This window comes from Bradyrhizobium sp. MI1.10 (assembly GCF_055811035.1).
The window spans coordinates 103,669-161,339 of record NZ_JBVVPN010000021.1; the positions used below are offsets into that span (position 1 = coordinate 103,669).

Annotated in this window: 45 protein-coding genes, 1 tRNA gene and 1 pseudogene; 27 read left to right on the forward strand and 20 right to left on the reverse strand. The window is 64.0% G+C overall.

What is annotated here, in order from left to right; translation table 11 throughout:
• Nucleotides 1–145: 145 nt before the first annotated feature.
• Both AC0L3K_RS22670 and AC0L3K_RS22675 read right to left on the reverse strand, forming a co-directional pair.
• Nucleotides 146–1,271: pseudogene (locus AC0L3K_RS22670) on the reverse strand (alkene reductase).
• Nucleotides 1,272–1,392: 121 nt separating this feature from the next.
• Entirely contained in the window at nt 1,393–2,889 is a 1,497-nt protein-coding gene (locus AC0L3K_RS22675; RefSeq protein WP_007597043.1) for an aldehyde dehydrogenase family protein, read from the reverse strand.
• Between the two features lie 196 nt (nt 2,890–3,085).
• On the opposite strand from AC0L3K_RS22675, the gene AC0L3K_RS22680 reads away from it, so the two are divergent.
• Nucleotides 3,086–3,931 (forward strand): SDR family NAD(P)-dependent oxidoreductase, encoded by an 846-nt coding sequence (locus AC0L3K_RS22680; protein WP_473366938.1) that lies wholly within the window; start codon nt 3,086–3,088, stop codon nt 3,929–3,931.
• Between the two features lie 130 nt (nt 3,932–4,061).
• Here the strand turns inward: AC0L3K_RS22680 and AC0L3K_RS22685 are convergent, their stop codons facing one another.
• The 6 genes from AC0L3K_RS22685 to AC0L3K_RS22710 all read right to left on the reverse strand — a co-directional run bounded on the left by AC0L3K_RS22685 (nt 4,062) and on the right by AC0L3K_RS22710 (nt 8,198).
• The gene (locus tag AC0L3K_RS22685; RefSeq protein WP_007615092.1) at nt 4,062–4,268 is read right to left on the reverse strand and encodes a hypothetical protein; all 207 of its coding nucleotides are present in this window, start codon (nt 4,266–4,268) and stop codon (nt 4,062–4,064) included.
• Nucleotides 4,269–4,339: 71 nt separating this feature from the next.
• A complete protein-coding gene (locus AC0L3K_RS22690; RefSeq protein ID WP_007597046.1) occupies nt 4,340–4,753 on the reverse strand; it encodes a Rieske (2Fe-2S) protein in 414 nt (137 codons plus the stop codon).
• Nucleotides 4,754–4,768: 15 nt separating this feature from the next.
• Nucleotides 4,769–5,881: an amidohydrolase family protein gene (locus AC0L3K_RS22695; protein WP_007597047.1), complete on the reverse strand. Its 1,113-nt coding sequence runs from the start codon at nt 5,879–5,881 to the stop codon at nt 4,769–4,771.
• A 14-nt stretch (nt 5,882–5,895) separates the two neighbouring features.
• Nucleotides 5,896–6,960: an amidohydrolase family protein gene (locus AC0L3K_RS22700; RefSeq protein WP_007597048.1), complete on the reverse strand. Its 1,065-nt coding sequence runs from the start codon at nt 6,958–6,960 to the stop codon at nt 5,896–5,898.
• 227 nt (nt 6,961–7,187) lie between these two features.
• A complete protein-coding gene (locus AC0L3K_RS22705) occupies nt 7,188–7,463 on the reverse strand; it encodes a YiaA/YiaB family inner membrane protein (protein WP_007597050.1) in 276 nt (91 codons plus the stop codon).
• 39 nt (nt 7,464–7,502) lie between these two features.
• Nucleotides 7,503–8,198 (reverse strand): PspA/IM30 family protein, encoded by a 696-nt coding sequence (locus tag AC0L3K_RS22710; protein WP_007597052.1) that lies wholly within the window; start codon nt 8,196–8,198, stop codon nt 7,503–7,505.
• Between the two features lie 101 nt (nt 8,199–8,299).
• Here AC0L3K_RS22710 and AC0L3K_RS22715 point away from each other — a divergent pair, with 101 nt between their 5' ends.
• The 3 genes from AC0L3K_RS22715 (at nt 8,300) to AC0L3K_RS22725 (ending at nt 12,191) form a co-directional block, all read left to right on the forward strand.
• Nucleotides 8,300–8,908: a TetR/AcrR family transcriptional regulator gene (locus AC0L3K_RS22715; RefSeq protein WP_473366939.1), complete on the forward strand. Its 609-nt coding sequence runs from the start codon at nt 8,300–8,302 to the stop codon at nt 8,906–8,908.
• A gap of 113 nt (nt 8,909–9,021) precedes the next feature.
• Nucleotides 9,022–10,476, forward strand: a complete 1,455-nt coding sequence (hydA, locus tag AC0L3K_RS22720) for a dihydropyrimidinase (RefSeq protein WP_007597060.1) — start codon at nt 9,022–9,024, stop codon at nt 10,474–10,476.
• A 95-nt stretch (nt 10,477–10,571) separates the two neighbouring features.
• The gene (locus AC0L3K_RS22725) at nt 10,572–12,191 is read left to right on the forward strand and encodes an ABC transporter substrate-binding protein (RefSeq protein WP_354201662.1); all 1,620 of its coding nucleotides are present in this window, start codon (nt 10,572–10,574) and stop codon (nt 12,189–12,191) included.
• On the opposite strand, the gene AC0L3K_RS22730 is transcribed toward AC0L3K_RS22725, so the two are convergent.
• Complete coding sequence (locus AC0L3K_RS22730) at nt 12,188–13,531, reverse strand: glycoside hydrolase family 3 N-terminal domain-containing protein (protein ID WP_354201663.1); 1,344 nt, start codon at nt 13,529–13,531, stop codon at nt 12,188–12,190. The genes AC0L3K_RS22725 and AC0L3K_RS22730 overlap by 4 nt on opposite strands.
• A 188-nt stretch (nt 13,532–13,719) precedes the next feature.
• Here AC0L3K_RS22730 and AC0L3K_RS22735 point away from each other — a divergent pair, with 188 nt between their 5' ends.
• The 3 genes from AC0L3K_RS22735 to AC0L3K_RS22745 are packed head-to-tail and all read left to right on the forward strand — an operon-like array spanning nt 13,720 to nt 17,517.
• Nucleotides 13,720–15,210, forward strand: a complete 1,491-nt coding sequence (locus AC0L3K_RS22735) for a DUF4153 domain-containing protein (protein ID WP_354201664.1) — start codon at nt 13,720–13,722, stop codon at nt 15,208–15,210.
• Nucleotides 15,211–15,229: 19 nt separating this feature from the next.
• On the forward strand, nt 15,230–15,934 hold the full coding sequence (locus tag AC0L3K_RS22740; protein WP_219680686.1) for a response regulator transcription factor: 705 nt from the start codon (nt 15,230–15,232) through the stop codon (nt 15,932–15,934).
• Nucleotides 15,931–17,517, forward strand: a complete 1,587-nt coding sequence (locus AC0L3K_RS22745; RefSeq protein WP_473366940.1) for an ATP-binding protein — start codon at nt 15,931–15,933, stop codon at nt 17,515–17,517. Before AC0L3K_RS22740 ends, AC0L3K_RS22745 begins: the two co-directional genes overlap by 4 nt.
• Here the strand turns inward: AC0L3K_RS22745 and AC0L3K_RS22750 are convergent.
• Complete coding sequence (locus AC0L3K_RS22750) at nt 17,514–17,654, reverse strand: hypothetical protein (protein ID WP_007597071.1); 141 nt, start codon at nt 17,652–17,654, stop codon at nt 17,514–17,516. The two genes, AC0L3K_RS22745 and AC0L3K_RS22750, sit on opposite strands and share 4 nt — an antisense overlap.
• A gap of 79 nt (nt 17,655–17,733) precedes the next feature.
• Between AC0L3K_RS22750 and AC0L3K_RS22755 the strand changes: the two genes are divergently transcribed.
• The 7 genes from AC0L3K_RS22755 (at nt 17,734) to AC0L3K_RS22785 (ending at nt 26,795) form a co-directional block, all read left to right on the forward strand.
• On the forward strand, nt 17,734–18,303 hold the full coding sequence (locus tag AC0L3K_RS22755; RefSeq protein WP_219680681.1) for an alpha-ketoglutarate-dependent dioxygenase AlkB: 570 nt from the start codon (nt 17,734–17,736) through the stop codon (nt 18,301–18,303).
• Nucleotides 18,304–18,534: 231 nt separating this feature from the next.
• Nucleotides 18,535–19,029: a hypothetical protein gene (locus AC0L3K_RS22760; RefSeq protein WP_007597073.1), complete on the forward strand. Its 495-nt coding sequence runs from the start codon at nt 18,535–18,537 to the stop codon at nt 19,027–19,029.
• A 135-nt stretch (nt 19,030–19,164) separates the two neighbouring features.
• Nucleotides 19,165–20,094, forward strand: coding sequence for an alpha/beta hydrolase (locus AC0L3K_RS22765; protein WP_219680676.1), 930 nt, complete (start codon nt 19,165–19,167; stop codon nt 20,092–20,094).
• Between the two features lie 212 nt (nt 20,095–20,306).
• Nucleotides 20,307–21,311, forward strand: a complete 1,005-nt coding sequence (locus tag AC0L3K_RS22770) for a TRAP transporter substrate-binding protein (protein WP_007597075.1) — start codon at nt 20,307–20,309, stop codon at nt 21,309–21,311.
• Nucleotides 21,312–21,316: 5 nt separating this feature from the next.
• Nucleotides 21,317–23,320 (forward strand): putative bifunctional diguanylate cyclase/phosphodiesterase, encoded by a 2,004-nt coding sequence (locus AC0L3K_RS22775; protein ID WP_473366941.1) that lies wholly within the window; start codon nt 21,317–21,319, stop codon nt 23,318–23,320.
• 152 nt (nt 23,321–23,472) lie between these two features.
• Nucleotides 23,473–24,855 (forward strand): HlyD family secretion protein, encoded by a 1,383-nt coding sequence (locus AC0L3K_RS22780; RefSeq protein WP_035993653.1) that lies wholly within the window; start codon nt 23,473–23,475, stop codon nt 24,853–24,855.
• Entirely contained in the window at nt 24,852–26,795 is a 1,944-nt protein-coding gene (locus AC0L3K_RS22785; protein ID WP_473366942.1) for a glycosyltransferase, read from the forward strand. Before AC0L3K_RS22780 ends, AC0L3K_RS22785 begins: the two co-directional genes overlap by 4 nt.
• 605 nt (nt 26,796–27,400) lie before the next feature.
• On the opposite strand, the gene AC0L3K_RS22790 is transcribed toward AC0L3K_RS22785, so the two are convergent.
• Nucleotides 27,401–27,607 carry a hypothetical protein gene (locus AC0L3K_RS22790; protein ID WP_035993660.1) on the reverse strand — a complete coding sequence of 69 codons (207 nt, stop codon included), beginning with the start codon at nt 27,605–27,607 and terminating at the stop codon, nt 27,401–27,403.
• Nucleotides 27,608–28,011: 404 nt separating this feature from the next.
• Here AC0L3K_RS22790 and AC0L3K_RS22795 point away from each other — a divergent pair, with 404 nt between their 5' ends.
• Both AC0L3K_RS22795 and AC0L3K_RS22800 read left to right on the forward strand, forming a co-directional pair.
• Complete coding sequence (locus AC0L3K_RS22795; protein ID WP_473366951.1) at nt 28,012–29,235, forward strand: ABC transporter substrate-binding protein; 1,224 nt, start codon at nt 28,012–28,014, stop codon at nt 29,233–29,235.
• 417 nt (nt 29,236–29,652) lie between these two features.
• The gene (locus tag AC0L3K_RS22800; RefSeq protein WP_473366943.1) at nt 29,653–30,744 is read left to right on the forward strand and encodes an enolase C-terminal domain-like protein; all 1,092 of its coding nucleotides are present in this window, start codon (nt 29,653–29,655) and stop codon (nt 30,742–30,744) included.
• Here the strand turns inward: AC0L3K_RS22800 and AC0L3K_RS22805 are convergent.
• A complete protein-coding gene (locus tag AC0L3K_RS22805; RefSeq protein WP_473366944.1) occupies nt 30,741–32,015 on the reverse strand; it encodes a lipase family protein in 1,275 nt (424 codons plus the stop codon). The genes AC0L3K_RS22800 and AC0L3K_RS22805 overlap by 4 nt on opposite strands.
• 202 nt (nt 32,016–32,217) lie before the next feature.
• Complete coding sequence (locus AC0L3K_RS22810) at nt 32,218–32,460, reverse strand: hypothetical protein (protein WP_035995285.1); 243 nt, start codon at nt 32,458–32,460, stop codon at nt 32,218–32,220.
• A 100-nt stretch (nt 32,461–32,560) separates the two neighbouring features.
• On the opposite strand from AC0L3K_RS22810, the gene AC0L3K_RS22815 reads away from it, so the two are divergent.
• Nucleotides 32,561–33,259 (forward strand): DUF4440 domain-containing protein, encoded by a 699-nt coding sequence (locus AC0L3K_RS22815; RefSeq protein ID WP_354201669.1) that lies wholly within the window; start codon nt 32,561–32,563, stop codon nt 33,257–33,259.
• A 127-nt stretch (nt 33,260–33,386) separates the two neighbouring features.
• Here AC0L3K_RS22815 and AC0L3K_RS22820 read toward each other — a convergent pair.
• Together AC0L3K_RS22820 and cpdR are read right to left on the reverse strand one after the other, a co-directional pair.
• A tRNA-Val gene (locus tag AC0L3K_RS22820) sits at nt 33,387–33,461 on the reverse strand.
• Nucleotides 33,462–33,535: 74 nt separating this feature from the next.
• Nucleotides 33,536–33,895: a cell cycle two-component system response regulator CpdR gene (gene cpdR, locus AC0L3K_RS22825; RefSeq protein WP_007597092.1), complete on the reverse strand. Its 360-nt coding sequence runs from the start codon at nt 33,893–33,895 to the stop codon at nt 33,536–33,538.
• A gap of 401 nt (nt 33,896–34,296) precedes the next feature.
• On the opposite strand from cpdR, the gene AC0L3K_RS22830 reads away from it, so the two are divergent.
• From AC0L3K_RS22830 to AC0L3K_RS22840, 3 genes are all read left to right on the forward strand, one after another.
• Entirely contained in the window at nt 34,297–35,187 is an 891-nt protein-coding gene (locus AC0L3K_RS22830) for an N-formylglutamate amidohydrolase (RefSeq protein ID WP_007597106.1), read from the forward strand.
• 538 nt (nt 35,188–35,725) lie between these two features.
• Complete coding sequence (hisN, locus tag AC0L3K_RS22835) at nt 35,726–36,508, forward strand: histidinol-phosphatase (RefSeq protein ID WP_219680659.1); 783 nt, start codon at nt 35,726–35,728, stop codon at nt 36,506–36,508.
• Nucleotides 36,509–36,525: 17 nt separating this feature from the next.
• Nucleotides 36,526–37,491, forward strand: coding sequence for a Bug family tripartite tricarboxylate transporter substrate binding protein (locus AC0L3K_RS22840; RefSeq protein WP_473366945.1), 966 nt, complete (start codon nt 36,526–36,528; stop codon nt 37,489–37,491).
• 8 nt (nt 37,492–37,499) lie between these two features.
• Here the strand turns inward: AC0L3K_RS22840 and AC0L3K_RS22845 are convergent, their stop codons facing one another.
• Nucleotides 37,500–38,390 carry a LysR substrate-binding domain-containing protein gene (locus AC0L3K_RS22845; protein ID WP_473366946.1) on the reverse strand — a complete coding sequence of 297 codons (891 nt, stop codon included), beginning with the start codon at nt 38,388–38,390 and terminating at the stop codon, nt 37,500–37,502.
• An 89-nt stretch (nt 38,391–38,479) separates the two neighbouring features.
• Between AC0L3K_RS22845 and AC0L3K_RS22850 the strand changes: the two genes are divergently transcribed.
• Nucleotides 38,480–39,232, forward strand: a complete 753-nt coding sequence (locus tag AC0L3K_RS22850; protein ID WP_473287870.1) for a sulfite exporter TauE/SafE family protein — start codon at nt 38,480–38,482, stop codon at nt 39,230–39,232.
• 6 nt (nt 39,233–39,238) lie between these two features.
• Here the strand turns inward: AC0L3K_RS22850 and AC0L3K_RS22855 are convergent, their stop codons facing one another.
• Nucleotides 39,239–39,871 (reverse strand): LysE family translocator, encoded by a 633-nt coding sequence (locus tag AC0L3K_RS22855; RefSeq protein WP_473366947.1) that lies wholly within the window; start codon nt 39,869–39,871, stop codon nt 39,239–39,241.
• Nucleotides 39,872–40,117: 246 nt separating this feature from the next.
• Between AC0L3K_RS22855 and AC0L3K_RS22860 the strand changes: the two genes are divergently transcribed.
• Together AC0L3K_RS22860 and AC0L3K_RS22865 are read left to right on the forward strand one after the other, a co-directional pair.
• Nucleotides 40,118–41,914, forward strand: a complete 1,797-nt coding sequence (locus tag AC0L3K_RS22860; protein ID WP_473366948.1) for an adenylate/guanylate cyclase domain-containing protein — start codon at nt 40,118–40,120, stop codon at nt 41,912–41,914.
• A 175-nt stretch (nt 41,915–42,089) separates the two neighbouring features.
• Nucleotides 42,090–44,855, forward strand: coding sequence for a di-heme-cytochrome C peroxidase (locus tag AC0L3K_RS22865; protein ID WP_473366949.1), 2,766 nt, complete (start codon nt 42,090–42,092; stop codon nt 44,853–44,855).
• A 184-nt stretch (nt 44,856–45,039) separates the two neighbouring features.
• Here AC0L3K_RS22865 and AC0L3K_RS22870 read toward each other — a convergent pair whose 3' ends face one another.
• Nucleotides 45,040–45,987 (reverse strand): alpha/beta fold hydrolase, encoded by a 948-nt coding sequence (locus tag AC0L3K_RS22870; RefSeq protein ID WP_007597126.1) that lies wholly within the window; start codon nt 45,985–45,987, stop codon nt 45,040–45,042.
• A 220-nt stretch (nt 45,988–46,207) separates the two neighbouring features.
• Between AC0L3K_RS22870 and AC0L3K_RS22875 the strand changes: the two genes are divergently transcribed.
• On the forward strand, nt 46,208–46,669 hold the full coding sequence (locus tag AC0L3K_RS22875) for an Hsp20 family protein (protein ID WP_007597127.1): 462 nt from the start codon (nt 46,208–46,210) through the stop codon (nt 46,667–46,669).
• Between the two features lie 225 nt (nt 46,670–46,894).
• On the opposite strand, the gene AC0L3K_RS22880 is transcribed toward AC0L3K_RS22875, so the two are convergent.
• Nucleotides 46,895–47,641 carry a hypothetical protein gene (locus tag AC0L3K_RS22880; RefSeq protein ID WP_473253588.1) on the reverse strand — a complete coding sequence of 249 codons (747 nt, stop codon included), beginning with the start codon at nt 47,639–47,641 and terminating at the stop codon, nt 46,895–46,897.
• A gap of 492 nt (nt 47,642–48,133) precedes the next feature.
• Between AC0L3K_RS22880 and gltB the strand changes: the two genes are divergently transcribed.
• A complete protein-coding gene (gene gltB, locus AC0L3K_RS22885; protein WP_473253589.1) occupies nt 48,134–52,867 on the forward strand; it encodes a glutamate synthase large subunit in 4,734 nt (1,577 codons plus the stop codon).
• 157 nt (nt 52,868–53,024) lie between these two features.
• The gene (locus AC0L3K_RS22890; RefSeq protein WP_473366950.1) at nt 53,025–54,476 is read left to right on the forward strand and encodes a glutamate synthase subunit beta; all 1,452 of its coding nucleotides are present in this window, start codon (nt 53,025–53,027) and stop codon (nt 54,474–54,476) included.
• Between the two features lie 214 nt (nt 54,477–54,690).
• On the opposite strand, the gene AC0L3K_RS22895 is transcribed toward AC0L3K_RS22890, so the two are convergent.
• Complete coding sequence (locus AC0L3K_RS22895) at nt 54,691–56,472, reverse strand: outer membrane beta-barrel protein (RefSeq protein WP_354129627.1); 1,782 nt, start codon at nt 56,470–56,472, stop codon at nt 54,691–54,693.
• 191 nt (nt 56,473–56,663) lie between these two features.
• Here AC0L3K_RS22895 and AC0L3K_RS22900 point away from each other — a divergent pair, with 191 nt between their 5' ends.
• Nucleotides 56,664–57,671, forward strand: a complete 1,008-nt coding sequence (locus AC0L3K_RS22900; protein ID WP_354201676.1) for a KpsF/GutQ family sugar-phosphate isomerase — start codon at nt 56,664–56,666, stop codon at nt 57,669–57,671.

The window sequence follows — 57,671 nt, forward strand, 5'->3', positions numbered from 1 at the left end:
CACCCCCCCCACATCCCCATTGCGGGGGGCGCGGTCCCGCAAAAAAAAAACGCCGGCCCCCCGATCCCCCCACGCGCCTGCGGCCAAGACCAGAGCTTGGGTGAAGACCCCGGATATCGCTTCGCTCATCCGGGCTACAGCAGTGTCAGACCGGCGTCAGTTCGTCATACACGGGATAATCCGTATAGCCCTTCTCCTCGCCACCATAGAATGTCGTACGGTTATACGGCGTGAGAGGGTAATCGTGCTGCAGGCGCCGCGGCAGATCGGGATTGGAGATGAAGATGCGGCCGAAGGCGATGAGGTCGGCGTGGCCATCGGCGATCGCCGCATTCGCGGTTTCGCCGCTGAAGCCACCGGCCGTCATCAGCACGCCGCCGTAGAGCGGCCGGAACAGCAGCATCGCCGAGGGCACGTTCTGCCAATTGACTTCTGCGCGCCCCGAGCCGCTGGAGCGGTTCGATGAAATGCAGATAGGCTAGACCGAGCTTGTCAAGCGCCTTGACCACGTGCGTGTAGAGCGGCATCGGATCGGGCTCGCCGGAATCATTGGCAATGCCGTGGGGCGACAGCCGCACGCCGACGCGGCCCGCGCCCCAGACCCCGATCGCGGCCTCGGTCACTTCGAGCAGAAGCCGCGCGCGGTTCTCGATCGAACCGCCATATTGATCGGTGCGCTGGTTGCTGCGTGATTGCAGGAATTGCTCGAGCAGATAGCCGTTGGCGCCGTGGATCTCGACACCGTCGAACCCGGCGGCCAACGCGTTCTTCGCGCCCTGCCTGAACGCCTCGACGATGCCCTTGACCTCGTCCGTGTCCAGCGCGCGCGGCGTCTCGTAGTCGGAGATCTTGCCGTCGGCGGTCATTGCCTTCATGCCTTCGGCCCTGATCGGGATCGCCGAGGCCGAGACCGGCAGCTCCCCGCCGTGGAAGGAGGAATGCGAGACGCGGCCGACATGCCAGAGCTGGAGAAAGATGATGCCGCCCTTGGCGTGCACGGTGTCGACCACCTTGCGCCAGCCCGCGATCTGCGTCTCCGAATAGATGCCAGGCGTCGCCGGATTGCCGCGGCCGTGCGAGAGCACGGGCGAGGCCTCGGCGATGATCAGGCCGCCTTGAGTGGCGCGCTGACCGTAATATTCGGCGTTGAGCGGCCGCGGCGAAAAGCTCTCGCGCTCGGCCCGCATGCGCGTCAATGGCGCCATCGCGACGCGATGCGCGAGCTTGTACGGACCGACCTGCAACGGTTGAAACAACGCCTCGAATTTCATGCTGGTTCCAGAATGGCTAAGGAAGGATGCGCGTCATATAGCGAGGGGCGGCCACCCGAAAAGGCGCCGCCCCCACAAAAGCAGATATTCCCTGCCACGGAATCCGCGAAGAGAACAGACCTCAGCCCGTCTTGATCCACACCGCCTTCACGTTGAGATATTCCTCGACGTGCTGCTTGCCGGATTCGCGGCCGTAGCCGCTCATCTTGTAGCCGCCGAAGGGGACTGCCGGGTCCATCGCCTGGTAGCAATTCACCCACACCGAGCCGGCGCGCAGGCGCTTCGCAACCGCATGCGCCTTGCTGACGTCCCGTGTCCACAGGCCCGAGCCGAGACCGAACGTGGTGGCGTTGGCGCGCTTGACCAGCTCGTCCATGTCCTTGAATGCGATCGCGGAGATGACGGGTCCAAAGATCTCCTCCTGCGCGATCCGCATATTGTCCTGGACGCCCGCGAACACCGTCGGCGAGACGAAGAAGCCTTTTGAAAGCGCGCCTTCGGTGACGCGGCCACCGCCGGCGAGCGCCTTGGCGCCTTCCTTCTGGCCGATGTCGAGATAGCTGGTGACGCGCTCGAGCTGCTGCTCGGACACCAGCGGTCCGATCTGGGTGTTGGGGTCGAGACCGTTGCCCACTTGCAGCTTCTTGCCGAACTCGGCGACGCGGCCGACGAACTCCTCGTAGATCGACTGCTCGACGAACAGCCGGGTGCCGGCGCTGCAGATTTGCCCCGAATTGGCGAACACCGCCATCGCGGCGCCCGGCACGGCGGCATCGAGATCGGCGTCCGCGAACACGATGTCCGGCGACTTGCCGCCGAGCTCGAGCGAGACACGCTTGAGGTTGCCGGCCGAGGCGCGAATGATCGACTGGCCCGTGACATGCGAGCCGGTGAAGGCAACCTTGTCGACGTCGTGATGTGCGGCAAGCGCCGCGCCCGCGGTCTCGCCAAAGCCAGGCACGACATTGATGACGCCGGGCGGGACGCCCGCTTCCATCGCGAGCTCGGCGATGCGCAGCGACGTCAGCGGCGCTTCTTCGGCGGGCTTGAGCACGACGGTGCAGCCGGTCGCGATCGCCGGGCCGATCTTCCAGATCGTCGCGGTCAGCGGACCATTCCAGGGAATGATGGCGCCGACGACGCCGATCGGCTCCTTCAGTGTGTAGGAGAAGATTTCGCCGGGCAGCGAGTTCTCGATGGTCTCGCCATGGATCGCTGTGGTCTGGCCGGCATAATAGCGCAACATGCCGACGGCGCGCAGACGATAGGCGCGGGTACGGCTGAGCGGCGCGCCCATGTCGAGCGTGTCGAGCTGCGACAATTCGTCGAAATTCTTCTCGACGAGGTCGGCAAGCTTCAGCAGCAGGTTCTGCCGCTCGAACGGCTTGACCTTGCTCCAGGGCCCTTCGAAGGCGCGGCGAGCGGCAGCGACCGCACGGTCGATATCTTCCTTGTCGCCCTCGGCAACGGTTGCGAGCAGTTCGCCGGTCGCGGGGTTATGGGTCTCGAAGCGCTTGCCGGAGGCAGCATCGACCCACTTCCCGTCGATCAGCATCTGCTTGTAGGACCCGTTGGCGAACGGGTGGCGCGTGATTGGAATAGCCTGCGACACAGCCATGGCTGAACTCCCTGTCAATGATTGATTGGTTCGATCTGGGCGGGATCGTTAGGTCGATAGAATACTGCGATGCCGGACAGGCGTAAAGGAGAGGCGCAAAGTCGGTGCGGAACGAAGACCTCCCATGCCGACTTGTGCAGGGTCGCGCAAGTGTCGTGTTATGGCACGACCGAGCCCCTCCCCCGGAGACCGAACCATGCCGCATCCCGCGATCGTCAAAGACAATGTAGCCGTGATCACCGGCGGTGCGTCCGGCATCGGATTCGCCGCCGCAGCAGCCTTCGCGCGGAACGGCATGAAAGTGTGTATCGCCGATGTGGATCAAACGCGGCTGGCGGACGCCGCAACAAGACTCTCATCCCTGACGTCCGCCACACATGTGATGCCCTTCGCGATCGACGTCAGCAAGGCCGAGAGCGTGGCGGAACTCGAGCGCGCCGTGCGCGAGCGCTTCGGCGGCACCGACATCCTCATGAACAATGCGGGCATCCAGCCCGGCAGCACGTTGTTCGGCGAACCCGACAATTGGCAGCGCATTATCGGCGTCAACATGTGGGGCATCATCACTGGCTCGCGCATCTTCGCGCCCAACATGATCGCGCGCGGCAGGGCGGGGCTCATCATCAACACCGGCTCGAAGCAGGGCATCACCACCCCGCCCGGCGATCCCGCCCACAACGTCTCCAAGGCCGGCGTGAAGGCCTTTACGGAAGCGCTGCAGCACGAGTTGCGGAACACTGCGGGTTGCCGCATCACCGCGCATCTGCTGATTCCCGGCTTCGTCTTCACGGCCCTTACCGCGAAGGGCCGGACAGAGAAGCCGGCCGGCGCCTGGACGGCCGAGCAGACCGTGGATTTCATGTTGGCGCGGCTGGAGGCCGGCGATTTCTACATCCTGTGCCCGGACAACGACGTCCCGCGCGCGCTCGACGAAAAGCGCATGCTGTGGGCCGCCGGTGACATCGTGGAGAACCGCCCGCCGCTGTCACGCTGGCATCCGGACCATGCGGATGCATTCGCGAAGTTCGTGAAGGGGAATTAGGCTGTTTGATCCTCATGGTGAGGAGCGCGGAACGCGCGTCTCGAACGATGCAGGCCCGGTTGGGCCTCGATCCTTCGAGACGCCCGCTTCCGGCGGGCTCCTCAGGATGAGGGTTTACACAGGGGGCGCTCTACAGCGTCTCTTGCTGATGCCCGCAATTCTTGCAGGCGAACTTGATGCGGGTCTGGCCCTTTGGCGCCTGCACACGGTTCGGGGCGCCGCATTTACCGCAGACGGCCTCGATGCGGGTATCACCCTGCTTGACGACGACGGTTTTCTTTTCCATCGATTCGCGGATCAGGCGCTCGGCCTCCTCACGCAGGGATTGTTTCGACAAAGCTCGTCTCCGCCATAAATGCGGGCGAGGCTTATCCCACCTGCGGCAAAATCACAATCCGAAACGGCTGCTCAGACCTCCACAATCACGTAGCTGTCCTCGACATGCACCGGAAAGGTCTCGGCAACATACGGGCCTTTCTGGAGTTCCTCGCCGCGCTCCACAGCGACCGGATATGACCTTATCTTGACGCGCTTCGGATCGAACCACGACTGGCCGTTGCGCATGTCGAACTCCCAGCCGTGCCAGGGACAGCGCAGCATCTCGCCGACGCGCGAGCGCTGATAGATGCCGGGCTCGGGCGAGGTCAGCCGCGCCACGCACGCCGCTTTCTCCAGCGGCGCGCCTTCGTGCGGGCAGCGGTTCAGCAGCGCGAAGAACTCGCCATGGACGTGGAACACGACGATGTCGCGGCCGGCGACATCGACCACCTTGTTGCCACCGGGTGGGATCTCCGAGGTGGACGCGACGATGTGACGGGCCATACCGTGCAGACCTTCTCAGAACTTGTAGACCGCGCGGGCATTGGTGCTGAAGATCTTCTTTCGCTCGGCCTCCGTCAGCGGCGTCTTGAAGGCGAAGCGCGGATCGTCGAAATCCCAGTGCGGATAGTCCGACGAGAACAGGAGACGATCGATGCCAACCCATTCGATCAGAGAGCGCAGGTGGCGGGCTTCGTCAGGCTCGTCGATCGGTTGCGTCGTGAACCAGAAATGCCCGCGGACATATTCCGACGGCTTGCGCTTGAGATGCGGCACCTCGCTGCGGAAGCGCTCGAAATGCTGGTCCATTCGCCACACCGCGGACGGAATCCAACCGAAGCCGCCCTCGATGAAGACAAACTTCAATTTCGGAAAACGCTCCGGCACACCCTCGATCACGAGACTGGCAAGCTGCGCCGCAATGGTGTGCGCGTTGGACTGGTGTTCCTCGACGTAATAGGACGGCCAGCCGCCACCGGTCGGCGCATGCCCGCCATAGCCGCCGACATGGATGCCGAGCGGCAGACCTAGTTCCTGGGCACGCTCGTAGATCGGCCAGTAGCGGCGACGGCCCAGCGGCTCGTTGGCGCGCGGCGAGACGTTGATCTGGACGTATTCGCCGATTTTCGCGCAGCGTTCGATCTCGGCGATGGCGAGATCAACACCGTCCTGCCCGACCAGGATCGAAGCCTTCAGGCGCGGGTCGCGATGCGACCAGAACGCCAGCTGCCAATCGTTGATGGCACGCTGGATTGCGGCGCCGAATTCGAGGTTCTGCTGCGAGAAGATGAAGAGATCGAGCACCTGCAAAATCCCGAACTCGACGTCGAGCGGATCGAGATGCTGCTTCTGCATGAAGGCGAGATCCGAACCGGGCGGCCCGCCCGTCGGCGGCCACGCATCGCGGCGCGCGATCAGCGGCGAAGAGCGCGGATAGGGCGTGGTGAACAGATAGGGCGTGCGCAAATGGCTGCCATATTCCTTCAGATGCTGCTGCCAGCGCTTTGGCAGGAACTCGTTGAGATCGTCGAACGAATGCAGACTCGGATGGACGTCGCAATCGACGATGCGCAGCCGCGAAGCGGCGGGCTTCTCGTCTTCCCGCAGCGGGCGGTCGATGACCTCACTCATGCAAACCTCCAAGGTCAGTTAGCGAGCGACAGCCGCGGAAACGTCTCCAGCGGGTTGTCCACGCACATCTTCGAGATGATGCTGTTCGGCAGGTTCGGCGGGATCGGATCGTCGCCGTCGAACTGCCAATGCGGATAGTCGGACGCGAACAGGAACATCTTCTCAGAACCGATCTGGTCGATGATCTCCTCAACGCTTCTGACGTCACCCGGCGCATCGAACGGCTGCATGGTGACGCGAAAATTGTCGCGAATAATCGCAGCCGGCTCGCGCTCGACCCAGGGCACCTCGACGCGCACCCCGCGCCAGGTCTTGTTGGCTCGCCACATGAAGGCCGGCAGCCAGCTCACGCCGGATTCCATCAGCACGACTTTGAGATTCGGAAACTTGCCGAACACGCCCTCATAGATCAGGCTCAAGATCTGCGCCTGAAATGCCTGTGCCTCGACGAAGTAATATTCGTAGCGGTGCGACGGCCATCCGGCCGAGCTCGGCGCCTGCCGATATTGCGTGCCGGCGTGGATCGCGAGCGGCAGCTTGTACTTTTCCGCGAGCCGATAGACCGGCCAGAAATGCCGCCGTCCCAAGAGCGTCTCGCCCTGCGCCAGCACGAGGATAGAGACGAAGCGGTGATCGCCGGCGCGGCGCTCGATCTCCTCGACCGCCAGATCCGGGTCCTGCATCGGCACCACGATCGAGGCACGCAAGCGCGGATCGCGCGACAGCCACTCAGTGGCGATCCAGTCGTTGATCGCCTTGCAGAAGTCGGCCGCCATGTAGGGGTCGAACACGGCCTGCGCGCCATAGAGCACGTTGATGATCGCGTGACTGGCACCCAACTGCTCGAACGCGCCCTTCTGCACCATCGCGAGATCGGAACCGGGCTTTGTGCCGTTCGCCGGACGCCAGTCGGCGCGGCCGCTTAGCGGCATGCTGGGCGGATAGGAGGTGAGATCGAGCCCGTCGATGGCGCGGCTCACGACCTGCTCTTTCCAGTGATCGCTGAGATAGGGCAGTAGCGTCGTGCGCGTGCCACCAACCGCCGGGTGGATGTCGCAGTCGATCCGCGTCGCTGCCATGAGGTTCCTCGCCGAGATCTTGTAAGCACATCTTATTGGCGGCGTTCTTGTGCGCCGCCTGTGAAGACTGCCCCTGCCCGTGCGGTTGCGCAAGAGCGCACGCCCGCGCGATCGTCATGGCTCTGTTGCATTTCGCAGGCGCGATATGAGGTGTGGCGACATGCGTTCCGGCGCCGAAGCCGCGGAGCGCATTGCTCCGCTGCTTCCTTGCGGATTGTCTATGCCCGTCAAGCGGCCTTGGAGACTTCCATCAGCAGACGTTCCGCCTTGGCATCCTCGATGCGGTTTACCATCCGGCTGCTTTCGTGATTGTCGCGGATGGTCTTGGTCAGGGTGACGCAGGTCTGGATCAGCATCACAACACCCATGGTGAGATAGCCCTTCATCCAGAAATCGATCGGCAGGAAGAAGATGCCGATGGCGACGAGAAAGGCGGAGGCTGCGAAGGACACGTAAGTGAAGGTCACCCAGGCGCCGCTGTGGGGCTGGCCATTCTGGTTCATGATGGTCTCCTGTTGGTTCGAATGACGATGGGTTCGGGATCAGACAGTCGGCGTGCGCTTGGACTTCAACCGCGCCAGCACGTCGTCTGCGGTCGTCTTGAGCCGGGGGCCAAAACCCTGCTCGGCGAGTTTTTCGGCGGTGGCGCGCGGGCCGGTGGCCGCGTCGAGCTCGACCAGCGCGTCGTCAGCGGCCTGGGCTTCCATCTGCCGCTCACGAAGACGCCTCAAAGTGCTCTCCGCCTCCGGCAGCGTGGATTCGTAGGGGCGTGCCGCCTCGATGCCGCTGCGGCGAAGCGAGCGCACCGCTTCCGAGGCACGGGCGACGCGGCGGCCGCGGTCGAGCTCGGTGATGCGGGCTTGCGCGCTTGCGACGTGCCGCTTCAGCCGCGCAATCTCGGTTGCGAACAAGGCGCGTGCCGTCAGCGCTGCATCGCGATCGGCCTCCAGGCCTGCGATGACTTCGGCGGCATCGTTGGCGAGATCCTCGCGGCCGCCGTCGAGCGCCGCAACCGCGCGCGTCTCGAGATCGGCGATGCGGGCGACGGTCGCCTCGAGCTTGCGACCTTCTTGCTGGTCCTGCGCGATCGCCAGCGCCAGGGTCCGTTTGCCACGCTCGAGGGCGGCTGCCGCGTCGCGCATCTGTTGATCGAGGATCAGAAGGGCCGTCCGGTCTTCCAGCTCCTCGCCGGCGGCGGCCACGCTGCCGCGGAAAAGTGTCACTACGGTCTTGAACATTGTTGGCTCCCTGTTATGAGCGCTGCTCACGTTTGTTTGTAGCAAGAAACTTGAACTTCGTTCAAGAAATGTTTGAGCAGCGCTCAGAAATTTGATTGCAAATGGCTAAGGCATTGGAACGCAGAGAGAAACTTCGATCCGATCTGATCTTGGCGGCGGAACGAATGCTCGCCGAGAAGGGATTGGCGGGCCTGAAAACCCGCGATCTCGCCCGCGAGATCGGCTGCGCCAACGGCGCGGTCTACAATCTCGTCGCCGATGTGGACGAGCTGATCCTGCGCGTGGGCTCGCGCACTTTGCTTCGGCTCGACCAGGCCCTGAGCACGGCGGAAAGCACGGGCGAGCCGTCGCCGCAGGGGAGGCTGGTCCGCATCGCCCTCGCCTATTGCGATTTCGCCGCGGAAAATCTCGAACTGTGGCGCGCTCTGTTCGAGCACCGCATGGACGCCGACAAGCCCCTTCCTGATTGGTCCATCGACGACCAGATGCAGCTGTTCCGCCACGTCCACGAGCCGCTGGCCGCGCTGTTTCCAAAACGCGGTCGGGAGGAGCTCGGCATCACTGCGCGCAGCCTGTTCTCGGCGGTGCATGGCATGGCGGCGCTGGGGCTGGAGCAGAAGCTGGTCGCGGTACCGCTACCGGCGCTTCGGGCGGAAATCGCGGGCTTGGTGCGCGCGATGATCGACGGGCTGATCGCGCGGGCGGCGTAGAGGCTGAGAGCGCACAGCTCAACTGTCGGCGGCGACTGGCTAAAATTTCACCTGTCACATCCCATGCAGCGCGCTTAGCTTCGCGAGGTCCACTTCCCTCTCCGGAGCATCCAATGCCCCTCCTCATCCGCGGCGGCACCGTCGTCAATCATGATCATTCGCGCCGCGCGGACGTGCTAATCGACGGCGCGACCGTCGTCGCGGTCGGGCAATCGCTCGACGCGCCCACCGGCAGCGAGATCATCGATGCCGGCGGCGCCTACGTCATCCCGGGCGGCATCGATCCGCACACCCATCTCGAAATGCCGTTCATGGGCACTGTCACCGCGGACGATTTCGAATCAGGGACTAAGGCGGCGCTGGCCGGTGGCACCACCATGGTAGTGGATTTCTGTCTGCCCGATCCCGGCCAGTCGATGCTCGCGGCCTATCAGGAGTGGCGGCACAAATCCGAGAAGGCGGCCTCCGACTACGGCTTCCACATGGCCGTAACATCCTGGTCGAAGCAGATCCATGACGAGATGGAGACCGTGGTCAAAACCTACGGCATCAACACCTTCAAGCACTTCATGGCCTACAAGGGCGCGCTGATGGTGAACGACGACGAGCTCTACAACTCGTTCGCCCGCTGCGCCCATCTCGGCGCCATGCCCGTCGTGCATGCGGAGAACGGCGACGTCGTCGCCCTGATGCAGGAGGCGCTGATCGCGCGCGGTGTCACCGGGCCAGAGGGACACGCGTATTCACGGCCACCGGAGGTCGAGGGCGAAGCCACCAACCGCGCCATCATGATCGCCGACATGACGGGGACGCCAGTCTACATCGTACACACGAGCTGCCGCGAAGCGCATGAGGCGATCGCGCGGGCACGCGCAGCTGGCAAGCGCGTCTATGGCGAGCCGCTGATCCAGCACTTGCTGCTGGACGCCGGTGAATATCAGAACAAGGATTGGGATCATTCCGCGCAGCGCGTGATGTCGCCGCCGTTCCGCGACAGGTCGCATCAGGATAGTCTTTGGGCCGGTCTCCAAGCCGGCTCGCTGCAAGTGGTCGCGACCGACCACTGCGCCTTCACTACCGAGCAGAAACGATTCGGGCTCGGCGATTTCAGAAAGATCCCGAACGGCACCGGCGGCCTCGAAGATCGTCTTGCGCTGCTGTGGACAGCGGGCGTTGCAACAGGACGGCTGACCAAGGAAGAGTTCGTCGCGGTGACCTCGGCGAACATCGCCCGCATCCTCAACATCTATCCGCGCAAAGGCGCGGTCGCCGTCGGATCGGACGCGGATGTCGTGGTTTGGGACCCCAAGGCGAGCAGGACCATCAGCGCGAAGCGGCAGATGAGCCGGATCGACTACAACGTGTTCGAGGGCTTTTCCTGCACCGGCGGACCGGCGGCGACGCTGTCGCGCGGCCGAATCGTCTGGAAGGATGGCGATCTGCGCGCCGAGGCCGGTGACGGCCATTATGTCGAGCGCCCGGCGTTCTCGCCGGTGCATGTCGCCAATTCCACTTGGAAAGAGCTGACCGCCCCGCGCGCCGTGCGCCGCGGAGCGGTGACGCCGTAGGACTGAGATCCGCACGGGATGCGACGCCGTGAAGCGCGGCCGATGGCATGCGCCTTGCCTCTTTATGGTGCAAATTTCTCAAGAGTGGGGCACCCATGAGCGCATCATCATTCGAACTAAACCGTCGCGGCGTGCTCGGCGGCCTCGGCCTCGCCGGAATGACCGCCCTCGCTCCGCGCTTTGCCACGGCGCAAGGGCGCAGCGAGACGCTGCTGGTGGTGCAGGAACTCGGGCCGAACTCGCTCGACATGCAGGGCGTCGGCTCCAACCAAACCGTGAACGGGCTGTCCTGGAATTGCTACGATCGCCTGCTGAGCTACGCCTCCAAGACGCTCCCCGACGGCACGCTGTCCTATGACCGCGAAACGCTCGCGCCTGAACTCGCCGAGAGCTTCGAGGTTGCGGCCGACGGCATGTCCTGCACTTTCAAATTGCGAAAGGACGCGAAATTCCACGACGGCACGGCGGTCACGGCGAAAGACGTCAAATGGTCGTTCGACCGCGCGGTGAAGGTCGGCGGCTTTCCGACCTTCCAGATGTCGGCGGGATCGCTGGAAAAACCCGAGCAGTTTATCGTGGTCGACGATCACACCTTCCGCATCGACTATGTGCGCAAGGACAAGATGCTGCTGTTCAACGTCGCGGTGGTCGTGCCCTTCATCATCAACTCGGAGCTTGCGAAAAAGAACGCGACGGCGGAAGACCCGTGGGCACTGGCGTGGCTCAGGAACAACGAGGCCGGCGGCGGCGCTTACAGGATCGAAAGCTGGAAACCGGGCAGCGAGACCGTGCTGGCGCGCTTCGACGATTGGAAGAGCGGACCTCTCCCGAAGCTCCGGCGCGTGATCGCGCGCGACGTCCCTTCCGCCGGCACCCGCCGCGCCATGCTGGAGCGGGGTGATGCGGACATTTCCAGCGGCTTTGCACCGCGTGACTTCGAGCAGATCATCAAGGAGGGTAAGGTCAAGGTTTCGGGCGTGCCGATCCCGAACGCGCTCTGGTCCGTCGCGCTCAACACGGCAAAGCCGCCGTTCGACAATGTGAAGCTGCGCCAAGCCGTCGCCTGGGCGATGCCGTATGAGCAGATCCAGAACAGCGCGTTCTTCGGGCGTGCCGTTCCCATGTATGGCGGAGCAGCAGACGTCTCAAAGCCGGTCTGGCCGCAGGCGTTTCCCTACGTCACCGATCTCGACAAGGCCAAGGCGTTGATGAAGGAGGCGGGATTCGAAAGCGGCTTGGAGACAACGTTGTCGCTCGACACCGGTACCGCCACGGTCGGCGAGCCGACCGCGATCCTGATCCAGGAAAGTCTCGCCAAGATCGGCATCAAGGCGGCGATCGAGAAGATCCCCGGCGCGAACTGGCGCACGACGCTGAACAAGAAAGAGCTGCCTCTGGCGCTCAACCGCTTCAGCGGCTGGCTCGACTATCCCGAATACTACTTCTACTGGAATTTCCACGGCAACAATTCGATCTTCAACATCTCCTCCTACCAGAACAAGGAAATGGACGCGCTGATCGACAAGGCACGGTTCACCACGGATGCTGCCGAGTACGACAAGGCCGTGAAGGATTTCATCGCGCTCTGCATGCGCGATGTTCCCGTCGTCCCGCTCAACCAGCCGATCCACGATGTCGCCATGCAGAAGGCCATCACCGGTTACGAGTTCTGGTTTCATCGCGAGCCGGACTACCGTCAGTTCGCGAAGGGCTAGTTTTGGCGGGCGACGCTCACGGGGCGTGAGGCGGCTCGCGCCTGCTCGGACGGGAAACCCCGCGCGAGCCGCGCTTGGCTCGCGCGCAGCATCGCCATATCGAGCTTGCCTTGCCGTGATCCATCCAGGGCGCAAGCGAAAATCCGGTAGAATTGCGCGCCGTCATAGGCGACCAGCAGCAGATCGACGCCCGCGTTGATAGCCTCGACAACGGCCCGGCAGACGTCGCGCTGGTAGATCGCCCCCATCACGAGATCGTCGGTCATGACGACGCCCTTATAGCCCCATTTGTCGCGAATGATCCCCTCGACGACGCGCTTCGAATGCGAGGCAGCTCGGTCGGGATCGACGGCCGTGAGCGTGACGTGCCCGACCATGAGCGCGCTGCGCGAATGCGACAGCACCTCGCGGAACGGAAGCCAGTCGGTTGCTTCCAACTCCTTCACCGGCGTGTCGAGATTGGCGCTGAAATGATGCGTGTCGGTGCGAACGCGGCCGATGCCGGGAAAATGCTTGAGCGTGGCACCGACGCCGGATTCTTCCAGCCCACGCACATAAGCGCTCGCGATCGCGCCGACGACGGCCGGATCGGTCGCAATCGCGCGCTGACCGATGAGTGTGTGAAAGTCGAGGCGATTGCGCCGGACCGGCGGTTTGAGATCGAGCACTGGTGCAAGATTGAGGTTGACGCCGAGCCCGGCGAGTTCACGTCCGTGGATGCGGCCGAACCCTGCTGCTTTGGCCTGCTGGTCATCGGGGGCAAGCCCGGCAAGCGTCGCCAGCGCCGGCAGCTTCGTCAACGGCGGCGCAAGATGCCCGACGATGCCGCCCTCCTGGTCCGCGGCGACGACCAGCGCCGGCAGGCCGGCGGCTCGCCGCTTGTCCTGGAGCGCCGCGATCTCGGCACGCAGCGCCTCCACGGTCCGACCCCGGATGTTGTGCCGGGTGACGTAGATGCCGCCGATCAATCCTTGCTCGGCAAGGCGCGCGATCTCCGGGAAGGAGGAATAACCGACCACGAAGTGAGGTCCGAGCTGACGCGCCTCGGCCGCACTGGCGGCAAGAACATCGTGCTTGCGCAGTTCGAATTTCAGGTGCGCCGCCGACATCAGGAGCGGCGGAACGCACCAGAGCATGACGAGGAGCCTGCCGGCGATTGTGCGCCAGCGCCCCCTGCGCAGCAGCACGATGACGATCACGATGCTTGTGACGACAAGCGCGATGTTTCCGCCGCCCCGCAGCACGAGCAGATAAGGATCATTCTTGTTCGCGGCCATGAATGCGACGAGAGGCGCGGCGAGCCAGAGCAGGATGAGACCGATGCGATTGAGGAGCTGCATGATTGCGTCACGCCCAAAGTGATGAACGCATCGCACCTATCAAAGCGATTTGCGCCGCGCGAGGACCAAAACCGCGCCTGCACGAAATCTGCAAAAGACTCCTGAAGCCATGCAGACGACGATCCCGCCTTCTGCACAAACGACGTTCAGACTTCGTGATGCCACCATTCACGAAAGGTCATCTGGACATGACGAGCCTGGCTTCGACGTCGACGACGGAAATCAAACCGATCAGGCCTTCGGCGCTGTCGGCAAAGCTCGCGTTGGCATTGGTGCTCGCCGCGCTCGCCGACTTTCTGCTCTACGGGCAGCGATTGGGGCTGTCACTGGTGATCATGGCCATCGCGATCGCCTGCGCCTCGCTGCTCGCCAACCACGCGACGCTGGATCATCGGCGTGCTGCGATTGGCGGCGCGATCGTTGCGCTTGGTCTCGTTCCGGCCGCGGAAGAGCTCAACACGCTCTCGTTTCCAATCCTCGTGGCAGCGCTGGTCATCGCCCTCCTGCTCGCGACCAATCCGGAGACGACCGGGCTCGCCGACCGCACCCGCGCGCTGCGAAACTTTGTCCTGATCAATCCCTTCAGGGTCTTCCCCGATGCACTTCAAATCTTCAACATGTCGGCACTCACTCGGAGCATCGCACTCTGGCTTCTGCCTGCAGCGCTGGGCGCGGTCTTCACCGCATTGTTCGCCGCAGCCAATCCGCTGATCGAGCAGTGGGTGTTCCTGCTCAATCCAAAGCTCATCCTCGACTATGTCAGCATCCCGCGCGTGCTGTTCTGGACCATGATGCTGGCGCTCGTCTGGCCGTTCATCCATGTGCGCTGGCGGCGCAAGACGATTGCCACAACGACGATCGTCGATGGCCCCGTGCCGCCGCCACTGCCGTCCCAAGTCTCGGCTGAGTTCCTGGGCCCCTCCACCATCCTGCGCTCGCTGATCCTGTTCAATCTGCTGTTCGCGGCACAGTCCATTCTCGACGGCATCTACCTCTGGGGCCATGTCGCGCTGCCGGCCAACATGACTTATGCGGCCTACGCCCATCGCGGCGCCTACCCGCTGATCGCCACCGCGCTGCTTGCCGCCGCCTTTGTGCTGGTCGCGATGCGTCCGGGCGGGCCGGCGGAGAAATCGAAGATCATGCGGCCGCTGGTTTATCTCTGGGTGGGGCAGAACGTTCTTCTCGTCGCCTCCTCCATCCTTCGCCTCGATCTGTACGTCGACATCTACATGCTGACCTATTGGCGCATCGCGGCCTTCATCTGGATGGGGCTGGTGGCGCTCGGACTGATCCTGATCGTCGCCCGCATCGTGCTCGACAGGTCAAACCAATGGCTCGTCGGCGCCAATCTGATCGCGTTAACGATCACGCTGTATGGCTGCTCGCTGGTGAACTTCGATGCGTTCATCGCCGACTATAATCTGAGCCACAGCAACGAAATGTCGGGTAAGGGCTTGAACATCGATGCCAACTACCTCTTCACACTTGGACCGCAGGCGCTGCCTGCCCTCGACAAGGTCATCGCTCATCGGTCGGACGACAACTGCCTTGTGTCGCGGCGCGATCGGCTTGTAGAAGTCCAGCTTCAGGATCTGGCCTGGCGGAGCTGGGGCTTCCGGAATTGGCGACTCCAGCGCAGGCTGGACGCGCTGGCGAAAGCTCGGCCGACGGGCTAACGAGGCAGCGGAGAGATTCTTGGCGCACCGCATTCTCATCGTCGACGACGAGGGTCACATCCGCGAGGTCATCCGCGTTGCCTTGAAGAAAGCCGGCATGGACGTGATCGAGGCGCGCGACGGCAAGGAGGCGCTGAGCCGCTTTGCCGCCGACAAGCCCGACCTGATCGTACTCGACATCGGCATGCCCGAGTTCGACGGCCTCGACGTCTGCCGCGAGGTGCGCAAAGGCTCCGACGTGCCGATCCTGTTCCTGTCGGCGCGCGACGAGGAGATCGACCGCATCCTCGGCCTCGAGATCGGCGGCGACGACTACGTGACGAAGCCTTTCAGTCCGCGCGAGCTGGTGGCGCGGGTCAACGTCATCCTGCGCCGCCTCAGCCCCCGCAATGGCGAGGCCAAGGCCGGGCCGTCAGCACTTGCGCAAGGCGGCCTCCTGGTCGATCCCGAGCAGCATGTCGCGTCCTTCGCCGGCACGCCGCTGAAGCTGACCGCGATCGAATTCGGCATCTTGCGCGCGTTCCTGACCCGGCCGACCTCGGTCTTCAATCGCGAGCAGCTGATGCGGGCCGCCTACCAGCTCAACATCCAGGTCTCCGACCGCACCATCGACAGCCACATTCGCAACATCCGCGCCAAGCTCGCGGCGCTGGCCTGTGACAACGTCATCGAGACCATTCACGGCGTCGGCTTCAAGCTCGGCCGCTGCGAGAAGGACGCATGAGCGCGGCGCCCGACAAATGGCGGCCGTCGCTTACCCTGGTGATCTTCACGGTGCTGGCGACCGTCGGCGTGCTGCCGCTGGTCGGCCTGTTCTTCTTCCGTCTCTACGACAACCAGCTGATCCGCCAGACCCAGGCCGAGCTGATCGCGCAGAGCCGCGTGCTCGCGACGATCTATGCGCAGGAGGTCACGGCAAGGCTCGACAGTGGCCTCACGCTCGGCGCCGAGGTGCCGCCGAACGTGCTGCCTGACCCCGGCGACCAGGTCACCCCGATCCGCCCCGCGCTCGACCTCACCGCCAATGACTTGCTGCGGCGGCGACCCGAGGCGCTGGCGGCGGCCCAGCCGGCGCAACCCGCCTATGTCGAGATCGGCGCGAAGCTGACGCCGATCATCCGCGAGACCCAGAAGGTGACGCTGGCAGGCTTTCGCATCCTCGATCCCCAAGGCGTGGTGATCGCCGGGCGGCAGGAGGTCGGGCAATCGCTCGCCCATATCGAGGAGGTCGCCGACGCGCTGCACGGCCAATACCGCGCCACCTTGCGCAACCGCGTGCCGGACAAGCCGCCGCCGTCGATCTATTCCTTCAGCCGCGGCCTCGGCGTCCACGTGTTTTCGGCGATGCCTGTCATCGTCAACAACCGCGTCGCGGGGGTGATCTACACGACGCGGACCCCAAGCAACATCTTCGACCATCTCTACCAGGAGCGGGCCAAGTTCGTGCTGGCGGGGCTTGCCGTGATTCTCGGCACCATCGCGATCGGCCTCGTATTCTCGCGCACCATCACGCTGCCGATGCGCGAGCTGATCGATCGCGCCACCAGAATAGGCCGCGGCGACCGCGAGGCGTTCAGGCCGCTCCGACATTACGGCACACGCGAGTTCGCGCAACTCTCGCACAGCTTTCTCGGCATGGCCGAGCAGCTCGCAAGGCGCTCGGACTATATCGCGACCTTCTCGGCCCACCTCACCCACGAACTGAAATCGCCGCTGACCTCGATCAAGGGCGCCGCCGAGCTGTTGCAGGATTCGGTTCAGGGCAAAGCGGGGAGCCTGACGCCCACCGAGCAGGAGACGTTCATCGCCAATATCCTGTCCGACACAAAGCGGCTGGAAGCGATGGCGCAGCGGCTGCGCGAACTCGCGCGTGCCGAAAGCCTGCCGCAAAACGAGCGCACCGAATTGGCGCCCGTGATTGCCGACCTCAGGAGCCGGTTTCCAGCGAGCTCAATCGAGGCCAGCGGCAGCCTTGACCTGATGATCGGCATGTCGGCTGAGAAGGCGCTGATCGTGCTGTCGCACCTCGCGGACAATGCGATGCGGCACAACGCCGGGACAATCAGGCTGGAGGCGATCGACGAGCGCACGACCCTGCGTCTGACCGTGAGCAATGACGGCGATCCGATCTCGGCGCCGAACCGCGACAGGATCTTCGACGCGTTCTTCACCACCCGCCGCGACCAGGGCGGCACCGGGATGGGGCTCGCGATCGCGCGCGCGGTGATGGCGAGCCATGGCGGCTCGATCAGGCTCAAGCCGACCGAGGACGGCGCGGCATTCGAGCTCCAGTTTCCAATGGGCTAGATCGCGAACACCCAGGCGGCGACGATGGTGCCGATCGTGACCAGACCGGCGATGGTCCAGCCGGCGGCGTATTCCAGCTCAGGATGACCGGTCGCCCGCATGATCTCTGCCGGATCGGCGGTATGCTTCTCTGCCATGACAGCCTCGCACGTTACTTTCCGCGTCATATGTAAGTCGCATCAGCCACCATTAGGTTCCATCACGGAAATGCGAGGAATGACGCAGCTTGGTTTGTTCGCCGATCCGCAAGCAGGGCCTGCCGGCCTTCGCTACACCGATGACTTCGTCGAGGCCGCCGCCGAGCAGGCGCTCATCGGCCGCATCGCAGCATTGCCGCTCCAGCGCTTCCAGTTCGGCGCCTTCGAGGGCAACCGCCGGGTGGCGTCCTTCGGCTATCGCTATGACTACACATTGCAGCGGCTGGCCGAGGCCGAGCCGATCCCGGACTGGGTCGTCCCCGCCGCACGGCAGGTCGAGGCATGGGCGGGGCTTGCCGCCGGCAGCGTGCGGCAAGTGCTCTGCACCGAATACGACGCCGGCGTCGGCATCGGCTGGCATCGCGACAAGCCGCATTTCGACAAAATCCTCGGCCTGTCGCTCGGCTCGTCCTGCAAATTCCGCTTCCGCCGCCGCGGCGGCGACAAATGGGAGCGCCACACGCTCGAAGCTCTGCCGCGCTCGCTTTACATGATGGACGGGGAGGCGCGGTCGCAATGGGAGCACAGCATCCCGCCGGTCGAGGCGCGCCGCTATTCCATCACCTTCCGGACGATGAAGCAGGCCTGAAGAGCGGGCCAAAACAAAAAAACGCGAAAACAACCCCATGCACAGTAGAACGGCCGTGTCGGCGCGAGGCTCGGCCCCGCGGCATAACCGTTTGACACCTCGGGGCAAAACAGCCGCACCGCGCAAAGGCGCAAGGCCCGGCGAACTTGCCTTCCAATTCGCGTTTACATGCTAAACTGGTTCCACGCGCCGCGCGGGAGGAAGCCGCGACTGCAGGTCCAGGGAGCCAAGATGAAGCCCGGTCGATTGATCCTCGCCTGCACCCTCGTTGTCGCTACCGCCTCCGGCGTCGCCGATGCCTCCGACGCGACGCCCGCAAAAGTCTCGGGCTCGACGGCGCTGGCGCTCGCGGGGGTGATCGCGCCGCTGTCGTCGGTCCTGTCCGGCGCCGAGAAGAAGGCGATGGCGATGCTGTTCGCCGCCAACAGCGACATTCCCTACAAGAAGCCGATCGTGGTGACCGCCGATCGAATCGTTTGTCGCGCCGGCAATGTCGACATCACCGTGCGGAACTGCGAGGTCACCTTCGGCAAGAAGACCAGGACGGTGAACGGCTCCACGGCCAGCGAGATCTTCGCCACCGAAGCACTGGCCGGCATTCCGTCCGACGGCGCCGCGGGATCGAATTTCGAGAGCCTGACCAAGCTGAGCTGCACGATCGACCCCAACGCAATCCGCCGGAAGGACGGCAGCGGGGCGGAGTGCACGTTTCAGCCGGGGAATTGAACCACGCGCGGAGGACGAGCCGAGAGAACCATGGGTGCCGTGAAATCGCCTCATGACCAGCTAACTAATAAAGGCGAATTGAAAAGACGGGCCAAACGCGCGAGCCCATATCGGGCACGCAGGGCCAACACCGACATGAAGAATTTTCTCGCATTTTTTCTGACTCTGGGCCTGACGGCAGCCTCCGCACAAGGTCCCCTACCGATGCGGCCGGACGCGCCGTCCGATCTCGTCCGGGTGGGCCTCACCGACAACGACACCACCGCGGGCGGCACCGCGCGGCTGTGCGAGCAGGTCACCTTCTCGCGCGGCCTGCGCTACGGCGAGAGCGAAGCCAATGTGCTCGATGTCGCCACCGCCACGACCAAGGCGGATACGCCGCGTCCGGTGCTGCTGTTCGTGACCGGCGACACCTTCACCGGCGACCGCGCCGCGCCGGAGCTGTCGCGTCAGATCCAGGACCAAGCCATGTGCTTTGCCGCACGCAACGACATGGTCGGCGTGCGCGTCAACTATCGGCTGGCGCCCTCGGCGACGTGGCCGGCGGGTGCGACCGACGTAGCGGCGGCGCTGTCCTGGGTCCACGGCAATATCGACCTGTTCAACGGCGATGCCCGCGAGATCGTCGCAGTCGGCTACGGCGCCGGCGCCTTCCATGTCGCCACCCTGCTGGCCCATCCCGAACTCCAGACCGACCGCGCCGATGTTGCGGCAGTCGTGCTGGTGTCCGGCGTCTACCGCGCCGGCAAGGACGCGAGCGACAGCGAGAAGGCCTATCTCGGCAGCGACGCCAGCCAGTACAACAAGCGCTCGGTCTTCCCCGGCATCCTCAATGTCGACGTCCCGATCGTGCTGGCCTGGGCCGCGGATGATTCCGCCGGCATCACGGCGCAGGGCGAGACCCTGAAGAAGACGCTCTGCGGCGCCGGCCATTGTCCGCGTAGTGCGCTGCTGCGCAGCCGCGACGGCATCGCGAGCGCCTTCGGTCTCGACGGCTCCGGCGACAGCCTCGCCGAGCCGACGCTGCTGCTGGTGCATCAGCTCGAGGCGCGCGGTCTGCCGTAGCGGCGTGCCGGGAGCACGCCGATACCGGCCACGCCTCGCCGACGTTAGCACGCCTTAAACCACGATTCGCGATCCTGGTCGCCGCCTGGAGCACCGCGTGCTATCTAGGAGAGTTACTTGAAGTAGTTCAATCTATGAGGGTCCGCTAGAGACCGAGAAAATCGGCGTTTCGCACAACTGTGTGACCCGTCGCTGCCACGATCGGAAAACCGATGCTTACGTTGCTGGCACGATGCGCGGTGATCTCGTTTGCGTTGATTTCGACCTCAGCCGCCGAACCGGTCAAGCTCAAATTGGCCTTCTTCAGCTCCGACCGCTCGACGAGTTATCTCGCCGCGGTCAAGCCGTTCGTCGAGGCGGTCAACACCGAGGCCAGAGGCCAGATCGAAATTGAAACCTATTTCAGCGGCGCGCTTGGCAAGGATCCGGCTGAGCAGCCCCAGCTCGTGCTCGACGGTAGGGCCGACATCGCCTACGTCGTGACGGGGCTGACGCGCAACCGGTTTGCGGATAACGCAATCATCGAAATGCCCGGCCTGTTTGCGAGCATGCGGGAGTCCGTTGCGGTGTTCGGCCGGCTGATGGCCGCCAACGCGCTGCAAGGATACGATGACTACATCGTGATCGGCGCTTATGTCAGCGAGCCTGAGACGATCCACAGCAATATCGCGATCACGTCGTTGAACGATCTCAAGGACAAGAGAATTCGCGTCAACAATCCTGGCGAAGCCGCAGCGCTCGAAAAGCTCGGGGCGCGGCCTGTGCTCCTGCCGGTCAACAAGATCTCCGAAGCCATCGGCAACGGCAGCATCGATGGCGCCCTCGTGAACCCTGCTTCAGTGGTCGATTACGGCATCAAACGCGTTGCGACTTATCATTACCTTCTTGGTGTCGGCGGCGCGCCGCTGATGGTCTTGATGAATCGGAAGACGTTCAACCGGCTGCCGAAATCGGCGCAGGCGATCATCCTCAAATACAGTGGTGCATGGTCTGCCGGGCGCTTCATGGATACCTACGAAGCCGTGGAAAACAGCATCATGGGTGAGCTGAAGACCGATCCCAAACGCCAGGTGACCATACCCTCGCCGTCGGACCTCGATGCGGCCAATGCCGTGTTCGCGGCCGTTGCCGACGATTGGGCTTCGAAAAGTGAGCGCAATGCCGAGCTGCTGAAAACCGCTCGGGCCGAGCTCACGAAAATGCGATCGACGCGGTAGCACTGATGCCGTCACTCGCCAGGATCCGGCCTCAGCGAAACATCGTCACCATCGTCGCCGCGCTCGCCATTCTGTTGCTGGGCGCCGGGACCACCCTGAAAATCACGACCGAACATCTTCTCCGTCAAGATGCGACGTCGACCGCTCGTAGCTGGGCGAGGTTCCTTGCGGCCAGTGTCGCCGATCTCGAGCAGATCGCCGGCGGCGAGCAGCCTTCCGCCGCGAGCATGGCGTTCTTCCGGTCGGCGCGAAATTCCGGCGAGGTCTTTCACTACGAAATATTCAACCGTAATGGCTACTCCCAGTTCGTTTCGACCCGCGAAAAGATCGCGCTCGTCGACTTGTCTGAATATAGCCCCGATGCAGCGCGATCAGCGGTTGACGGTCAACCGATCATCGACGTCGGGGAGGGAAATTCGCCCGACCGACCGGCATTCTTCGCCCGCGCCTATGTCCCGATCCAGACCGACGGTCGCCTCACCGCTGTCGTTGCGGCCTACGTGGATGAAACCGAGCAACGCAAGAATGTCCACAATACGTTCCTGACCGCAGCCGTGTTTCTTTGCCTGCTGTCAGGTCTCGCCTTCTCCATTCCCGCAATTGCCTGGTATCGGGAAACAAAGGTGAAGCACGCTGACCGGCGCATCCGGTTTCTCGCCCATCATGACGCGTTGACCGGGCTGACCAATCGCCCGCAGCTGATCGAAAAACTGGAGAGCGCCATCGCTCGCCTGCCGATGCGGGGCAGCAGCCTTGCCGTACACTTCATCGACATCGACCGTTTCAAGGAGGTCAACGATTCGCTTGGTCACGACGGCGGCGATTTTCTGCTCAAGTCCATCGCCAAGCGTCTTCGCGCCGCGGTCAGGATCGACGACGTGGTGGCGCGGCTCGGCGGCGACGAATTCGTGGTCGTGCAGTGCGGCATCGCCGGCAAAGCTCAGGCCGAGTCGTTTGCGAGCCATCTCGCCGCCGCGATAAATGCGACCGTGAAATTCAAGCAGCACGAGATCCTCACCACCGCTAGCATCGGCGTGGCGCTGGCGACGGGGGAAGACACCAGCCCCGAGGGGTTGCTCAAGAGTGCTGACCTCGCGCTCTACGCGGCCAAGGCAGCCGGCCGCAACTGCATCCGGTTTTTCCTGCCCGAAATGGACACCGAGCTGCAAGCGCGCATCGAGCTTGAGAGGGCGATTCGCGAGGCGGTGCTGAATGATCGCTTCGAATTGCATTACCAGCCGCTCTTCGAAGTATCCCGGCGCCGCCTTGCCGGATTCGAAGCGCTGATCCGGATGCCCGCGGCGGACGGAACCCTCATTCCGCCATTGACCTTCATTCCGGTCGCCGAGGACTTGCGGCTTATCGACAAGATCGGGGCGTGGGTATTGCGGGAGGCATGCCGCACGGCCGCGACCTGGCCGGCGCACCTGACCGTTGCAGTGAACCTGTCACCCGCGCAGTTCGTGGCGGGCAACATCGGTGACATCGTCGCCACCGCACTAACAGAGGCTGGACTCGCGGCGCACCGGCTCGAACTGGAGATCACCGAAAGCCTGCTGCTCGGCAACACCGAAACGATCATGGCGCAACTCCGGACGCTCAAGACGATTGGCGTTGCCATCGTGATGGACGATTTCGGGGCTGGCTATTCGAGCCTCAGCTATCTGTGGCGCTTTCCGTTCGACAAGATCAAGATCGATCGAGCCTTCATGCAGAGCCTCAACGGCCCCCATTGTCAGGTCGGGACAGTAGTGAAAGCGATCATCGCGCTCGGACGGGAACTGCACATGCGCGTCACGGTCGAAGGCGTCGAAACCGCCAACCAGGCAGCTTTTCTCGACGCGGCCGAGGGTGATCAGGTGCAAGGCTTCTTCTTCGGCCGGCCGATCCCCGCCTCGGAGCTCGGCGCCAGCATTCTCGCGGACTTTGAGAAGGCAATGCCACCGGCTTCGCCCGCGCCGGCCCAAGCCACCAAGCTGCACCTCGTCAACTTATCAGCCGAACGGTAGCACCGACCCTGTTCCGTTCGGCCAACGCGGCTCTTGGCGGCTCTCTATTGCAGACAGTTCTCTTGTTTCAACTAACTGTTTCAACACCAAGATTGCATTTGGGTCCGGCCGACGGCATCTCGCTCTGAGGTTGCGCGTTAGCTGTCAGGTGTATGATGCAAAACAAAACGCGTTTCGGTTCGACGCTCGAAAGCGGCGGTCCAGATATCGCGAAGCCTCTCGCGATGGACGGAAACCATGACGCGCACGGTTTGCAACGCGCGTTGGATGCGCGTCTCAGTCCCGGCAATACCGATGCCCCGGCAACTGGCGGCGCTGCGGCCGCGGATCTGGCGCAATCCAAGCCGAGCCGGACGCTTCGCCGATTTGTGAAGGCCGCAGCGGGCATCGCCATCGTCGCAGTATTCGGCTGGCTGCCGCTCAGGGCGCTTTTCCAGACGTCAAGCGTCGAAGCCGTCGTCAATTCCAGGCTCGTGACATTGAGGTCGCCGATCGACGGGAAGATTTCAGCGGGGGCCAGTCTGGCAGGCGATTTAGGCATCGTCGGCGAGGGCACTTTCATCCTTCGTGTCGTCAATCCGCGCGGAGACCGCGTGCGGCTCGATGATCTACGCAGTCAGATGTCTCGCCTCGAAAACGAAAGGCCGAGCCTCGTTTCGAAGATAGCTTCAGCCCAGGCGGCGCAGAAGGATCTGGCGCGTCAGGCGGCCCTGTTCACAGCGGGGCGCATCCGTCAGCTCGAGGCGCGCATCGCAGAAATCCAAACATCAATCGAAGCCGCCGCAGCGCGTCGCGAGGAGGCGGCGGCCGCGGTGGAACGAGCTTCATCGCTTATCAAATCGGGCAGCGTTTCGTCTGTCGAGCTTGGGCGCTTGACGCGGGATCAAACCATTGCCCAGCAAACCGAAATCGGCGCGCGCCGCCGCCTGGATGCAACCCAGGTTGAGCTCACCGCCGCGCGCGAGGGCACGTTCCTCGGCGACAGCTACAACGATCGTCCGAGCTCGGTGCAGCGTGAGGAGGAAATGCGGCAGCGGGCTGAAGGGCTCACCGCGGACGTAGCGCATGCTGATGCGCAAATCTCGTGGCTCGTCGGCGAGATTGAATCCGAACGATCTCGTTACATCAGCCGCTCCGAGGCGGACATCAAATTCCCCATCGCCGGCCGAATATGGGAGGTCATGACGGCGCCTGGAGAGGACGTCCGGGCCGGACAACCGCTCGTCCGTCTACTCGATTGTTCCGGTGCCGTGGTGACGGCGAACGTCACTGAGAGCGTGTATAACGGGCTGAAACTGGGATCTCTCGCACATTTCCGGCCGAGCGCCGGCGGGCCCGAATTGGCTGGCACCGTCGTCAATCTCACCGGCTCCGCAGGGGCCGCAGCGAACCTCGCCATTAATCCCGATGCGCTGAGCAAGGAACCGTATCGCGCGACGATTTCTGTCCCCGACCTCAACGATGGCTCCAACGATTGTCCGGTCGGGCGAACCGGACGCGTCATCTTCTCGGCAGACACGGCGAGAAAGCCATGATCGCCGCGCTGACGCCGGGCCTTATTGCGCTCGGGTTCTGCGTTGCCGTCCTTCCCTGGCTCAGGCACGAAAACTCCGCGGCGCGTTCGCTGATGATTTCAATCGTGTTGCTGCTCATGCTCCGTTATTTTGGATGGCGCATGACGGCAACGGTCCCGCCCGTCGGCTGGACCGCCGATTTCGCCGTGGGATTTCTGTTCCTCATCGTCGAGGCTGCATCGCTTGCAGCGGGTGCACTGTCGCTGGTATTTCTCAGCCGCACGACCGATCGTACGCCGCAAGTCGAAGCCAACAGGCGGTGGCTTGCCGGGCGGCAAGCTCCGCTGATCGACGTATTCGTTTGCACCTACAACGAGGAAACGTCGATCCTGGAGCGCACAATCATCGGCGCCACGGGAATGAACTATCCCAACTACCGTGTCTGGGTTCTGGACGACGGGCGGCGTGACTGGCTCGAAAAGCTTGCCGGCCAGCTCGGCTGCCGCTATCTGGCGCGCCCCGACAACACCGACGCCAAGGCTGGCAACATCAATCACGCCCTGCGGCATGTGGCGGAGCTCGCCGATCCCCCTGACTTCATTTCGATCCTCGACGCCGATTTCGTTCCGATGCCCGAATTCCTCGCCCGCGCGATGTGCTTCTTCGGCGATCAGCGCGTAGGCGTGGTGCAAACGCCTCAGCATTTCATCAATGCGGATCCGATCCAAACCAACCTGGCCGCGACCAAGGTCTGGCCGGACGAGCAGCGTTTCTTCTTCGATATTCTGATGCCATCGAAAGACGCTTGGGGCGTGGCTTTTTGTTGCGGCACGTCGTCGGTCATCAGATTCTCATCCCTCGTGAAAATTGGCGGCTTTCCGACCGACTCCGTGACGGAGGACTACTTGCTGACGCTGCGGCTGAAGGAAATTGGCGCGGGCACGGTGTACCTGAACGAACGTCTGACCTTGGGGCTGGCCCCGGAGGGCCTCAAGGAGTACATCACCCAGCGCAGCCGATGGTGTCTTGGCTTCATGCAGATCTTTCGCGGGCGAAGTGGCCCTTTTTCCCGAAGATCGCAGCTGGATGTTATCGACAGGCTGTCTCTCATCGAAGCATTCATGAGTTGGACCTCGACCTATGTCGTCAAGGTATTCGGTCTCGTCGTTCCGAGCCTTTATCTTCTCTTCGGCGTCAAAGCCGTCCAGGCGGATCTTTTCGAACTCCTCGGATATTTCCTACCCTTCTATGTCTGGTATTCGCTCACCATGGCCTGGATTTCCCGCGGACGCTCCATGGCGGTGATGTCGGATGTCGCTCAATACATTGCACTGCCGGCGGTTCTCAAGGCCGTGGCGGCGGGGCTGCTCAAGACGCAGGGGCACAAATTCAAGGTCACCGCAAAGGGCGGGGATCGCGATCAACGCTTCATCGAGTGGCCACTGCTCAGGGTATACGGCACCGCACTGGCGATTACGCTCGCGGGTATCGTCTATGCCTTCGTGCTTCATGTGCAAGGCGACATGATCGCCTATGGCAGCCTGGCGCTCGCCTGGAGTTTGTACAACGCGATCATTCTGATGATCGTCTGCTTGGTGTCGATCGAGCAGCCGCGGCGACGGAAGGCCGAGCGGTTCGAGCGAGATGAGCCGGTTCTTTTCAATCTCGGTGGCCGGCAGTTCATCTACCGTTTGGCAGACATGTCGATCACGGGCGCCCGCTTCGTGAGCGACAAGCCACCGCCAGTCGGGACCGCGGTTCATTGCACCCTCCAGGAAAGAAAAGTAGCTGCCCTGGTCGTGCGACGAACTGGGGATGGATTTGCGGTCCGGTTTGATGAAACCCTGAACACGCGCATCGATCTCATTCGCGCTTTCTATTCCGGTGACTACGTCAGTGCATTCACCGGCATACGCGCCGCTCCCGTCGGCAAAGCATTATTGATGCGGATCTTCGGGTGACTACGTCTACCACCGGCGGCAGGTAGAAGGGTTGGACAACATGGCTGTCCTAGCAGGCCTCATTTCCTCACAGCGAGGAGATTCGTAGCAAGGAGCATCGTATCCGAGTGCGGCGACTGAGAGCGCCCCGGCAAATCGAGCCTTCTGATACCCAATGCGATAACCGCCGAAGCTGAGCAATATTGAGCTGCGAATCGTCGTTGAGAGCACGTAGTTTTTTTGGGGGGCGTCATGCCAAAGAGCGCGAAGAGATACGTAGCGCTGTTGGGAGGAAGGGATGATCACCGAGCGAAGACAGCCAACCCTTTGGCCCCGGAGTCTCGAAGACGAACTGCGAATGGAGCGCGCCCTCCACTCTCTCGAAAAGGAGAACAAGGACTTGAAAGAATTGGTCGTCCGTCTTTCGGAAACCCTCCTTCGACATGTTTGTCAAAGCGCAGCACTAAGATCGCTGAAGAATAGCGCTGAGCGGAACACTCAAGGTCGGACCGATCCATACTGAGCACGTCACCGCACCTGCCAAGCCGAGCGCTGCAATCGGTTGTTCTCAACCAACGCCCACGTCCAGGCTTTCGGCGCTCGATCGTTCCGGGTAGGGCGCGTTCCTACGTAGGCGCCCGCAATTCGCTGTGAAACCAAGCCAAGGTATGGGCCGATCTCATCGGGTCGACCAGATCGACCGCGATCTGATCGACGAAATCGCAAGCGGAACATTCGAAGGTACGAATGTCAAAACCGGCGGAGCCGGGCGTGATGCGCGCCAGCATCATTGTCGTCTGGCATTTAGGACAAGGCGGTCGTTGAATGGTCATGAGGCTTGCCTGGATCCGGCGGGAGCGCAATACTCTCTGTCATCGATGGATGCCAATGGGAGCGGTGATGGAACATGATGGAACGGCAAGCTCTGCTGCCACCGGTCAATATTGACCACCAGCCAAACTAAGGCCCGCTATCCCAAATGTGAACTTTCACAGATAGAATCATTTTTCATCGGCAACCTGCACTGTATCGTCCGGTTTCGCGACCGCGGGGTCGAGATCGAGTTCGAGGTCCGCGGACGGCCCGCCACGGTCGGCACGTCAATACGCTTGCCATTCCGTTCGGCCGGCAAGAAGCCCGCCGTCCGGCCACAGCTTTGACAAACGCTTGACGTAGATCAATCGCCTTGCTGCGGACTGAGCCGACCTCGTTGGGGGCCAACGACAAGGTGTCGAGCATGCGCGTCACCGGCAGGCTGCTGTTCGTTCTGATCATCTCCTACGCCTCGCTCGGGGCGATGTCGCAGGAGCGCGCCGATCAACCCACCGCCGACAACGAAATCCGCATCGGCAATGTCATGCCGTATTCGGGACCGCTCTCGGAGTTCGGCGCTATCGGCCAGGCGGAAGCTGCCTATTTCGACATGGTCAACGCGCGCGGCGGCATCAACGGCCGCAAGATCCGCTTCATCACCCGCGACGACAATTCCGACCCCACGACCGCGCTGGAGCTGACCCGCAAGCTGGTCGAGACGGACGACGTGCATTTGATGTTCGGCTCGTTCGGCACGCCGGGCAATCTCGCCGCGCGCTGGTATCTGAACGCGAAGAAGATTCCGCAGCTGTTCGTCGCCTCCGGCGACGAGGAGCTGAGCCAGGCCAAGGCGTTTCCCTGGACCATGGGCTGGCAGCCGTCGTTCCGGTCGGAGGGGCGCATCTACGCCAACTATCTCCAGGCCTATTATCCCAGGAAGAAGATCGTGGTGCTCTGGCAGAACGACCAGTTCGGGCGTGCGCTTCTCAAGGGCATGGAGGAAGGCCTTGGCGATCTGAACCGTCTCGTCCTCGTCGACATCGCCTTCGACATTGCCGACGAGCATCTCGACGGACACGTCTCGATCCTCAAGCGCGCCGGTGCCGATATTTTCGTCTTTCTCGGCGTACCGTCGACGGCGTCCAAGGTGATCAAGCTGGCAGCGTCAATGAAATGGCGCCCGGTCTTCATCGTCAACGACGCCTCGGCCTCGATCGCCAACGCGATGGCGCCCGCAGGCCTAGAGAATTCCTCCGGCGTGATCTCGGCGGCCTTCCTGAAGGATCCTAGCGATCCCGCATGGAAGGACGATCCCGCCATGAAGGACTGGTTCGCCTTCATGGACAAATACCATCACGACGAAAGCACCAACAGCAGCGCGGCGCTCTATGGCTATGCCGCGGCCGAGGCGCTGACGCAGGTGCTGAAGCAATGCGGCGATGACCTCTCGCGCGAGAACATCATGCGTCAGGCGGCTTCGCTGAGGAATTATCAACCCTCGGTCGCGCTGCCCAACATCAGGATGAACACCTCGCCGAACAGCTACCTGCCGATCAGGCAGATGCGGCTGGTCCAGTTCGACGGCCGCTCCTGGCAACCCTTCGGCGATGTGATCGAGACGGCCTTCACGGAAGGCGCGGCGCGGTGACTCGGGCAGGGCAGTTGCCCGCTTGAGGGAGCGTCGGTGTTTATCGCATCGAAGGGAGAGGTGCGCTCCCTCCCCCGCTTGCGGGGGAGGGTTGGGGAGAGGGTGCATCCGCAATCGAGAACCCCCAAGAGGAGAAAGCCCTCACCCGGCGCGCGGGGCCCTGGGTGGCCTGGCCCCGCCCCCCCCCCCCCCCCCCCCCCCGGGCGCCCCCCCCCCACCTCTCCCGCAAGCGGGAGAGGCGACGCACCTGAGTCTTGGCAACATCCGGGCACGCCCGGACTGAATTCGGCTTCTCACGCCGGCTTCAACTCCCGCGCAACCCCATTTTATGGTGGTCGCGGTCGGCGGCTTTTCGTTTCATCACGGATGTTTAAGATCGGCACGAACCTGCATTCACTCCGCCGGGAGATCCACCAAATGACCGAGACCATCCGTATCAAGCGCTTCAATGCGCGCCCCGTCATCGTGCCGATGAACCTCCCGCTCAAGACCTCGACCGGGGCTGTCGCAAAAGCGCCGCTGGTGCTGATCGACTGCGAGACCGACGTGGGCGTGCGGGGGCACGCCTATCTGTTCTCGATCACGCCCTCGGCCTTGAAGCCGTTGGCGGCGATGGTCGCGGAAATGTCAGAGCTGCTTGCGGGCGACGAGCTGCTGCCGTTCGAGATCGAGCGCAAGCTGACCCAGCGCTTCACCCTGCTCGGCCTCGCCGGCCTGCAGCGGCTGGCGCAATCCGGCATCGACATGGCGGCCTGGGACGCGTTGGCACGCGCACGCGGCCTGCCGCTGGCGCGGCTGCTCGGCGGCGCGCCAAAACCGGTCAGGGCCTACAATTCGAAGGGGCTCGGCATCATGCCGGCGGATGCCGCGGTGGAGGAAGCCCACAAGCTGCTGGCCGAGGGCTTTCAGGCCGCAAAGATCCGAGTCGGCCGTCCCGATGCGCGGGAAGACCTCAAGGTGGTGCGCGCGGTGCGCAAGGCCGTCGGCGACGACGTGACGCTGATGTGCGACTACAACCAGGCGCTGACGGTGACCGAGGCGATCCGCCGCGGCGAGATGCTCGACGACGAGGGGCTGACCTGGATCGAGGAGCCGATCCGTCACGACGATTATGAGGGCAACGCCCGTATCGCGGACGCGCTGCGCACGCCGGTCCAGATCGGCGAGAATTTCGACAGCGCGTTCGCGATGCAATCCGCGCTCTCCGCCGAGGCCTGCGACTTCGTGATGCCCGACGTGCAGCGCATCGGCGGCGTCACCGGCTGGCTGCGCGCCGCCGCGCTGGCGCACGCCGCCGGCATCGAGATGTCGACGCATCTGTTCTCGGAAGTCAGCGCGCATCTTTTGTGCGTAACGCCCACCGCGCACTGGCTCGAATATGTCGACTGGGCCGACGCGGTGCTTTCAACGCGGCTGATCGTCAAGGACGGCTTTGCCCTGCCGGGCGAGGAGCCCGGCAACGGAATTGTGTGGGACGAGGCGGCGGTGAAGAAGTATCTCGTGAGCTAATCGTTGAAAGCGATGCCCTTCGCGGCCTCGCCCGGAGCGCCGGGCTCGGCAATTCCCGCGCAATTGGCCTGCGGCTTTTGTCCGGCGAGCATGCCGCGGAAGAACGCGAGCGCATCCGGGAAGGCCGCGTTCAGGCCGCCATTGTGCGTCGCGCCGGGATAAGTCTTCCAGACCACCTCGTTGCCGGCCGCGCACAGCGCCGCGACTTCGGCATATTGCCGTGTCGGGACCAGCGTGGATTCGGCAAGACCGGTCCCGAGCAGCACCGGCACCTTCAGCCGCACGGCCTTCATGTCCGTGATCGGCGTCAACCGCGCCAGCACATTGGCGATGGGCTCGACATAGACGTTCTCGGCGGTAATGCCGTCCTTGCGCGCGACCTCGCGCATCTCAGGCGTGCAGCTTTCACGCGCCGCTTTCAGGACCGGCTTGCCCTTGTCGGAGACGAGATCGTCGGCGGACGGCGCGCCATCCGGCAACGAGCCGCCGAGCATCATCAGCGACGTATAGATCGGCGAAGCGATCGCGGTCGTCTGCGGCGGCTTATAGGGGCCATCGGGGAACGTGGACACCAGGCCCGTCGCCACGGTGGCGATCAGCGGCACGTCGGGCGCGTAGCTTTCCGCGATCACGGTCGCGCCGATTGCGGCGCCCGAGCCTTGCGATTGTCCGGTGACGAAAACCTTTGAAGCGAGCTTGTCGCGATACGCGGCGAGCGCAGCACGCGCGCCGTCGAGCACGGAGCGCCCTTCCGCCTCCCAGATCAGATAAGGATGCGGCCCCGCGCCGCCGAGACCCTGATAATCGGTCGCCACCACCGCAAACCCGTTCTCGAGCCAGCGCTGGATGTAGGTGGCATCGCGCGGCTTGTGCCCGGTCCAGGACGGCGCACAGGAATCCGACACGCCGAGCGTGCCGTGCGCCCACGCGACCAGCGGCCAGCCTCCGGCCGGCGGCTCGCCCTTGGGCAGATAGACCGTACCGCTCACCGGCACGATACCGGCGTGCCAGCGCACATCCGTGGACGTGTAGAGGATGCGCTCGGCGACACCGGCGCTCGTGATCTCCGGCTGCGCAAGCATCGCCTCCCTGCGCAGCATCACGCCGGGGCTTTCTGGGAGGGCTTGGGGCCAGCGATAAAAGCCGGACAGGTCCTGATCGCCGACTTTCGGTCCCACCGGCAGCGACGAATCCGCGTGGGCTTGCGCCATCGCGAGGCCTGTGACGACGGCGAGCGCCATCACGAATTTCGGACTCGGGGTTTTGAACATCGGCGTCTCCAGTTCCCCTGCAGTGTGCCGCATTTTTGTTGGCGGGTTGATTGCCGCAGCAATGCACTTTCCGCGTCGATTATGGAGACGATCGTGCGCGGGTCCAAGTCTATTTGAGGCAAGTCTATTTCAGGCAAGTTTTTTGCAGACACGTCTTTTCGGACACGTCTGTTCAGAGATGGGCAGATCCCGGTCTGCGTAGCTACCAGGTCTCCGCGCCGGGGATTTTCTTGCGCACCGCCCGGCGCTGGATCCAGATGCAACGGCGCACGGCCGTATTGGAGCGGCCGACTGCGGATATTCCTTGGCCGGCCTGCAGCAGTGGCGCCACGTTTTCGCGCAGCGCGCGGCAGCGCTGGAGCTCAGCCTGCCAGTCGATGATGGCTGCGTCGGCCCGCGACGCCATCAGCGACAATATCGCCACGGCAAGACAGCTCCCTCGCATGGTGCGCATTCCCTTCACCGTGATGTGGCCGGATCGCGCCAGGCGGCATCGTGGCCCGGATGTCATCCGAGCTAATGACACTGCAAGACGATAACTCAACTTGACGCCGGCGGCGAGAGCTTGCCGGTTACGTCCCGCGGCATCCGACAGCCTGATCCAACGCATCTGTGATGCAGCTGTGAGCTCTGATCGCGCGATCCTGAAAAATCAGCGAAGCGATCAATGGTATGACAACCAGCATTCAAAACGCCAGCCGGCAAACAACGAGGTGAACATGATCCTTCCCAGGAAGTTTTTGGCCAGCGCCGGGTCACGACCGATTGCGCGACGCCCCCATCTTGCCGTGATGACCGCAGCGCTGTTTTTCGCCGCAACGTTCTGGCCAGCCGGACCTGCGCGCGCTGCCGCAAATGATGCCGAGGCGCGAGCCATCTTCGACAAGTTCATTGCCGCGCAGAATGCGCATAGCGCAAACGATGTGAAGGCCATGCTCTGGAATTCGCCGAGCACGCTGTTGTTTGCGAGAGGGATCGAGACCAGAGGCCGTGATCCGATCGCCGACCGCTTCAAGGCGTATTACGAAGGCACCTGGCACCTCGAGCCCGACATGTCGAAATTCCACGTCGCCGTGATCTCGAACGAGGTCATGCAGGTCCTCGTGCCGATCGTCTTTACGCGCGGCCTTCCGGGCAAGCCGCCACAACAGAACACGTTTCTGATCAGCCAGACCTACGTTCAGGATGCGGACGGCTGGCACGTCGCCTCCATCCTTCCGGTCGCGAATACGGAACTGAAATAGGGGGATTTAGCGGCGGTATGTCGGCTAAGGAGGCTGCCGCTCCAGTCCGTCTCCGCTCTTCGAGCTACGCCGGACACGCTTCGCCGTGATTTTCCAGGCTGTGCCACGCGAAGCCGAAGGCGAAGCGTGGTGGGCGCGACAGGGATCGAACCTGTGACCCCTACCATGTCAAGGTAGTGCTCTCCCGCTGAGCTACGCGCCCTAGATGTCGTCTAGATCGGGTCGGGTCCCTATAACGGCTCAGGGGAGCCGGTGCAAGGACGGAAGGCGGCCGATTTAGGCCGCCAGCATCTTGTTCACTTCGCTGACCAATTCGCGCAAATGCACAGGCTTGGACAGCACCTTGGCGTTCTTGGGGGCGTCCGAATCCGAGTTCAGGGCGACCGCGGCGAAGCCGGTGATGAACATGATCTTGATGTCGGGGTCGAGTTCCGAGGCCCGGCGGGCGAGCTCGATGCCGTCCATCTCCGGCATCACGATGTCTGTGAGCAGCATTTCGAACGGCTCTTCCCGCAGCCGCTGATAAGCGGCCATGCCGTTATCGTGGGACGAGACCTGAAAACCGGCGTTTTCCAGCGCCTTGACCAGGAAACGGCGCATGTCGTTGTCGTCTTCGGCGAGCAGGATCTTTGGCATGGCGGAAATGTCGAATCCCCAGAGGATATCAGCAGAGGTCACTAAGCCCGACGGAGGGTAAATTTGGGGTGAAAATCTTTACCCTCAGCCGGCTGTGCTTGCCGGCCCCTTGTGAACCTGAAAGCAGTTCGAAGCAATCGAGCCGTACCTGCCGGTCCCCACCTCGCTGCCCGCAGGGTTAAGACATGTTCCAGCACAGATCTCATCTTTTCGCTTGGCAGGATGGTTGCGATTCCGGACAATGACGACACATAAGAGCCGCCCGATCGGCCGAATCAATGCGTTGAGGCCGGTGCCGGGCTTGTTGGATCGTGCGGCGCCAAGGGTGAAGCCTGATACCAACGGGCAAAGCCTGATTGCCAAGGGACGAAGCCTGACACCAAGGGACGAAGCCTGAGAAGATGACCCGGTTTGACGGCGACAAGTCGCCAGCCTTCGAGATCGTTGAGCCCGCGCAATGGCGCGCGCCTGTTATCTTCAACTCGCCCCATTCCGGCTCGACCTATCCGGACGAATTTCTCAGCGCCTCCAGGATCGACCTGCCGACGCTGCGGCGTTCCGAAGATTCCTTCATGGACGAGCTGATCGGCCATCTCAGCGAGCGCGGCTTTCCGACCGTGCGGGTCAACTTTCCGCGCTCCTATGTCGACGTCAACCGCGAGCCCTACGAGCTCGATCCCCGGATGTTCACCGGGCGCCTGCCGAGCTTTGCCAACACCCGCTCGATGCGGGTTGCCGGCGGACTTGGCACCATTCCGCGCGTGGTCGGCGACGGCCAGGAGATCTATCGCGAGCGCATCCTGGTCGACGACGCGCTGGGGCGGATCGAGACGTTGTACAAGCCCTATCATCGCGCGCTGCGCCGGCTGATCAACAGGGTGCACCAGATGTTCGGCACCGTCGTGCTGGTCGACTGCCATTCGATGCCCTCGGTCGGCGTCTCCCGCGACGAGCCGCGCCGGCCCGACATCGTGATCGGCGACCGCTACGGCACGAGCTGCACGCCGCTATTGCCCGACCGGGTCGAGGAGACCATGGCCGGCCTCGGCTATTCGATCGGCCGCAACAAGCCCTATGCCGGCGGCTTCATCACCGAGCATTACGGCAACCCGGCCAGTGGCCTGCACGCCGTGCAGCTCGAGCTCAACCGCGCAATCTACATGGACGAGCGGCGGCGCGAGCGCAGTCCACGCTTTGCGCAAGTGGCGTCGGACTTCGGCGTGCTCGCCGACGTGCTGGCGACTACGGTCCCGTTCGGCGATCTCGGCCCGTTCCAGGCCGCGGCGGAATAGGCGCAACGTTTTTCTTCTAACGATTGTGTTGGGTGCGATCAGCGCGAACGCGTTTCGCGGCGCGCATTGAAATGAAAGCCGATGCTGAGAGAAAGCAGAGGCTGAAAGAAAAAAGGGCCGCTTCTAATGAAGAAGCGGCCCAAGTCTAGGGAGGAAACGCCCAAGGAGGGCAGCAGTAACGCGAGAAGCGCTACCGCACCGCAACAATATGCGGCCGCGACGCACAAAGTGCAAGGGCTTTCGAGCGATTTCCCATGCAATGAGGACATAGCTCGGTTGCTTCCAGAGAAACCCAGATTCAGTTCCTTTGATAAGGAAATTCAATGGGTTGATAGTCATTTGCATACGAACAAGGCAGGCCCGGAACTAAGGTTTCAACTCAATGATCGATATTTGCCCAGCGGGTGTCTTCGACGAGGCGAATGCTTCCCGCATCCAAAATACCAGGGTGCAAAAGCAAGACAGCGCTGCACGATTCTTCCGATTTGAGCTAGGCAGGAGTGAGCTTCACCCGACTTTCGCTTTTTGAGGATACGCCGTGACGGTGATCGATTTCTCCGCCTTCATCGGACGGCTCGCCACCGCCTCCGGCGAAACCATCCTGCCGTTCTTCCGCACCTCGCTGTCGATCGAGGACAAGAGCAAGACTAGGGAATTCGACCCCGTGACCGAGGCCGATCGCGCTGCGGAGGCGGTGATGCGGCGTCTGATCAAGGCCAACTTTCCCCAGCACGGCATCGTTGGCGAGGAATTCGGCAACGAGCGCGAGGATTCGGACTATGTCTGGGTGCTCGACCCCATCGACGGCACCAAATCCTTCATCGGCGGCTTTCCGATCTGGGGCACCCTGATCGCGCTCCTGCACAAGGGCACGCCGGTCTACGGCATGATGCACCAGCCCTTCATCGGCGAACGCTTTTCCGGCGACAGCGGCTCCGCTCATTATAAAGGCCCCTCCGGCGAGCGCCGGCTCCAGGTCCGGCGCTGTGCTTCGCTGTCGGAGGCGACGACCTACACCACCAGCCCGCTGCTGATGAACGAGCGCGACCGCGCCATCTTCGGCCGCATCGAGCAGGGCGCGCGGCTGTCGCGCTATGGCGGCGACTGCTACTCCTATTGCATGCTGGCGGCAGGTCACGTCGATCTCGTGGTTGAGACCGAGCTGAAGCCTTACGACATCGCAGCCCTGATCCCGATCGTGACCGGCGCCGGCGGCGTCGTCACCACCTGGGAAGGCAAGCCGGCGCAGGGCGGCGGCCGTATCGTCGCGGCCGGCGACGCCAGGGTTCACGAAGAAGCACTGAAACTGCTCAACGGATAGGCGATATAGGAGCCTGCATGACCAACCGGCGCACGCTCCTTCTCGCCGCCTTGCTTCTGGTTCCGACACTGGCCTGCGCCCAGAACTTCCCGGCCAAGCCGATCAAGCTGATCGTGCCGTTCCCGGCCGGCGGCCCCAACGACATCATCGCGCGGGTGATCGGCCAGCGCATGTCGGAGCTGTCAGGACAGCCGGTGCTGATCGACAATCGCGGCGGCCAGGGCGGCGTGCTCGGCACCGATGCCGTCTCCAAGGCTGCACCCGACGGCTACACCATCGCGATCTCCAGCGCCGGCGCGCTGGCGATCAGCCCGAGCATGGAGAGGGTCGCCTACGATACGCTCAACGACCTCACACCAGTGACGCTGGTGGCGACCGTGCCGGAAATGCTCGTTGTCGCCACCAACGTTCCCGCAAAGGACATCGCGGAATTGATCGCGCTCGCCAAGGCGCAGCCCGGAAAGCTCAACTTCGCCTCCTCCGGCCCCGGCAGCCTGCCGCATCTCGCCGGCGAATTGTTCAAGCTGACGGCGAAGATCGACATCGTGCACGTGCCCTATCGCGGCGCGGCGCCCGCCGTGAACGATCTGCTGGGCCAGCAGGTGCAGATGACGTTCCTGGACCTCCCCGTGCTGCTGCCACAGGTCAAGGCGGGCGCCCTGCGACCGATCGCAGTTGGCTCCGCCGAGCGTTCGCCGACGGCGCCTGACGTGCCGACCACGGCGGAAGCCGGCTTTGCCGATCTGCGCATCGAGAACTGGTACGGCATGGTGGCGCCGAAGGTCACGCCGAAGGAGATCGTCGCGGCGCTGCATGCCCTCGCCACGAAGGCGATGGCGGATCCCGCGGTGAAGGAAAAGCTCGCCGCCCAGGGCGCGACGCTTGTCGGCGATGAGCCGGAGCATTTTCGCAGCTTCATCGCGGACGAGACCAAGAAATGGGCGAAGGTGATCAAGGACGCTGGCGTGGAGACCGCGAGGTAGCGCAGAGCTCACACCGCCGCCGCCCTCAAATGCTCCACCAGCATCTTCGCCGGGCGCGGCAGCGACTTGAAGCTTCGCGCGCAGATCACGAGCTTGCGGTTGGCCCAGCTATCGCGCAGGCGGACCATGGCAAGCGGCATCAGTTTCGCGCAGCGGCGGGCCGCGGCTTCGGGCACCAGGGCAACGCCGACATCGGCGGCGACCATCTGGCAGATCGCGTCGAAATCGCGCAGGCGTGCGCGGTAATGCGGCCGCATGCCGAGCCTGGCGGCGTGCTTCGAAATATGCACCTGAAGCGCGGTGGCGCTGGTGAGCCCGACGAAGTCGCAAGCGCCCGCCTCCTGGAAATCGATCGCGCGGCGGCCGGCGAACGGGCCGCGCCTGGACGTCACCAGCGTCAGGCGATCCTCGCTGAAGGCGAATCGCTCGATATGATCGGGCAGCGCATGCTCGGCGGCGAAGCCGAGATCGGCCGCGCCCGCAGTGATCGCGGCCGCGATGTCGGTGCTCTCGCGCTCCTCGATGTCGATGGCGACGTCGCGGTGCTCGCGCAGGAAGCCGGCGAGCGCCTTCGGCAGATGCTCCGAGAGGCCGGAGGTATTGGCCAGGAAGTGCACGCTCGCGCGCACGCCACTGGCAAAGCCGGCGAGATCGCCGCGCATGGCGTCGATCTGGTGTATGACGACCCTGGCATGATCGAGCAGGCTCTCGCCGGCCGCGGTCAATTCGACACCGCGGCGCCCGCGCTTGAGCAGCGCGACGCCGAGCGCATCCTCCAGCCCCTTGATGCGGGCGCTGGCCGAGGCCAGGGCCAGATGCGACCGCTCCGCGCCGCGGGTGATGCTGCGCTGGTCGGCGACCGCGATGAACAGTTGGAGGTCGACGAGGTCGAAGCGCATCCTGGGTCCCTTCAGCCTTCGTCTAAGCCGAAGGCTGGCTGCGTAAGCTACAGATTGTGCCGGCGCGCGGCATCGGTCAATGTGCAGATATGATCGACCCGCTCCTCGTTCTCATCGCCGCCGTTTTCCTGATTGCCGGATTCGTCAAGGGCGTGGTCGGGCTCGGCCTGCCGACGGTGTCCATGGGCCTGCTCGCGGTGAGCATGGCGCCAAGCCGCGCGATCGCCATCGTGATCGTGCCCGCCATCCTCACCAACATCTGGCAGACTTTCGTCGGCCCCCATTTGCGCGACATCCTGAGGCGGCTGTGGCCGCTGATGATCGGCACCGTGATCGGGTGCTGGCTCAATGCCGGCGCGCTCACCGGCCCGCATGCGCGCTACGGCACGATCGTGCTCGGCGCACTCCTGGTGATCTACGCGATCATCGGGCTGAACAAATTCCAGTTTCACGTTGCGCCAAAGAACGAGAAATGGGTCGGCGGCGTGGTCGGCGTGGTCACCGGCGTGATCTCGGCCTCAACCGGCGTGCAGGTGATTCCCTCGATGCCGTTCATGCAGGCGATCGGCATGGAGAAGGACGAGCTGGTGCAGGCGCTCGGCGTGTTCTTCACGACAGCGACACTGGCGCTCGCCTTCAATCTCACTGCGGGCGGATTGCTGACGCCGGCCAACGCAGTGCCGGGTGCGGTCGGCATGGCGTGCGCGTTTGCCGGCATGTATATCGGCCAAACGGTGCGGGCGCGAATGCCGGCGGAAGCGTTTCGCCGCTGGTTCCTGATCGCGATGATCCTGCTCGGCCTCTATCTCGCCGGCAGCGCGCTGCTGAAGGAATTCGCGTAAAAGAAGTTACCGCGCCTCCAGCATGGCGACGCGGATGCCGAGATAGATGAAGAGGCCGCCGAGGGCACGGTTGACCCAGGCGACCGCGCCTTCGGAGCTCCGCAAGCGGTGGGCGGCCTTTGCCGCGAACGCCGCCAGCACCAGGCACCATAGCGTTCCCGTGCAGATGAAGATCAGGCCGAGCATCAGGAATGCGAGCGGCTTGTGCGCCGAGTCGGCTGCGACGAATTGCGGCAGGAAGGCCAGGAAGAACAGCGCGACCTTGGGATTGAGCGCGTTGGTGAAGACGCCCTGGAGGAAAACCCGCCGCAGCGAGCTCTGCACCGGCTCGTCGATGGCCGAGGCCAGCACTGGGCGCGACCACAGCATCTGAAGCCCGGTCACGACGAGATAGGCCGCTCCGACCAGCTTCAGGATCGAGAACGCGGTCGATGAGGCCATCAGCAGGGCCGAAAGGCCGATTGCGGCGCCCGCGACGTGGAAAAAGCAGCCGCAACTGATGCCCAGTGCGGCCGCGGCGCCACCTCGCCAGCCCAGCTGCATGCTGCGGCCGATCACATAGACCGTATCAGGACCCGGCGTGATGTTGAGCAGCACGCCTGACAGGACGAAGAGCCAGATTTCGTGAATGCCCAGCATGTGTGACGTGCCTCCGTCGCCCAACCATAGCCCAAGAGGCCGGCTTAGTTGGTTCGCTCGTCCCCGTCCACTGCCGGGATTGCCGAGGATTTACCTCGAATTTGCAATGCGGTTCGTACTTTCGCTCGGCCTCATCTGCTCTATAAGGAACGGGTTCTTTGAACGCGGGATTCGAGGCGACTGCCACGCCGTGGCCGGTCCTCGATCTCTTCCAAGTCTCTTGCAAGTCTCTTGGAGCTCCGGAATATGGAAAGACGTCTGGCTGCCATTGTCTGCGCCGATGTCGCCGGCTATTCGCGCATGATGGGCACTGATGAGGCCGGCACCCATGCCGCCTTCAAGGCCCATCGCAGCGCGATCCACCCCATCATCCTCAATCACGGCGGCCGCGTCGTCAAAAACACCGGCGACGGCTTCCTGCTGGAATTCCCCTCGATCGTCGGCGCCACCGAGGCTGCCATCGCGATGCAGACGCTGATGGCGGAGCGCAATCACCATCTGCCCGCCGATCGCGCCATGCAGTTCCGCCTCGGGATCCATATGGGTGACGTTATCGCCGACGAGGACGAGGTGTTCGGTGACGATGTCAATATTGCCGTCCGCCTCGAAGCCGTGGCGAGCCCCGGCGGCTTTGCGATCTCGGCCAAGGCCTACAAGGAGGCCGGCAAGCATCTCACCGTGCCGCTGGTCGATGCCGGCAACCACCGCTTCAAGAACATCAAGGATCCGATCGGGGTCTGGACCTGGACACCTGAGGGTGCACCGGCGCTTGCGCCCGCGCTGAGGGAGGCATCCGCCCTCTCGCAGCAGTACCGCACCGCGATCGTCGGCGTGCTGCCCTTTGCCAATCTCAGCGACGCCCAGGACGAGTATTTCTCCGACGGCCTGACCGAAGATCTAATTCACGCGCTGTCGCTGCAATCCTTCTATCGCGTGCTGAGTCGCAACTCGACTTTCGTGTTCAAGGGCAACAACGTCAGCACCCGCCTGATCGCGCGGGAGATCGACGCTAGCTATCTGATCCAGGGTTCGGTGCGGCGTGCCGGAGCCAAGATCCGCGTCACCGCCGAGCTGATCGCGCCGGAGACCGGCGAGCAGCTCTGGACTGGCCGCTACGACCGCGACATCGGCGATCTCTTCGCGATGCAGGACGAGATCACCACCAACCTGTCCGCCGCCATCGCCACCGAGATCGTCCGGGCCGAGGCCTCGGCGCCGGCGCGGCTCTCGACCGATGTCACGGCCTGGGACCGCTTCCTCAAGGGGCTGTCGCACTATTATCGGCAAACCAAGGAAGACCTTGCCATCGCCGTCGACCTGTTCCGGGAGGCCATCAGGCTCGAGCCCAAGCTGTCGATTGCGCACGCCTATCTCGCCACGATCCAGATCCAGAGCATCCACTTCGGCTGGGTCAAGGGCACGCGCGAGATGTGGGCCGAGGCGATGAAGCTTGCCGAAACCAGCGTCAGGCTCGACCCGCGCTCGTCATTTGCGTTCTCGATCCTGTCTTGGACCCACGCGCTGGAGGGCCATTACGAGGCCGCAATGGACGCCGCCAAGCGCGCCGTCGCGCTCAATCCCTACGACAACGGCGCGCGCGGCGTGCTCGGCATCTGCCATTTCGCCATCGGCGAGCACCGCGAGGCGATCGAGCTGTTCTCGATGGCGGCGCAGCGCGACAACAGCGATCCGCGCTACCAATGGGCCGCACTGAACGCCTTCAGCCATTATCTGCTGGGCCAATATGACGCGACCCTGTCATGGGCTCGAGAACAGCTCTACATTAACCCGAACCATTTGCAGGCGCTGGCAATCCGCGCCGCGGCGCTGGCGCAATTGGGACGGGGCGACGAGGCGGTCGAGGCGACCCGCGTGCTGATGGGCAACTACCCGACACTCAATGTCGACCGCCATTTGCGCAATTTCCACTGGAAGCGGCCCGAGGACCTCGCCCATTACCGCGCCGGACTCTTGAATGCGGGCGTGCCGCTCGGCAAACTGACCCTGGTCTCGAGCGACGTCAAACGCATCGCCGAATCCTGAGGGCCAGCCGCGGCCACGCGGCAATGTCCCCTCCGCCTTTATTGACACGACAGTGAATTCAGCCACACTCCGCTACACGCTGAAGTAGTATAACGTGTTGTCGGTTTGTCAGGACTTTCCGCGCTCTATCGCCGCGTCTGTATTTCACGATTCGCCGTTTTCAGGATTTTGGGCCATGCATGACTCCGCTCCGAAGCCCCCCTTCGACCCTTCGATCCAGGTCTCGCCGAACAATCCCTGTCCATTCCTCCGCGGCCTCGTCGGCGAGGGGTTTGTCGACGGCGGAACCGTGCCGCTCGGCACGCTGTCGCAAACGATCGCGAATGCGAGCGGCGAGACTGGGCTGAAGAAGGTCTCGGCCCGCATCCAGGTCCGCGGCGTCGCGCTCATCGCGAACGGTCTGGGTCATATCCTGAAGAGCATATTTTCGGGCGCGCAGCTCGACGCGTTGCGTGGCGGCCCTCTCGACAAGCGCGGTGCCGGCTCGCGCGTCCTCGGCGTCGACGGCAAGGTCGATGAGGACGAGCTTGCGCGGTTTGCGAGCTTCGGCCGGACCTACCAGGATCCGAACGGCGGCGGCTCTGAGCCGGGTCTCAACGCCTCGGAAATCGGCGTCTTCATGCGCGACAATCTCAAGCGGGCCGGCAGCGCCGCACGCTGGTATTACCCCCTGCTGATGAAATTCGAGTGGCCGATCCTCCTGAAGATCGCGGGCAAGGGCGCGGGTGAGGACCGCTATCTCAGCGTGGCCGACGTGCGCACTCTGTTCAACGAGCGGCAATTCCCTGCTCGCATCAACCAGCGGCTCGTATCGCAGCCTGTGCTGTCGACCTGCCAGCGCGTGGTGCGGGGCGGGCTCAAGATTGCGGCGCTGCTCGTCGCCCTCGGTCTCGCCTTGCTCGTTGCGCTCGCCGAATGCCCCGACCAGGTGCGTGCCATGCTGCCGCAAAAGGGAATCCTCGTGAATCTCCTGCCGCCTCCGTTGCCCACGGTCCCCGAGACGAAGGCGGCCTTTTGGCTCGAACAGAACTGGTCGCTGAAGGACAGGCACTGGTTTCACCATGCCAGCCAGGGCACAGCGACCTTCCCGGTGCCTTACGAATGGTTCATGGCCCTGGAGCAGCCGCGCCTGCATCTGTTCTCGCGGCCGGGCATGATGACGGACAGCGCCTATCTCGAGCGCTTCGGGTTCATTCCGAGCCCGCAGTCGATCCAGACCGACGCGACGTCCCTGCGCCGCTTCGGCTACGCCAATCTCTACGAGACGACGCAGGTGCCGGACTGGTCGACCAGATGGACGCCGGCGGAGAACGTCGACGGCCTGCCGGTCGGCTTTGCACGGATGACCGGGGTCAGCGATCCCGCGACCGGCCGTCGCGAAGAGGACAAGATCGGGCTGACCTGCGCCGCCTGCCATACCGGCCAGATCCACTACCAGGGCGTGGACGTGCGTTTCGACGGCGGCCCGGCCATGACCGACTTGAAGAAGCTCGAGCTCTCCACCGGCCTGTCGATCGCCTACACGCTTTACGTGCCGTTCCGCTTCCAGCGCTTTGCCGATCGCGTGCTCGGCCCCGATGCCAGCAAGGCTGACCGCGCCGCGCTCAAGCAGAAGCTCAGCGCGATCGGCAACTTCCTGATCGACTGGGCGAAAACCCAGCAAAAGACGATCGAAGGCAAGAAGACCTGGAACGGCAGGCAGCAGAGTGACACCGAGGAAGGGTTCGGTCGCCTCGACGCTCTCAATCGCATCGGCAATCAGGTTTTTTCGCAGGATCTCGCGCTGAGCGGGCTTAAGGGTTTCGAGAAGAACCTGCACGCCCAGGACGCCCCGGTCAGCTATCCCCCGATCTGGACGGTGCCGTGGTTCAAGTTCGCCCAGTATGACGCCTCGATCGAGCAGCCGCTGATCCGCAACGCCGGCGAAGCCCTCGGCGTAACGGCGCTGCTCAACCTGTCCGACGCCTACCCGGAGGACAGGCTGTGGCGGTCCTCGGTTCATATCAACACCCTCGGCTGGATCGAGGACATGCTCAGGGGCCCCGATCCGTTCAAGACGGCTGATCCCTCCACCGGTCCGAAATTCGGCGGCCTGCTGGCGCCGAAATGGCCCTCGCAGATCCTCGGCGACAATTGGAGGCTCGATCAGAAGAAGGTCGACAATGGCCGCAAGATCTACGCCGAGATGTGTTCCGGATGCCATCTGCCGGCGATCGACACCCCCGCTTTCTGGTCTTCGGGACATTGGGAGCCGAGCGGCGACAGCAAGGTGCTGAACGCGGTGACGATCCCCCTCGACGAGATCAAGACGGATCCCGAACAGTCGCTCGTGCTCAGCAACAGGATCGTCGATTTGCCTGGCTTCCTGAAGGTGAATACGGCCGACCTCCAGAAATGGTGGCAATGCGACGTCTCGACCGCAAGCTCGCCGACCGAGATGGTGTATGCGCTCGGGCTGATGACGGTGGTGGATCTCGTCGCCCGCAAATGGATGGACGACGAGAAGACTCCGGACGCCGAACGGGCGAAATTGTGGAATCTCGCACGCAAGAACTGCCTCAATCCGGTGGGGGGAGCGCGCTATCGGGCACGGCCGCTGAACGGCATCTGGGCCACGGCGCCCTATCTGCACAACGGTTCGGTGCCGTCTCTCTACTGGCTGCTGAAGCCCGCAAGCGAGCGCCCGCAAAAATTCTGCATGGGCCGCCGCGACTACGATCCCGTGACCGTCGGCTTTGCGGTCACCGCCGACGAGAAATGCAAGACGGGTGAAACCGAGTTCTCGGCGGGGTCGGAGAAGGATCCGATCCAGGGCAACAGCGTGCTCGGCCATTCCTTCGAGCGCAAACCAGGCGAGGAAAAACGTCCGGGCGTGATCGGCCGCGTGTTCAAGGACGACAGCGAGCGCTACGATCTGATCGAGTATCTGAAAACGCTGTAGTGGGCCTTACCTCGCCCCGCTTGCGGGGAGAGGTCGGATTGCATCGAAGATGCAATCCGGGTGAGGGGGTACAGGTCTCTCGACGATCTTGCGTGCCGAGAGAGGCCCCTCACCCCAACCCTCTCCCCGTCAGAACGGAGCGAGGGAGCGCACCTCGCGCGCGGCAGCCATTCACTTCAACCCCTCACTTGAACAGCGGCGTGCCCGGCACGAAGGCGTCGAAGGCTGCCCAGAATTGGGAGCGGTAGCGGTCCTGCTCCTGGAGAATCTCGTGCTTGGCGCCGGCGATCACGAGATGGGAGCCGGCGCGCAAATGATAGGCGAACTCCTCGATCGCCGCGATCGAGACCACGGTGTCGCTGGAGGCCGCCAGCATCAGGATCGGCTGACGGATCTCGGACGGATAGTTTTTGCCCCTGAAGGTGTTCATCGCGCGGAAGGCGGTGTCGGCCCAGGCGACCGTCGGTGACGCGAGCCCGAGGGTCGGATCCTCCTCCAGGATCGCGGCATTGCGCGCATAGCGCACGGGATCGCTGGTCAGCGGATTGTTGATGAAGGGATTGAGACCGGTGATCTGGTCGCTGCCGCCGGGGACATAGCGGCCGCCCATCCCCAACACGCGCATCGTCTTCAGCAGAGCCCGCGCCGGAAACGAGGTGGCGCGGCCGGGCAGGTCGATCATCGGCGCAGACAGCACCATGCGGTCGAACCAGCGCTTGCCCGCATGCGCCACCCGCAGCATCACCGTGCCGCCCATGGAGTGGGCGAGCGCGAAGAAGGGCGGCGGGCAATCCGGCAGCACCACCTGCTGCACGAAGGTCTCGACGTCGATCTCGAAATCGGCGAAGTCGCGAACATAGCCCTTGCGCGGATCGCGCAGGCGGCGCGAGGAGTGGCCCTGCCCGCGCCAGTCGATCATCGCCACCGCAAAGCCGCGGTCACGCAAATCGCGCACGGTCTCGAAATACTTTTCGATCTGCTCGCTGCGTCCGGTGAAGACGCAGACGGTGCCCTTGCGGTTCGCCGGCGGCGCCCAGCGCGCAAAGCGCAGCTCGACGCCATCAGGGGTTTTGATGGTGCCGCTGACAACGTCTTCGGGAACGGGATTGGATGGTATCGAGACCAGCGTCATGATGGCGAGGGCTTGGGCAGGAAGTGCTGCAAATCAGGGGCGGGAGCGCCTAAAAGGCTAAATGTCCGCCCTCTTGAACGCCGTTCCCCTGAACCCATATCATCATGGTGCAGGCCGCTACCAGTGTTTCGGAACCGGAACATCAGGCTGCACACAGACGAAAGCCCGGCCCGATTGGCGGGCGGGTTACTCAAACAGTCGCTCAATGGAGGACTTGACCATGCGTACCTACGACCTGACCCCCTTCTACCGTTCCACCGTCGGCTTCGACCGCCTCTTCAACTTGCTCGATCAGGCCGGTTCGGACGGCAGCCCCGGTTATCCCCCCTACAATATCGAGCGCACCGGCGAGAACGACTACCGCATCACCGTTGCGGTCTCGGGCTTTGCCAAGGATGAGCTCTCCATCGTCGCGAAGGAAAATACGCTGACGATCAAGGGCGAGAAAGTCGCCAACGAGAACTCGAAGGCCGAAGTGCTGTACCGCGGCATCGCCGCGCGTGCCTTCGAGCGCGCCTTCCAGCTTGCCGACTTCGTGCAAGTGAAGAACGCCTCGCTCGAGAACGGGCTGCTTCACGTCGACCTCGTCCGTGAGATTCCCGAAGCGAAGAAGCCCCGCCAGATCGCGATCAACACCGGTGCGCAAGGCGCACAGGTGATCGAGAACTCGGTAGCCGCGTAAATCACGTCGGCCACTTCCAAGTTGCGAAAACGCCCCGGTGCCCCGGGGCGTTTTTTTATGTCGTCCCGGCGAAGGCCGGACCCATAACCACAGGGAGTAATGTGGCGAAGACTTGCCGTTCGGTACTCCTACCACGAATAACCGAGGGACCTCGCGGTATGGGTCCTGGCCTTCGCCAGGACGACACCGTTGGTGTGATGCGGGCCATCGCATCAAACGCCACGCTTAGTCCAGCCCTTGTGCCGCCGGCATCTCCTGTGTCGGCAGGATCGTCGCGGCAGGCTTGGCCTGACCTACGGTCGGCGCGGCGGCTTGCGGTGGGACCTCAGCGGGCTTTGCCGGCACGGCCGCCACGGTCTGCGTGGTAGGTTGAGCCTGCGCTGCCTGCGCCGCCGCGGGTTCGGCTGGCTTGGCGGCGACCGGCGCCTCGCGTGGCGGAGCCGCCTTCGGGAGCGGGACGGAGCGGCTGGCGACATGTGGGATCGGGGCCGGTGGGCGTGGCGGACCATTGCGGATCATGGTTGGCGGCGGTAGCGCGCTTTGCGGGCGGTAAGGCGCAACCGCAGGCTGCTCGTAGCCCGGCGCCATACCGTAGGCGTCGGCAGCCGGCATGAAGCGCAAAATCCTTCCGTCGCGGGCATCGATCACCAGCCGGCCGTCCTCGCCCCGGCGGTCAATCACCGCGATGGTGTAGACGCCGCCGCGCAGGCGCGGGATGCCCAATGGAGAAAAGCCGTTTTCGCGCAGCACCGCGTAGACCTCGGTCGATGGCAGCAGCACCGAGGCCGGCCCGCGTTCTTCGTAGCCATAGCCATAGCGCGGCGGCGGGGGCGGCGCGGCCTCCGGCGGCGCATAGGGCCCGTCGAAATCCGAGACCGCGATCATCGCCCCTCGCGCTGGAACTTGCGCTTGTGCGGCGGTCGCGGCCAGCGCCAGCGCGGCGGCAGCCATCCATCCTGTGAAAAACTTCATGATCGAGACGCTCCTGTCAGGCCCCCGGATGGATCGCACTCTTTCGCTTCTTGCGGCGTGGCGCGGCTTCCGAAGGGTTGATCAGAAGCTTCATTGGGGATTCCGGCGTCGGCGGGGCCGGATCAGGGCGCGTTTGCTTCAAAAGCGGGGCCGCGCAACTTTTGGAAAGGGATCGATTGATCTATGGGGAATCGGGACTTGCGCGCGCTTGTGTGATAGACAAAAATTTGGCAAGGTGGCGGTTAGGACAGGAAGACTGTCTCAATTTTGCTTGCGGTTCCGGCATAGGGATTGCAACGAAAGTCGGTGCTTTCGAGCGCCAAGAAGGCAACAGGCAAAGCCGTTCTCGGGGACGAAGAACGCCTTGGCCTGAATTTAAGAAAATGCGGCTCGCGAGCGGACGAGCGGTGACCCAGAAGCGGGTGCCGCGGGACGCCCAAGGTGCGCCGAAGATGGCGGTGAGGCAGCTTGCCGCATGGAGAGGACGAGGACATGAACGGGTCGCAAGTCGAGCGCGGAAACATCGTGGCAGAGCAACTGTCGGCGACGGTCGCCTCGAAAACGACTGATCCGATTCAGGAACACAATTCACGCCCGCCGGCCGTAGGCTTGTACGATCCGAGCCTGGAAAAGGATTCCTGCGGCGTCGGCTTCATCGCCAACATCAGGGGCAAGAAGTCGCACGAGATCGTCGCGGATGCGCTCAGCATCCTGTGCAACCTCGAGCACCGCGGCGCCGTCGGCGCCGACCCGCGCGCCGGTGACGGCGCCGGCATTCTGGTGCAGATCCCGCATGCTTTCTTCAGCCGCAAGGCGAAGGAACTCGGCTTCGCGCTGCCCAATCCCGGCGAATACGCCATCGGCGCGCTGTTCATGCCGCGCGACACCGCCTGGCGCAACGTCATCAAGAGCATCATCGCCGACCAGATCAAGGAAGAGGGCCTGACGCTGCTCGGCTGGCGCGACGTGCCGACCGACAATTCCTCGCTCGGCGTCACCGTGAAGCCGACCGAGCCCGCCTGCATGCAGGTGTTCATCGGCCGCAACGGCACCGCCAAGACCGAGGACGATTTCGAGCGCCGGCTCTACATCCTGCGCAAGTCGATTTCGCAAGCGATCTATCAGCGCCGCGACCGCGGCCTCGCCGGCTATTATCCGTGCTCGATGTCGTGCCGCACCGTGATCTACAAGGGCATGTTCCTCGCCGATCAGCTCGGCAAGTACTATCCCGATCTGCACGAAAAGGATTTCGAGAGCGCGCTGGCGCTCGTTCACCAGCGTTTCTCGACCAATACCTTCCCGGCGTGGTCGCTGGCGCATCCCTACCGCATGATCGCGCATAACGGCGAGATCAACACGCTGCGCGGCAACACCAACTGGATGGCGGCGCGCCAGGCCTCGGTGAGCTCCGAGTTGTACGGCAAGGACATCAACCGGCTCTGGCCGATCTCCTACGAAGGCCAGTCGGACACCGCCTGCTTCGACAACGCGCTCGAATTCCTGGTGCAGGGCGGCTACTCGCTGCCACACGCCGTCATGATGATGATTCCGGAGGCGTGGGCCGGCAATCCCTTGATGGATGAGAAGCGCCGCGCCTTCTACGAATATCATGCAGCCCTGATGGAGCCGTGGGACGGCCCCGCCGCGATCGCCTTCACCGACGGCCGCCAGATCGGCGCCACGCTCGACCGCAACGGCCTTCGGCCCGCGCGCTATCTCGTCACCAAGGACGACCGCATCGTGATGGCGTCCGAGATGGGCGTGCTGACGATTCCCGAAGACCAGATCATCACCAAGTGGCGCTTGCAGCCCGGCAAGATGCTGCTGGTCGACCTCGAGCAGGGCCGCCTCATCCCGGACGACGAGATCAAGGCCGAGCTCGCCAGGAGCCATCCCTACACCGAGTGGCTGGAGCGGACCCAGATCGTGCTGGAAGAGCTGCCGAAGGTGCCGACCACCGGCGTGCGCTCCAACCTGTCGCTGCTCGATCGCCAGCAGGCGTTCGGCTACAGCCAGGAAGACATCACCATTCTGATGACGCCGATGGCCTCCACCGGCGAGGAAGCCGCAGGCTCGATGGGCAACGACACGCCGATCTCGGCGCTGTCGGCCAAGGCCAAGCCGCTGTTCACCTACTTCAAGCAGAACTTTGCGCAGGTCACCAACCCGCCGATCGACCCGATCCGCGAGGAGCTGGTGATGAGCCTCGTCTCCATCATCGGACCGCGGCCGAACCTGTTCGACCTGCAAGGCCTTGCCACCACCAAGCGCCTCGAAGCACGCCAGCCGATCCTGACCGACGCGGACCTCGAAAAGATCCGCTCGATCTCCGAGGTCGCCGAGTCGCATTTCAAGTCGCGCACGCTGGACACCACCTTCCACGCCGGCCTCGGCGCGGCCGGCATGGACCAGGTGCTGGACGAGCTCTGCGCGCGCGCCGAGAGCGCGGTGCGCGAGGGCGTCAATATCATCATCCTGTCCGACCGCATGGTCGGCACCGACCGGGTTCCGATCCCGTCGCTGCTGGCCTGCGCCGCCGTGCATCATCATCTGATCCGCACCGGCTTGCGCACGTCGGTCGGCCTCGTCGTCGAATCCGGCGAACCGCGCGAAGTGCATCACTTCGCCTGTCTGGCCGGCTACGGCGCGGAAGCGATCAATCCGTATCTGGCGTTCGAGACCATCATCGCGATGAAGGACCGCCTGCCCGGCTCGCTCGACGACTATGAGATCGTCAAGCGCTACATCAAGTCGATCGGCAAGGGCCTGCTCAAGGTGATGTCCAAGATGGGCATCTCGACCTACCAATCCTATTGCGGCGCGCAGATCTTCGACGCCATCGGCCTGAAGGCGGAATTCGTCGGAAAATTCTTCGCCGGCACGCATACCCGCGTCGAGGGCGTCGGTCTTGGCGAGATTGCCGAAGAGGCGGTGCGCCGTCATGCCGACGCGTTCGGCGATGCGCTCGTTTACAAGACCTCGCTCGATGTCGGCGGCGAATATGCCTATCGCAGCCGCGGCGAGGACCATGCATGGACCGCCGAGTCGGTGGGGCTGCTGCAGCACGCCGCGCGCGGCAATTCGCTGGAACGCTACCGCGCTTTCGCCAAGATCCTCAACGAGCAGTCGGAGCGTCTCCTGACGCTGCGCGGCCTGTTCCGGATCAAGAACGCGGACGAAGAGAAGCGCAAGCCGGTGCCGCTCGACCAGGTCGAGCCGGCCAAGGACATCGTCAAGCGTTTCGCCACCGGCGCGATGAGCTTCGGCTCGATCTCGCGCGAGGCGCACACCACGCTCGCGATCGCCATGAACCGGATCGGCGGCAAGTCGAACACCGGCGAGGGCGGCGAGGAAGCCGACCGCTTCAAGCCGCTGCCGAACGGCGATTCCATGCGCTCGGCGATCAAGCAGGTCGCCTCGGGCCGCTTCGGCGTCACCACGGAGTATCTCGTCAACTCCGACATGATGCAGATCAAGATGGCGCAGGGTGCCAAGCCCGGCGAAGGCGGCCAGCTGCCCGGCCACAAGGTCGATGCGACCATCGCAAAGGTCCGGCATTCGACGCCGGGCGTCGGCCTGATCTCGCCGCCGCCGCACCACGACATCTACTCGATCGAGGATCTGGCGCAGCTCATCTACGACCTCAAGAACGTCAATCCCGACGGCGCGGTCTCGGTCAAGCTCGTCTCCGAGATCGGCGTCGGCACGGTGGCCGCGGGCGTCGCCAAGGCGCGCGCCGACCACGTCACCATCGCGGGTTTCGAGGGCGGCACCGGCGCTTCGCCGCTGACCTCGATCAAGCACGCGGGATCACCGTGGGAGATCGGCCTCGCCGAAACCCACCAGACGCTGGTGCGCGAGCGGCTGCGCAGCCGCATCGTGGTCCAGGTCGACGGCGGTTTCCGCACCGGCCGCGACGTCGTGATCGGCGCGCTGCTCGGTGCCGACGAGTTCGGCTTCGCCACCGCGCCCTTGATCGCGGCCGGCTGCATCATGATGCGCAAGTGCCACCTCAACACCTGCCCAGTCGGCGTCGCGACCCAGGACCCGGTCCTGCGCAAGCGCTTCACCGGCCAGCCCGAGCATGTGATCAACTACTTCTTCTTCGTCGCCGAGGAGGTCCGCGAGATCATGGCCTCGCTCGGCTTCCGCAGCTTCAACGAGATGATCGGCCAGGTGCAGCTGCTCGACCAGACCAAGCTGGTCGCGCACTGGAAGGCCAAGGGCCTCGACTTCTCCAAGTTGTTCGTCAAGCAGAAGGAAGAGAAGGGCCAGAAGATCTATCACTCCGAGCGCCAGAACCATCATCTGGAAGCGGTGCTCGACCGCACGCTGATCGAGCAGGCGACGCCTGCGCTCGACCGCGGTGCGCCGGTGAAGATCGAGGCCCAGATCAACAGCACCAACCGCTCCGCGGGCGCGATGCTGTCGGGTGCGGTCGCCAAGATCTACGGCCATGCCGGCCTGCCGCATGAGACCATCCATGTCAGCCTCAAGGGCACCGCCGGCCAGGCCTTCGGCGCGTGGCTGGCGCAAGGCGTCACCTTCGAGCTCGAAGGCGAGGCCAACGACTATGTCGGCAAGGGCCTCTCGGGCGGCAAGATCATCGTCAAGCCGCCGGCCAACAGCGGCATCGTGCCGGAAGAGAGCATCATCGTCGGCAACACCGTGATGTACGGCGCCATTCAAGGTGAGTGCTACTTCCGCGGCATCGCCGGCGAGCGTTTTGCCGTACGCAATTCCGGCGCCGTGGCGGTGGTCGAGGGCGCGGGCGACCATTGCTGCGAATACATGACCGGAGGCATCGTGGTCGTGCTCGGCAAGACCGGGCGCAACTTCGCGGCCGGCATGTCCGGCGGCATCGCCTACGTGCTGGACGAGACCGGCGACTTCGACAGGCTGTGCAACATGGCGATGGTCGAGCTCGAGCCGGTGCTGTCGGAAGAGCTGATCAACGCCGGCACCTATCACCACTCCGGTGACCTCGAAGCGCACGGCCGGGTCGACGTGTTCAAGGACCTGCTCGCCTCAGACGTCGAGCGCCTCCACGTCCTGATCACGCGTCACGCGAAAGCGACCGGCTCCAGGCGCGCCGCCGACATCCTGGCCAACTGGAAGGACTGGCTGCCCAAATTCCGCAAGGTGATGCCGGTCGAATACCGGCGCGCGCTGCGCGAAATGGCCGCCAACGCGGACGCCGAGCCGAAAATTGCGATCGGGGCTTAGCTAAGAAAAGCCTCATGGTGAGGAGCGCGAAGCGCATCTCGAACCATGAAACCACAGCGGGGGCCTTCATCCTTCGAGACGCGGCGCCAAGCGCGCCGCTCCTCAGGATGAGGGGAGAGAGAACAAACGAATTTAAGCGGCAGGGACTTCGGGTTTAATGGGCAAGATCACGGGTTTTCTCGAAATCGAACGGCATGACCGCAAGTACACCCCGGTCGCCGAGCGCGTGAAGCATTTCCACGAGTTCGTCGTTCCCCTCTCCGAGAAGGAAACGCGCGACCAGGCCGCGCGCTGCATGAACTGCGGCATTCCCTATTGCCACGGCACCGGCTCCGTCGCGCCCGGCACGCCGGGCTGCCCGGTCAACAACCAGATCCCGGACTGGAACGACCTCGTCTACCAGGGCAACTGGGAAGAAGCCTCGCGCAATCTGCACTCGACCAACAATTTCCCGGAGTTCACGGGGCGCATCTGCCCGGCGCCGTGTGAAGCGTCCTGCACGCTCAACATCGACGACAACCCCGTCACCATCAAGACCATCGAATGCGCGATCGTCGACCGTGCCTGGGACAATGGCTGGCTGAAGCCCGAGGTCGCCGCCCACAAGACCGGCAAGAAGGTCGCGGTGATCGGCTCCGGTCCGGCCGGCATGGCCTGCGCGCAGCAGCTCGCGCGCGCCGGCCACGACGTGCATCTGTTCGAGAAGTTCGCCAAGGCTGGTGGCCTACTGCGTTACGGCATTCCCGACTTCAAGATGGAAAAGAACGTCATCGACCGCCGCGTGGCGCAGATGGAAGGCGAAGGCGTCACCTTCCACTACAACAGCCATGTCGGCGCTGACGGCAATGTCGATCCGCGCGAGATGCTCAACGAGTACGACGCCGTGGCGCTGACCGGCGGCGCCGAAGCCCCGCGCGACCTGCCGATCCCCGGCCGCGACCTCGCCGGCATCCACTACGCGATGGATTTCCTGCCGCAGCAGAACCGCCGCGTGTCCAATGAACCGTTGAACGGCGTCCAGGAGATTCTGGCCGGCGGCAAGCATGTCGTCGTCATCGGCGGCGGCGACACGGGATCCGACTGCATCGGCACCTCGCTGCGCCAGGGCGCGCTCTCCGTGACCCAGCTCGAGATCATGCCCGCTCCGCCCGAGCACGAGAACAAGGGCCTGACGTGGCCGAACTGGCCGCTGAAGATGCGGACGTCCTCGAGCCAGGCCGAAGGCGCGGTCCGCGAATTCGCCGTGCTGACGCAGAAGTTTTCGGGCGATAACGGCAAGGTCAAGAAGCTGCATTGCGTGCGCGTCGACGACAAGTTCAAGCCGATCGCCGGCACCGAGTTCGAGCTCGACGCCGACCTCGTCCTGCTCGCGATGGGCTTCGTCCATCCCGTGCACGAGGGCCTTTTGAAGCTGCTGTCGGTCGAGCTCGACCCGCGCGGCAACGTCAAGGCCAACACGCTCGACTACCAGACCTCACGCCCGAACGTGTTCACCGCCGGTGACATGCGCCGCGGCCAATCGCTGGTGGTCTGGGCCATCCGCGAGGGCCGGCTGTGCGCCAGGTCGATCGATACGTTCCTGATGGGGAAGACGGATCTGCCGCGCTGAACTTTGCGCGAGCCGCGCAAGCTCGGAGTCAGGCAATAAATCCGCTGTCGTCCTGGCGAAAGCCAGGACCCATACCGCGTGATCCCTCGATCGTTGGCCGGTCGCAGTACCAAACGACGAGTCTTCGCCAAACTACTCCCTGGGGTGATGGGTCCTGGCTTTCGCCAGGACGACACCTCGGGCTTGGTATCGCCAATGGCAACGGCCACACGCGCTAATTCTGCAGCCTCACCCCGACCATCGCCACCGTGCCCTGCGAGCTTGACCCCGCCTGGTTCGAATCCAGGATGTCGTGGCGCAGCGTGCCCTTGATCCAGATGTTGCGGTTGAGCTTGTAGATCAGATTGCTTTCGAACGAGTAGGTCTTGTCGTTGCGATTCTGGCCCTGGTAGTCGTAGGTGCCGTAGGTGAATTTGCCGACGGCAGTGAGCCAGCGGCGGAAGTCGTGATCGACTTCGACCCCGTAGGTATGCACCAGCACGCCGGAGGAGCCGGGGATAGTGGTCTCGGCGATCTGCGTGTCGGTGGCGAATTTCACCGTGGTGAGGCCGCTTGCATTCCAGATCAGCGAGCCCGAGGTCAGGAAGCCGGCGAGCTGGCTCAAGCGCGGATCGACGTAGTTGCGCGCGGAATAGCCGACCGAGACCTCGCCGGTGAGGATGCGCGAGAACTCGAAGGACGTGCCGACCTTGGCGTAGCCGCCGTTCGAATCGCGGAAGAAGCCGTTGCGGTCGGCGGCCTGGTCATGGACGCGGGTGTCGCCCTGGATCTCGACGAACGGCTTCAGCCCCGGCTTGAGGTCGTAGGAGAAGCGCCCCACGCCGCCATACTGGTTGAAGTCGCGGTCATCGTTGCTGAAGGTCGAGCCGTCGGTGAGTTTCGAGTTGGTGTAGGCGGTGCGATCGACGGTCGCGCCAGCCGCGACCTGGAAGCGGTTGAAGGTCTGGTCGAAGCCGACGGTCGTGCCATAGGTGGCATAAACAGGAAATTTCTGCAGGCCGGCCTGCACGTTCGGGCTGCCGGGATTATCGGTGGCGAGCCGCAGGCGCAGCTGCGAGGTCAGCTTGAGATCGCGATTGACGTCGATGCGGCCGTCGACATGGCCGGTGAAATCGGGGCGGTCGACCTCGACCGGCGAGGGCGAGGCAAAGCCGTCGATCGTCGCCGGCATGTTGTTGGTGTAGCCCGAGAACGAGCCGCGCAGATCCGCGACCAGCGCGTGGCGCTCCCAATCGGACGCCACGAGCAGGTCGGGCGCGACGACATAGGCCGGCGAGCCGACCGGCTTGTTCAAGCGCGCCGGGTTGGTGTCGTAGCCTGTGGAGAGCTCGAGCCCGCCCTTGATCAGGAAGCTGCCGGCATAGTCGCCGACCGCGCCGAATGCATCCTCGTCGAGCTTGAGGCGGCGGCGCAGCGGCTGGCCGGGCACGTTGCCGGCCAGCGCCGGCGGCACCGGTGTCTTGTGCGCGGTCTCGGAGGGCGGCGGCGCGATGCGCGGCGGGCCGAGCGTTCGCTCCGGCGTTGCCGGCGGCACCGGCGAGCCGGGGCCGACCGGGCGCTTCGGCTTCGGCTGTCCGGGATAGAGCTTCGGCTGCTGTCGCTTGCGGTTGAGCGAATCGTAGCCGGAGGCGCTGGCGCCATTGGCGGCAGGCAGGCCGTAGAGCGGGACCTGGTTGGTCGGGTTTGGGTTGGTCGGGTTTTGGCTGTTCGGGTTCTGGCCTGGGCGCGCCGGCGCCTGCTGGCGCTTGCGCAAATCGGCATTGGGATCTGGCAGCGTCGGCAGTGCATCCGAGGGTGCCTGCGGCACGCCCGCGGTCCGGCGCGTCGGCAGCGTGTCGGGCGATGCGAAGCCACCGCGGTTAGGACTGAACAGATCGGGGGTGAGGCTCTGGGCCGCCCCGGGGGCGCTTCCGAGGACCGTCAGCGCAAAGCACGGCAAAGCCGCGCGCAGAAAATGCGCGCGCTTGCTCCGGCTCGTGCCTGGAGACGACCCCACGATGGAAGAACTCCAACGAAATCAAACACTTTCGCGATCATCCCAGCCGATCGGCGGGAACTATCTTTAATGGAGTTAAAACAATTATGGTTAACGACCGGTTGAGGGTTGGGGCGCCCTCGTCGCCTCGAAGGCCGTGGCGTGCTAAGCAGGCGCCAACGGACGAACGCCCCTCCTCCCTGGACCAGAACATGCCGAGTTCGAAACCGCTGATGACCCAATCATCCGGCCCCATTCCCGACAGCGTCGAATCCGCACTCCGCACGCTGGAAACGGAGAGCGGCGGTATCAACGCGCTCGCCGCCGCCCTGCGCGGCCCGCTTGGCGCGAGCTTCGCCCAGGCGGTCGATCTGATCCGCAACGCGAAGGGCCGCGTCATCGTCACCGGACTCGGCAAGTCGGGCCATATGGGCCGCAAGATCGCGGCAACGCTGGCCTCGACCGGCACGCCCGCCTTCTTCGTGCACACCGCCGAAGCCGCCCATGGCGACCTCGGCATGATCACCACCGACGACGTCATCATGGCGCTGTCCTGGTCCGGCGAGCAGCCGGAGATGAAGACGCTGGTGAACTATTCCGCGCGGTTCGCGATCCCCATGATCGCGGTGACGTCGAACGCGGCGTCCTCGCTCGGACAAGCGGCCGACATCGTGATCGAGCTGCCGAAGGCGCGCGAGGCCTGCCCGCACAATCTGGCGCCGACCACCTCGACCCTGATGCAGGCCGCGATCGGCGATGCGCTCGCGATCGCCCTGCTCGAAGGCCGCGGCTTCACCGCGCTGGAGTTCGCGCATTTCCACCCCGGCGGCAAGTTAGGGGCGATGCTGAAGTTCGTCCGCGACTACATGCGCACCGGCGCGGAGATCCCGGTCAAGCCGCTCGGCACCAAGATGTCGGACGCGGTGATGGAGATGTCGGCCAAGGGCCTCGGCTGCGTCTGCATCATCAACGATGCGGGCGAGGCCGTCGGCATCATCACCGACGGCGACCTGCGCCGCCACATGCGCCCGGACCTGCTGACGGCGTCGGTCGACGACATCATGACCAGGCAGCCGAAAACCGTACCGCCCTCGATGCTGGCCACCGAGATGATCGAGGTGCTGAACACCCGCAAGATCACGACGCTGGTGGTGACCGAGGCGGACAAGGTGGTGGGCATCGTGCACCTGCACGATCTGCTGCGGGCGGGCGTGGCGTAG

Coding starts and splice junctions, on each gene's coding strand:
- cpdR (WP_007597092.1), bottom strand. CDS start 33,895: ATGCCAAAGATCCTGCTCGCCGAAGACGACAACGACATGCGCCGTTTC.
- AC0L3K_RS22725 (WP_354201662.1), top strand. CDS start 10,572: ATGAGCGCATCATCATTCGAACTAAACCGTCGCGGCGTGCTCGGCGGC.
- AC0L3K_RS22795 (WP_473366951.1), top strand. CDS start 28,012: ATGCGCGTCACCGGCAGGCTGCTGTTCGTTCTGATCATCTCCTACGCC.
- AC0L3K_RS22730 (WP_354201663.1), bottom strand. CDS start 13,531: ATGCAGCTCCTCAATCGCATCGGTCTCATCCTGCTCTGGCTCGCCGCG.
- AC0L3K_RS22845 (WP_473366946.1), bottom strand. CDS start 38,390: ATGCGCTTCGACCTCGTCGACCTCCAACTGTTCATCGCGGTCGCCGAC.
- AC0L3K_RS22755 (WP_219680681.1), top strand. CDS start 17,734: ATGACGCAGCTTGGTTTGTTCGCCGATCCGCAAGCAGGGCCTGCCGGC.
- AC0L3K_RS22750 (WP_007597071.1), bottom strand. CDS start 17,654: ATGGCAGAGAAGCATACCGCCGATCCGGCAGAGATCATGCGGGCGACC.
- AC0L3K_RS22900 (WP_354201676.1), top strand. CDS start 56,664: ATGCCGAGTTCGAAACCGCTGATGACCCAATCATCCGGCCCCATTCCC.
- AC0L3K_RS22810 (WP_035995285.1), bottom strand. CDS start 32,460: ATGCGAGGGAGCTGTCTTGCCGTGGCGATATTGTCGCTGATGGCGTCG.
- AC0L3K_RS22805 (WP_473366944.1), bottom strand. CDS start 32,015: ATGTTCAAAACCCCGAGTCCGAAATTCGTGATGGCGCTCGCCGTCGTC.
- AC0L3K_RS22765 (WP_219680676.1), top strand. CDS start 19,165: ATGAAGAATTTTCTCGCATTTTTTCTGACTCTGGGCCTGACGGCAGCC.
- AC0L3K_RS22775 (WP_473366941.1), top strand. CDS start 21,317: ATGCCGTCACTCGCCAGGATCCGGCCTCAGCGAAACATCGTCACCATC.
- AC0L3K_RS22745 (WP_473366940.1), top strand. CDS start 15,931: ATGAGCGCGGCGCCCGACAAATGGCGGCCGTCGCTTACCCTGGTGATC.
- AC0L3K_RS22875 (WP_007597127.1), top strand. CDS start 46,208: ATGCGTACCTACGACCTGACCCCCTTCTACCGTTCCACCGTCGGCTTC.
- AC0L3K_RS22680 (WP_473366938.1), top strand. CDS start 3,086: ATGCCGCATCCCGCGATCGTCAAAGACAATGTAGCCGTGATCACCGGC.
- AC0L3K_RS22830 (WP_007597106.1), top strand. CDS start 34,297: ATGACCCGGTTTGACGGCGACAAGTCGCCAGCCTTCGAGATCGTTGAG.
- AC0L3K_RS22890 (WP_473366950.1), top strand. CDS start 53,025: ATGGGCAAGATCACGGGTTTTCTCGAAATCGAACGGCATGACCGCAAG.
- AC0L3K_RS22880 (WP_473253588.1), bottom strand. CDS start 47,641: ATGAAGTTTTTCACAGGATGGATGGCTGCCGCCGCGCTGGCGCTGGCC.
- AC0L3K_RS22770 (WP_007597075.1), top strand. CDS start 20,307: ATGCTTACGTTGCTGGCACGATGCGCGGTGATCTCGTTTGCGTTGATT.
- AC0L3K_RS22870 (WP_007597126.1), bottom strand. CDS start 45,987: ATGACGCTGGTCTCGATACCATCCAATCCCGTTCCCGAAGACGTTGTC.
- AC0L3K_RS22855 (WP_473366947.1), bottom strand. CDS start 39,871: ATGCTGGGCATTCACGAAATCTGGCTCTTCGTCCTGTCAGGCGTGCTG.
- AC0L3K_RS22865 (WP_473366949.1), top strand. CDS start 42,090: ATGCATGACTCCGCTCCGAAGCCCCCCTTCGACCCTTCGATCCAGGTC.
- AC0L3K_RS22840 (WP_473366945.1), top strand. CDS start 36,526: ATGACCAACCGGCGCACGCTCCTTCTCGCCGCCTTGCTTCTGGTTCCG.
- AC0L3K_RS22790 (WP_035993660.1), bottom strand. CDS start 27,607: ATGACCATTCAACGACCGCCTTGTCCTAAATGCCAGACGACAATGATG.
- AC0L3K_RS22705 (WP_007597050.1), bottom strand. CDS start 7,463: ATGAACCAGAATGGCCAGCCCCACAGCGGCGCCTGGGTGACCTTCACT.
- gltB (WP_473253589.1), top strand. CDS start 48,134: ATGAACGGGTCGCAAGTCGAGCGCGGAAACATCGTGGCAGAGCAACTG.
- AC0L3K_RS22800 (WP_473366943.1), top strand. CDS start 29,653: ATGACCGAGACCATCCGTATCAAGCGCTTCAATGCGCGCCCCGTCATC.
- AC0L3K_RS22675 (WP_007597043.1), bottom strand. CDS start 2,889: ATGGCTGTGTCGCAGGCTATTCCAATCACGCGCCACCCGTTCGCCAAC.
- AC0L3K_RS22700 (WP_007597048.1), bottom strand. CDS start 6,960: ATGGCAGCGACGCGGATCGACTGCGACATCCACCCGGCGGTTGGTGGC.
- AC0L3K_RS22715 (WP_473366939.1), top strand. CDS start 8,300: ATGGCTAAGGCATTGGAACGCAGAGAGAAACTTCGATCCGATCTGATC.
- AC0L3K_RS22780 (WP_035993653.1), top strand. CDS start 23,473: ATGATGCAAAACAAAACGCGTTTCGGTTCGACGCTCGAAAGCGGCGGT.
- AC0L3K_RS22760 (WP_007597073.1), top strand. CDS start 18,535: ATGAAGCCCGGTCGATTGATCCTCGCCTGCACCCTCGTTGTCGCTACC.
- AC0L3K_RS22850 (WP_473287870.1), top strand. CDS start 38,480: ATGATCGACCCGCTCCTCGTTCTCATCGCCGCCGTTTTCCTGATTGCC.
- AC0L3K_RS22690 (WP_007597046.1), bottom strand. CDS start 4,753: ATGGCCCGTCACATCGTCGCGTCCACCTCGGAGATCCCACCCGGTGGC.
- hydA (WP_007597060.1), top strand. CDS start 9,022: ATGCCCCTCCTCATCCGCGGCGGCACCGTCGTCAATCATGATCATTCG.
- AC0L3K_RS22710 (WP_007597052.1), bottom strand. CDS start 8,198: ATGTTCAAGACCGTAGTGACACTTTTCCGCGGCAGCGTGGCCGCCGCC.
- AC0L3K_RS22785 (WP_473366942.1), top strand. CDS start 24,852: ATGATCGCCGCGCTGACGCCGGGCCTTATTGCGCTCGGGTTCTGCGTT.
- AC0L3K_RS22860 (WP_473366948.1), top strand. CDS start 40,118: ATGGAAAGACGTCTGGCTGCCATTGTCTGCGCCGATGTCGCCGGCTAT.
- AC0L3K_RS22695 (WP_007597047.1), bottom strand. CDS start 5,881: ATGAGTGAGGTCATCGACCGCCCGCTGCGGGAAGACGAGAAGCCCGCC.
- AC0L3K_RS22735 (WP_354201664.1), top strand. CDS start 13,720: ATGACGAGCCTGGCTTCGACGTCGACGACGGAAATCAAACCGATCAGG.